The organism is Phytobacter sp. V91 (assembly GCF_965644225.1).
In the GTDB taxonomy this organism is placed as follows: Bacteria; Pseudomonadota; Gammaproteobacteria; order Enterobacterales; family Enterobacteriaceae; genus CBFFRJ01.
The window spans coordinates 1-40,786 of sequence record NZ_CBFFRJ010000038.1 but is presented as its reverse complement, the minus strand read 5'-3'; the positions used below and the strand labels follow the sequence as shown (position 1 = coordinate 40,786).

Below are 40,786 nucleotides of genomic sequence, written 5' to 3'. Positions count from 1 at the left end.
TGCGGGCATCGTGAAAAATCTATGGCAAAGAAAGCCTTATGTTCTCATAACTGACGATTAAATCGCACCTTCCCTAGTAAGAACAAGCCTGCGCACTTAATTTTCAGAATTTCACCGGACATTTATTACATATCACTGACAACTATTAATTTCACACCTAAAATTCAACCAGAGAATAAGCATAAAAAAGGAATGGCGTGACGTGAAAATATAAAAAAGCCCCCGCACCAGAAGGTACGGGGGCCTGTAATATTATCCGGGCAGAAACTTATTTTTTAAATCTTTCCGGGAACACCATATCTTTGTAGCTTACAAAGTGGGTGCCTTTAGAGAACTTGTAGCCTAACCAGATAATCAGGAACAGCGGGATCCCAATATAGGTTGCCGCAACCGCGCCCCAGTCAATGGTATCGGCCAGGAAGGCCTCATAGTTCTGCCCAAGGGTGATAATCAGGCACAGGACGAAGGCGAAAATCGGCCCCAGCGGGAAGAAGCCTGAACGGTACGGTAGATTATTCAGATCGTGCCCCTGCAACACATAGCCGCGACGGAAACGATAATGACTAATAGCGATACCCAGCCAGGCGATAAAGCCGGTCATACCGGAAGTATTCAGCAGCCACAGGTATACGGTCTGGTTACCAAACATCGAGGTCAGGAAGCACAGACCGGCAATCACGGTCGTTGCATACAAGGCGTTACGCGGCACACCGCCTTTCGACAGCTTGCTAAAGATGCGCGGGGCTTTGCCATCGCATGCCAGGGTGTAAAGCATACGGGTGGAGGCGTACATCCCTGAGTTACCGGCAGAGAGTACGGCGGTCAGAATAACGGCGTTCATCACCGCCGCCGCAGACAGCAGACCCGCATGCTGGAACACCAGCGTGAACGGGCTGACGCTGATATCTTTAACGTCATTACGCAACAGGCTCGGATCGGTGTACGGGATGATCAGGCTGATAATCAGAATGGCGAACACATAGAACAGCAAAATACGCCAGAACACCTGACGCACCGCGCGCGGAATGTTCTTCTCAGGATCTTCAGACTCACCGGCCGCAATGCCAATCAACTCTGTGCCCTGGAAGGAGAAACCGACAATCATCGCCACGCCAATCATTGCGGACAGACCACCTGAGAAAGGCGCATCGCCAATGCTCCAGTTGCTCCAGCCTGCAGGCTGCGCACCTTTGAAGATACCGACGATCATCATAATGCCAACAGCGATAAAGATAATGACGGTGGCGACTTTGATCAGCGAGAACCAGTATTCCGCTTCGCCAAAGCCCTTAACGGAGATGTAGTTCAGCAGGAAAATAACGCACAGGAACAATGCGCTCCAGATCCAGCCTGGCGTGTCCGGGAACCACCAGGTCATCACCAGTTGCGCGGCCACCAGATCGACGGCGATAGTTACCGCCCAGTTGTACCAGTAGTTCCAGCCCAGCGCGAAGCCAAAACCTTCTTCAACATATTGCTGACCGTAGGTGGCAAAGGAGCCGGAAACCGGCATATAAGCCGCCAGTTCGCCGAGGCTTGTCATCAGGAAATAGACCATCAGACCAATAAGAATATAGGAGAGCAACGCGCCGCCAGGACCCGCTGCGGAAATGGTTGCCCCTGATGCAACAAACAGTCCTGTACCGATGGAGCCGCCAATGGCGATCATCGTCAGGTGACGCGCCTTGAGTTCACGGCGAAGCGTGGGCGCTTGTGTGGTTTTAGTTTCCGAAACCATAAGAAAATGCTATCCATCCAAAAAATGAGGCGAGATTGTAGCAAACGAAAAGGCTTCAATCTGGAACAAACGACCTCATATTAGACACCTTCATGATAGCGGATGGATTATAAGAAATGCACTGGAATAACTGTCTGGCGAGCGAGAGGGAAAAGTGCGCCATCGGGGGATTGATCCTCTCCCTGGCCCTCCCTCAGATAGAGGGAGGAGCGGGTAAATAACTAGTTCAGTCCCCTCACTGAGGCAATAAACTGCTGCAACTCCGGGGTACGCGGCTGGTTAAAGAAGGATTTACTCTCCCCCTGCTCCCATACTTTTCCCTGATGCATAAACACCACGCGGTCACCCACTTCACGGGCAAAGCTCATTTCGTGAGTCACCAGGATTAAGGTCATCCCTTCGGCGGCGAGTTGCTCCAGCACGCGCAGCACCTCTCCTACCAGCTCAGGATCCAGGGCAGAGGTTATCTCATCGCATAACAACACTTTCGGCTTCATCGCCAGCGCGCGGGCAATAGCAACGCGCTGTTGCTGACCGCCGGAGAGATTTGACGGGTAGTAGTCAATTCGCTCCCCCAGCCCCACTTTCTCCAGCATCTCAATGGCCAGCTTGCGGCACTCGTCAGCGGGTAATTTCAGCACCCGGCGCGGAGCCAGCATCACATTTTCCAGCGCCGTCATATGCGGGAACAAATTAAAGCTCTGAAAGACCATCCCCACCGAGCGACTGATTTCACGCGCCTGTGAATCCCGATCGGTCACCGTCATACCGCCGAGCTTAATGCTGCCATCCTGATAACCTTCCAGCCCGTTCATACAACGCAGCAACGTACTTTTACCGGATCCGCTGCGTCCAATAATGGAGACGACTTCACCCATTTCGATATCCAGGCTCACGCCCTTCAGAACATGGTTGTCGCCATAATATTTTTGCACGTCATTAATGGTGATGAGCGGCATGGAATTTCTTCTCCAGATAACGGCTGTAGCGCGACAGCGGGTAACACATCAGGAAATAGCCCAGCGCAACCAGGCCAAAGACTTTAAACGGAGCAAAGGTCACGTTGTTGAGCATGGTGCCCGCTTTCGTCAACTCGACAAAACCAATGATCGACGCCAGCGCCGTGCCCTTCACCACCTGCACGGAAAACCCGACCGTCGGAGCGATAGCGATCCGGATGGCCTGAGGGGCGACAACACGGAACAGCGTCTGGCCGAAACTTAAGCCCAGACAACGACAGGCTTCCCATTGCCCTTTCGGCAATGCCTTAATGCTGCCGTACCAGATATCGAGCAAAAATGCGCTGGTAAACAGCGTCAGAGCCAGAGTCGCCGCTGTCCATGGGCTGACATCAATTCCAAACAAGGCAATGCCGAAGAAGGCCAGAAACAGCTGCATCAGCAGCGGCGTACCCTGAAAGACAGCCGCATAGGCGCTAATCAGACGTTTCGGCCATTTCCAGCGGCTGATCCGCAACACCAGCAGAGGTAAGGTCACCAGCGTGCCGCAGAAGAAAGCAATCAGGGACAACAATAGCGTCCAGCGAGCTGCCAGCAGCAGGTTGCGCAAAATATCCCAGTCAGTAAATGTGCTCATCAGCCCTCGCTCCCCAACCATTTCCGCCCCACGGCCAGCAACACCTGACGCATCAGTAAAGAGAGCGCCAGATACATCAATGTGGTGACCAGATAGACTTCAAAACTCAAAAAAGTGCGCGACTGAATAAGGTTCGCCATAAACGTCAGCTCTTCATAGGAAACCTGCGACACCACTGACGATCCCAGCATCACGATGATGCACTGACTGACCAGCGCCGGATAAATCCGCTGCAAAGCGGGCGGTAAGATCACCCGCATAAAGGTCTGGAGCTTTGTCAGCCCCAGCACCCTTGCGGCTTCCCACTGCCCTTTTGGCGCAACCTGAATGCCCGCACGGATGATTTCCGTACTGTAGGCACCCAGGTTAATCAGCATGGCAATCAGCGCTGCCTGGCCCGCTGTCAGCTTCAGGCCCAGCCCCGGCAGACCAAAGACGATGAAAAAGAGCTGCACCACGAATGGCGTATTGCGGATAAGCTCCACATACCCACCCCAAAGGCGGCTGAAAATGGTGGGTTTGCTGCTACGTAACGCAGCACCCAGTATTCCCAGCGATACCCCGCCGATAGTCGCCACCGTGGTTAACATCAGCGTGGTCCAGAGTCCGGCCAGCAACTGCGGCCAGAACGGCCAGAGCGCGGCAAAATCAAGCGTTGTTGTCATGCCTGACCCTTATGCGCCCAGGTTTGCCGGCAGCGGCGCCTGCATCCATTTTTCCGAGAACGCGTTAAGAGTGCCGTCTTTAAGCGCCTGCTCAACCAGCTTGTCGACTTCGGCTTTCAACGCCGGTTCGTTTTTCTTCAGACCGATATAGCACGGTGAATCTTTGAGCATAAATTTGTTGACCGGCGCTTGTTTTGGGTTCTGGCGGGCGATAGCGGCAACCACCACGTTACCGGTGGCTAAATACTGCACCTGACCGGAGAGGTAAGCGGAAATAGTGGTGTTGTTATCTTCATAACGTTTCACTTCAGCGTCTTTCGGCGCAAGATCCGTCAGCACCATATCTTCAACGGCGCCACGGGTTACACCGACAGATTTTCCGCTCAGGGCCGCAGCATCACCCAGCGCGGTATCTTTCGGACCAAACACGCCAAGGAAGAACGGCGCATAGGCGCGGCTAAAATCGATCACTTTTTCGCGCTCGGCATTTTTACCGAGGCTGGAAATAACCAGATCCACTTTATTCGTTTGCAAGTAAGGCACACGGTTGGCGCTGGTCACCGGCACCAGTTCAACTTTCACTTTCAGGCCTTTTGCCAGGTACTCGGCCATATCAATGTCATACCCCTGCGGTTTCAGGTCGGTGGCGACTGAACCAAACGGCGGGAAATCCTGCGGTACTGCCACACGCAATACCCCGCGTTTCTGAATATCCTGCAATTGATCGGCCATCACCTGACCTGCGCAAGAGAACATTAATGCTGCGCCCGCTGCTGCCATCATCCACTTTTTCATCGTCATCACCTTATCGCATCATGAAACAAAAGATTCTTTGAATCATATTCTGCAACTAATGTGCCAACGCGAGGGATTCTGCGTAGTGCCTGTCATACGTGGGTTAAGAGAGGAAAATCCTTCGAGGTGGGCTCGCGCCTGCACGCCATTCTGGTGCAAGCGCGTCGTTTTGGTGCACTTACATGTCGCAGTAACGCAAAAAACGATTTAACGCACTGGAAAGGTGCTTTTGCCGGTGATGAATACGCCAGAGGGTACGCACCAGACGGGGCAATGGAATGGGGACCTCAATCAGCGACCCGACATCAAGCTGCTCGGCAATCACCCGCCGTGATAAGCAACTGATGCCCAGCCCATGGCGCACCGCGTGTTTAATGGCCTCAGAGTTACCCAGCTCCATGCCAAGATGAAACTCGGGTAAATGCGAGAGCAGCAGATAGTCGACTATTTCACGGGTACCTGACCCACGCTCGCGCAGGATCCAGGGAGCCGCCGCCAGTCGGGTCAGGGTGACTTCGCCCTGTAACAGCGGCGAACCCGGTGCGGCAAAGACCACCAGCTCATCCTCCAGCCAGGGTTCAGCAATAATTTCAGCGGTATGGCACGGGCCTTCAATCAGCCCGATATCGACACGAAAATCCGCCACTGCATTGATAACATCCTGGCTGTTACCCACGCTCATATCGAGGGGGAGATCCGGTAAATCCCGGCGATAGCGGGCAATCACTTCAGGCAAAATATAATTACCGATGGTGCTGCTGGCATATACCCGGATAGCGCCATTGTCCTCACGGAACAACTGCTCGATTTCAATCGCCTGTTCCAGTAACGCCAGCGCACGTGGATAGAGCAAGCGGCCATGCTCGTTCACCACCAGCCGTTTACCAACGCGATCGAAAAGCTGCACGCCAAGCTGGCCTTCAAGATCGGTCAGCGCCGCACTGACCGCCGACTGCGACAGGGCCAGCATCTGCGATGCCTGGGTCGTTGAGCCGCTTTTCAGAACCTCGGCAAAAACTTCAAGCTGCCGGAGTGTGATATGCATAACCTGCCTTCCTGAGGTAAGTTCCCTTACCACTTATAAAGATTGATTATAAATATATAATCAATTTTACCTTTAAGCTATCCCGCCGTAACCTTTTTATCCAGAGAGAGGAGAAGGTTATGAGCGATATCACACAACATCTGAATTTACGGCGTATTCAGGCCGGACTTCTGCTGCCAGGCCTGGCACTGGCTACGCTTACCGCCGGGGCGGCATTGTGGGCAGGCAACATTCCAGTACTGGCAAATGTTGGCCTGAGCGCCTTAACGTTGGCGATTTTGTTTGGCATCCTGGTGGGTAACGCCCTTTATCCACGTATCAGCGGTTCCTGCGATGAGGGTGTCCGTTTTGCAAAACACCACCTGCTGCGTTTGGGCATTATTCTTTATGGCTTTCGTCTGACGTTTTCGCAAATTGCTGACGTCGGCGTCAGCGGTATCATTATCGATATGCTGACGCTGACCAGCACCTTTCTGCTGGCAGGCTGGCTGGGGCAAAAAGTGTTTGGACTGGATCGGGAAACCAGCTGGCTGATTGGCGCCGGGAGCAGCATTTGCGGTGCGGCAGCCATACTGGCTACCGAGCCGGTGGTGAAAGCTGAGTCATCCAAAGTGGCCGTTGCCGTCGCCACCGTGGTGATTTTCGGTACCCTGGCCATCTTTTTATACCCGGCTATGTATCCATTAATGGGTCATCTGTTCAGCCCGGAAACCTGGGGCATCTATATGGGGTCGACCATACATGAAGTCGCCCAGGTCGTCGCCGCCGGTCATGCCGTCAGCCCGGAAGCGGAAAATGCCGCGGTGATCGCCAAAATGCTGCGCGTCATGATGCTGGCGCCCTTCCTGATTATTCTGGCGATGAGGGTTAAATCACTGGCCCCTGCAGGTACGGCGAATAAGAGCAAAATCACGATCCCCTGGTTCGCGCTGATCTTTATTATGGTGGCCTTTTTTAACTCGTTTCATCTGTTGCCGCAGACGCTGGTTAACGCGCTGGTGACCCTCGATACGGTTTTACTCGCCATAGCCATGGCGGCGCTGGGGCTAACCACCCACATCAGCGCGCTAAAACAGGCAGGATCTAAACCTCTGCTGATGGCGCTGGTACTCTTTATCTGGTTAATTCTGGGCGGCGGTGCAATAAACCTGCTGGCGCACCACCTGATAGCATAAACCCGTACATCACTTTCCTGTTTACCCGCTATGATAAAGCATTGCTTCCCCTCTGACGGGCTAACAGGAGTCTTTTATGAAATACGTTGGAGCGCACGTCAGCGCTGCTGGCGGCCTCGCGAATGCCGCAATTCGCGCCGCAGAAATCGGCGCCAGCGCCTTTGCTCTGTTCACAAAAAATCAGCGTCAGTGGCGGGCTGCCCCGCTCACCACTGAGGTGATTGATGATTTCAAAGCCGCCTGTGAAAAACACCATTACCAGCCGGGCCAGATCCTGCCTCATGACAGCTATCTGATTAACCTGGGCCACCCGGTTGCAGAGGCGCTGGAAAAATCCCGTGATGCATTTCTGGATGAAATGCAGCGCTGCGAACAACTGGGGCTGACGTTGCTGAACTTCCACCCCGGCAGCCATCTGCTGCAAATCAGCGAAGAGGATTGCCTGGCGCGGATTGCCGAATCCCTCAACATTGTACTGGCGCAAACCAAAGGCGTGACGGCAGTGATTGAGAACACTGCCGGACAGGGCAGCAACCTCGGTTTTCGCTTCGAACATCTGGCGGCGATTATTGATGGCGTGGAAGATAAATCCCGCGTAGGTGTGTGCATTGATACCTGCCATGCCTTCGCTGCCGGATACGATTTGCGCAGTGCACAAGCCACCGCTGACGTCTTTGCGGAGTTTGACCGTATCGTTGGCTTTAACTATCTGCGTGGCATGCACCTTAACGATGCCAAAAGCCAGTTTGCCAGCCGCGTTGACCGCCACCACAGCCTCGGTGAAGGTAATATCGGGCATGACGCATTTCGCTGGATAATGCAGGACGCACGTTTCGATGGTATCCCGCTGATCCTGGAAACCATTAACCCGGATATCTGGGCAGAAGAAATTGCCTGGCTGAAAGCGCAGCAACAGCAGGAGGCTGCCGCCTGAATGAATGACAGGGAAAAGCAGATACTCGATATTCTGCGCTGTAACCCGCTGATTCAGCAAAACGAAATTGGCGAGATGTTACACATTAGCCGTTCCCGCGTTGCCAGCCACATTATGGATTTGATGCGCAAAGGGTTGATTAAAGGCAAAGGCTACATCCTGACTGAACAGGATTATTGCGTGGTCTTCGGCGCCATCGCTATGGATATCCGCGGCATCGCGGATATCCATGACCCGCAATCTGTTGCCGCCTCCGGGCGAATCCATTGCTCGGCGGGGGGCGTGGGCCGAAATGTGGCCCACAACCTGGCGCTACTCGGGCGCGATGTACATCTGATTTCAGCCGTCGGCGATGACCTCTATGGTGAAACGCTGCTGGAGCAGACTCGCCTTGTCGGGGTGAACGTCCAGAACTGCCTGATCCTGCGTGGGCAAAATACCGCCACGTCGCTGTCAGTCACAAATTCGCAGGACGAACCTGTTCTGGCGATTAACGACAACCCTATTTTCCAGCAGCTCACGCCCCAGCGGCTGACCCGCTCACGCGATTTGCTGTCGCATGCAGGTGTCATGATGGTCGACTGTAATCTGGCGGAAGATGCGCTGGAGTGGATAGTCACCATCGCGGGCCATATTCCGCTGTTTGTGGATACGGTCTCCGGGTGTAAAGCGGACAAAATTCGCCCCTGGCTAGCGCGCATTCATACGCTGAAGCTCTCACTCGATACCCTGCAAATCCTGTCAGGGCAGATGATTCGCCGGGAAGCCGATAAATTCGCGGCGGTGAAGTCGCTCCATGAACAGGGTGTACAGCGTATTTTTGTCTGTCTGGATGACGACTCTGTATTTTGCAGCAGGCAGGATGGCGAGCAGCATTTGCTGACCTCGGCGGATCATCTGACGCGCGATCGCGTCGGCGCGGACGATGCCTTGATGGCCGGGCTGATCTATCGCTTTATGCAGGGTGGCGATTTTATGGAGTGCGCCCATTTTGCCATGGCCTGTGCGGCGATTTCTCGCGCCAGCGCCAGCGTTAATAATCCGGAGCTGTCCGCAGAGAGTGCCTTCAATTTAATGGGTGTGGAACCAGCGCTAGGGGTGTAAACATGCGGCCAGAAAAGCCGCTGGCAATGATGCTGATACTAAAAAAATACGCCGGGTTGTGTTGCAACAAACAAAAAGGGCCGGTTTCCCGGCCCTTTGGCATTCAGAGTGTGAGTTATGCCACTTTAGCGACGGCTTCGGTTTCCGGACGTTTCAGGAACGCGTAAACCAGACCAGCCAGCAGGGTACCTGCAATAATAGCAAAGAGGTAACCAAGAACCGGGGTGATTGCGCCCGGGATCAGCAGCACGAACAGGCCACCGTGCGGCGCCATCAGTTTAGCGCCAATCGCCATGGAGATTGCACCGGTTACGGCGCCGCCAGCGATACAGCACGGCAGCACACGCATCGGGTCACGAGCAGCGAACGGGATAGCCCCTTCAGAGATAAAGCACAGACCCAGAACCAGCGCCGCTTTCCCCCCTTCCTGCTGACCTTTGTCGAATTTCTTACGAGCAACAATGGTCGCCAGACCCATCGCCAGCGGTGGCACCATACCTGCTGCCATAATGGCCGCCATAGGTGCGTAAGTCTGGGTACTGAGCAGGCCAACACCGAAAGCGTATGCCGCTTTGTTCACCGGGCCACCCATATCGGTACACATCATGCCGCCGAGGATTGCGCCCAACAGGACAGCGTTCGCAGTGCCCATGGTTTGCAGCCAGGCAGTCAGGCCCGCAAGGATTTTCGCAACCGGGGTACCAATCAGGTAGATCATGGCAAGGCCGACGATCAGACTGGAAACCAGCGGAATGATCAGAATCGGTTTCAGCGCTTCCATGCTTGGCGGCAGCTTAAGACCTTTGCTGATGCCTTTTGCCAGGTAGCCTGCCAGGAAACCGGCGATAATACCGCCGATAAAGCCGGAACCGGTGCTGACAGCCAGCATACCGCCGATAAGGCCCGGCGTCAGACCAGGACGGTCAGCGATGGAGAAAGCAATAAAGCCCGCCAGCACTGGCACCATCAGCGCAAAGGCGGAACCGCCGCCGATTTTCATCAACGCAGCCGGCAGCGTGCCGTCCACTTTGAACGCTTCGATACCAAAGGCGAAGGACAGCGCGATCAACAGACCACCTGCAACCACCATCGGCAGCATGTAGGAGACACCCGTCAGCAGGTGACGATACGCGCCTGCACTCTCTTTTTTGCCTTCGCTACCCGCAGCCGGAGTACTGCTGCCCGGCTGGAAGGTTTTCGCTTCAGCCTGAGCCTTATCCAGCTCCTGAGCCGTTTTCTTCAGCGCCAGACCGGTCGTGGTACGGTACATAGGTTTACCGGCGAATTTCGCCAGGTCGACTTCGATATCCGCCGCCACAATCACCAGATCGGCCTGAGCCACTTCTTCCGGGGTGATGGCATTGCCAGCGCCCACGGAACCTCGGGTTTCTACTTTGACCCACCAGCCGCGTTTTTTCGCTTCGGTTTCAATGGCTTCTGCCGCCATAAAGGTGTGAGCCACGCCCGTCGGACAGGCGGTCACCGCAACAATGCGTTTCGGGCCATTGTTCGCCACCGCAGGCGCTGCCGCCGGTGCGGTGTAGAGAGAAGCGTGGTTCTTTGCTTCGCTCAAAAACAGCTCCGGGTGTGCAACCGCACGGTTGATATCGCCCAACCAGACTTTTTTACCGCCCAGCGCGCTGTCAGCAGGCACACGTGAACCAAGCACAATCGCCAGTTCCGCTTCATCCGGGTTGTCGACAAACTGCAAATTCGCTTTTTGTGCAGCCGAGCTTAACAGGCTTTTGGCCATGTACGCACGGGCCTGACCGAGTTCAGAATCAATTATCAGCAGCGTTTTCATTATGCTCTCCTGCTGTTAGTTAAAGGGTTTTAAGTCAACACGCGCCATCATCGCGGCTAACTGGGTACGATCGGTAATGCCAACATTGCTCTGACTGACCGCCAGTGCTGCAACAGCAGTTGCCAGGCGCAATGTATGTTCACTGGACTCTCGCATCAACAGACCATAGATCAGACCGCCAACCATCGAATCCCCTGCGCCAACGGTGCTTACCACTTCCATTGACGGCGGTTTGGCGATCCATTCGCCAGAAGCGTTAACCCACAACGCCCCTTCCGCGCCCAGTGAAATAACCACATGGGCAATGCCTTGTTCACGAAGGGCATGCGCCGCTTCGATAACATCCTGCAAATCCGGTAACTTACGACCCGCCCAGATTTCGAGTTCACGGCGGTTCGGTTTCACCAGCCACGGCGCGGCTTTGAGGCCTGCGACCAGCGCGTCACGGCTGCTGTCAAAAATAATGCATGGACACTGGCTACGCAGACGGGTCATCCAGTCGGTGAAGGCTTCCGGGCTGACACCTGACGGCAGACTGCCGCTGACGCACACCATGTCGAACTGACCCAGCCAGCTCAGGGAGTCGGCAACAAAGCGCTCCCAGTCAGCCGGAGTCACTTCAAAACCTGAGAAGTTAAAATCGGTTACTTCGCTGTCTTTTTCAGTCAGCTTGACGTTAATACGGGTACGGCCCTGCACAACCTGGAAGCGGTTAGCAATGCCCAGCTCGCTGAACAGCTGCTGAAAACCATCCTGGTTGTCTTTGCCGAGGAAACCGCCAACGGTGACATCAATACCCAGATCTTTCAGCACTTTGGCAACGTTGATGCCTTTACCTGCGGCATGCAGGCCGGTGGTACGAACCAGGTTCACTTCACCGCGTTCGATTTCCGGGGTGTAACCCACCAGATCATAGGCCGGGTTCAGGGTAATTGTAGCGACGCGTCTGCTCATTATGCGCCCTCCCCAAGACCGGCGGCGATGGCATCACCAATCGCTTTCAGCGCAAGTTCAGCATCTTCACCCTGTGCGGTGAAGCGCAGGCGATGGCCTTTTTTCACGCCCAGCGCGACCACTTTCATCAGGCTGCGGCCGTTTGCCGGTTTACCGGAGCCATCGAGGTTGGTCACCGTCACTTCGCTGTTGAACTGCTTAATGGTGTTGACCAGCATGGTACCCGGACGGGCATGCAGGCCGTGTTCATTACGCACCACAAATTCAGCCGTCAGCAGGTCTTCGGCAATGGCGTCATCGCTGGTCAGCAGCGCCAGCAAAGTCGCGGCATCGGCGTTGTGCAGACGGTCAGCTTTTTTCGCCAACAGCAGATCGCTCAGGCGTTTAAGTACCGCGATCGGCTGCGAGTCAGTCATCGCAACGCTTACCAGCAGAGCCACGGATTCACCGTTAGCGTCGAACGGCGTTGCCGCGCGGCTGACGGCAATAGCGCTCAGCAGGTTGCCCTGCGCGCTGTCATTCAGCCACACGCCCTGACCCAGGTTCAGCGGTTGTTCGTTAATTGCGCGAGCAACATACACCGCATCAACCGCACCGGCTTCTTTCAGACGTGCAGCATTGAGCGCCTGCAAGGTCACCAGGTCGGTTGCCACAACGTCAAGGCTGAGGGTGTCATTATCCAGCTTCAGGGAAGCGCTTTGTTTTTCGCCCATCAGCAGTGCGCGCAGCTCTTCAGCTGTGGTGGCTGACTGCAACTGGGCGGCAACGGAATCATCACTCAGGACATGAGTCAGCTGACGCAACAGACCCAGATGTTCATCAGAGCTGGCGGCAATACCGATCGCCACATAAGCGACCTGACCTTCGCCCCACAGGATCCCCTGCGGGAACTGGAACACCTTCACGCCGGTTTTCAGCACTTGATCACGGGTGTCGGTGGTGCCGTGAGGAATGGCAATGCCATTGCCAAGGAAAGTGGATGTTTGCTGCTCACGCGCGAGCATGCCATCAACATAGCCGCCGGCAACGTTGCCTGCTTCTGTCAGCGCGGCCGCGATCTGGCGAATCGCCTCTTCTTTGGTCCCGGCCTGCTGGCCCGGATGGATGTCCTGAACGGATAACTCATACATGTGGGTGTCTCCTGCTGAACTGAATCGTTTCAGCTAACCTGGGAAATAATGCGCCATCCTGAGATGCAATGAAAGCAAGATGACGCTGAAACGTTTCGTGAAGTCTTGACCTAATTGCTTCAGCAATCAAGAAAAGTCTCATAATTGATGACAAAACTAAGATCTACAGCACATTTTATCCCCTGACGGAAATTTTTTGCTGAACAAAGCTGACCATTTCTGGCCATGCCCTTCAGCAACCGTCAGCTTTATGCTGAAACTGAAATTATGTTTTGGAATAGTGCAGTAAAACGGCAGTGAGCGAAAAAGGAAAGATACGCGAAAATGTCTCTCAGGGCGCGGTTGCCGCCTCAAGAGTAATAAGGAAGGTCATGGCTTCATCGCGGTGGCTGAAGCACATCTCAGGGCTGGGCTGTAAACCTGCACACACCTTCGGGCGCAGTGGAGAGGTGAAAATCTTACATTTAAAATCATCCGCCAGCTGAACACAGCGGGTATTAGCAGGCTTGCCGTGCGGCATCCCGGGAATAGGACTTGATATTGAAGGGGCGATACAGCAAGCCCCGCAATCCGGGCGACATTCCATAACAACAACTCTCAGGCAGACTGGCGCACAAGCTATCATCTTTTACCTGACAAACGCAAAACGCAGCGATTCCGCTTGCCTGAGAGAGCCCTCACGAGTAATTTGTCGCGATATTTTCTCTATTTTAAATTCACAGGATTTAGTCGATGCCAAGAGCGAACGAAATCAAAAAAGGTATGGTGCTGAATTACAACGGCAAACTGCTGATTGTAAAAGATATTGATATTCAGTCACCGAGCGCCCGCGGCGCAGCGACGCTGTACAAAATGCGTTTTGCCGACGTCCGTAGCGGGCTGAAAGTGGAAGAGCGTTTTAAAGGCGATGATATCGTTGATACCGTGACCCTGACCCGTCGTTATGTGGACTTCTCCTACATCGACGGTAACGAATACGTGTTTATGGATAAAGAAGATTACACGCCGTATACCTTCACCAAAGATCAGATTGAAGAAGAGCTGCTGTTTATTCCGGAAGGCGGCATGCCGGACATGCAGGTTCTGACCTGGGACGGGCAGTTGCTGGCCCTGGAGCTACCGCAGACGGTCGATCTGGAAATTGTTGATACCGCACCGGGCATCAAAGGCGCATCAGCCAGCGCGCGCAACAAACCGGCGACCCTGACCACCGGTCTGGTCGTACAGGTGCCGGAATATCTTTCTGCCGGTGAAAAAATTCGCATTCATATCGAAGAAAAACGCTATATGGGTCGTGCTGACTAAACAGCACTCGCCATCCTGACAGTAAGGATCGGTTAGCCGATCCTTACTTTGCCCCGCCTGTTTTCTGCAATCATAATGCTCTGACCAATACCTCACATCCCCATGCGGCCATCACAAGGCTTTCTCCCGCTGCCTTGCCGGAAATCGCATCAAACCAGCCTGCTGGCAGAGTAATCCGTTGCTGCTGGTCGGTATAGTTCTGCACAAACACCCACTCTGATTCACCGTCGGTACGACGGGTGGCAACCACGCCGGTCGGAAGCTGCGCCTCCAGCGCGCGTGAGAGTTTTAATTCTTCAGTCAGCATACGGGTAAATGCCTGATGGAAGGCATCATCATTACGTGATGCTACATAAAATGCTTTACCTTTTCCGACGCTGTTCTCGGTCAGCGCCGGAGAGCCGGCATAAAAATCCCGGGTATAGCGCGCCAGCACTTTGGCCCCTTGCGGATGGATAACTTCACATAATTCGCGCGCGCGCCACTGTCCTTTAAGGCCACTATCCGCCAGGGCCTCAACGTCATTACTTTGCTGGTCATTGAGGCAATCGATCTCCTCCGCCCAGACGCCGAGCAGCGGGCGTAAAGGTCCGGGAAAACCACCGAGGTGACAAAGATCGGTCTCATTCACAATGCCTGACCAGTAGGTGGTAACAAAATAACCACCGGCACGCACAAAAGCTTCGGCCCGTTGGGCGAAACCATCGCGCACCATATAGAGCATTGGCGCAATGACCAGCTCATAGGCGGAAAAGTCGCAATCGGCATTGATAATATCAACCGCAATGCCCTGCTCCCAGAATGGGCGATAATGATCGATTACCGTTTGCTCGTAATGGACGCCGCAGTTGCGTGGGCCAGCCGCATCGTTCACTGCCCAGCGATTCTCCCAGTCAAAAATAATCGCCACTTTCGCCTGCGTTTTTGTCCCCACCACCCCGCCAAGCGCGGCCAGCATTGTTCCAAGTCTGGTGACTTCACGCCCGGTACGGGTATCAAGGTGCCCGACATGATCGACGACCGCACCGTGGAATTTCTCAACTGCGCCACGGCTTTTACGCCACTGAAAATATTGCACCGCATCAGCTCCGTGGGCGACAGCCTGGAGTGAAGAGAGAATATGCATGCCTGATTTTTTGAGCTTACTGGTAGGCTGCCAGCTGGTCTGGCTCGGCGTCGATTCCATCAGCACAAAGGGCTTGCCTTTGAGTGTACGCATCAGGTCATGATACATCGCCGTCTTACAGGCGACCGCGCGTTCATCGTCCTGCTTATGCCACATGGGATAGCTGTCCCAACTGACAAAATCGACCACATCTTTTAGCTGCCAGTAATCATAATCATTGAAATACCACATGAAATTGGTCGTAGCGGGCAGTTCAGGGCGCTCAGCTTTCAGCGGCGCGATTTCGGTTAAGTAAAATGCTTTAACCTGCGAAGTCACAAAACGTCGCCAGTCCAGATTGAGCCCATGATTTGACATTTCCCCGTGTGGTGCGGGGGATTCAATCTGCGTCCATGCGCTGTAAGTATGGCTCCAGAAACTGGTCCACCAGGCCTGATTCATCGCATCCAGCGTTTTATAACGGGCCTGCAACCAGTCGCGAAACTGCTGCTGACAGCGATCGCAGTGGCATTCGCCGCCGTATTCATTATTGACATGCCAGCCCAGCACGGCTGGATGATATGCGTAACGCTGCGCCAGCTTCTGATTAATCAGCGTGACTTTTTCTTTGTAGACCGGGGAAGAGAGACAGTGGTTGTGGCGCCCGCCATGCAGCGCTTTTACCCTTTCTGCGCTAACGCGCAAGGTTTCCGGATATCGTTCGGCCAGCCATGCAGGTTTCGCTCCGCCTGGGGTCGCCAGGAAAACCGAAATTCCACCCTCATAGAGCTTGTCCAGCACCTTATCCATCCATTCGAAGCTGAAGTGTCCCTCGCTCGGCTCCAGCGCTGACCAGCTAAATATCCCCACCGACATAATGTTACAGCCTGCCTGCTGCATCATGGCGATATCCTGCTCCAGTATCCCCGGAACCTGTATCCACTGTTCCGGGCTGTAGTCTGCACCATGCAGGATCCAGGGGGCTCGTGGATTTAGCGGTAGATATTTATCCATTTTAATTCCCTTATGTCACAAAAAGACACGAAATGTAATTCGTTCACAATTTAGTTTTTTAAGGTTTTTAATGCAAAATACTCAACAAAAAACCATTGAAAATGTGATCGTTCACAAATTTTTGTCACATTATCAGAAAATAACCTGCTAACAAAAAGCTGGGCTCAGCCGAAAACCTACCTTAACCCCCGAAAGATGGGAAATCAGAGACAGGCAGGCAACACACAAATACTGTGCAGAAGGCTATAATCCGACATGCAAATCGATCAAAATCAGACAATAAAGTAATACGCTCTCATAAATCATCAAGTGATCTTTATCGCTAATATCAGCTAAAAAGCAGACAAAAAAGTGAATCAAGTCACATTTAATTGCTATTCAGATTGCCTGAAACCGGTATTCGGATGTCAGATTAATAAAGGAATTGTCAACGTATAACATTCCTGGGGCGAAACATACAATAAAACTTCCGTGAGCACATCATCATTGCGATGTGCCAGGGGATGGTCTGATATTTGATGAGGATGTGGCGATGCTACTACCCGGCAAGCGTAATTATATTCTGCTCAGCATTTTCGATTTTCTGTATCTGTTCGCCTGGTCATCGACCATGGCGTTCTTTGTTATCTGGACGACCCAGCATTTGGGTATCAGCGCGACACAAACCGGGCTGCTCTACTCCATCAACGCCTTCATTGCGCTGTTGATGCAGCCATTCTTTGGCTTTATTTCCGATAAGTTTGGCCTGAAGAAACAGCTGATCTGGATAATCGTGGCGCTGCTGCTGCCCGTCGGCCCGTTCTTTATCTATGTTTACGCCCCGCTGCTGGTACACAACTTCTGGCTCGGCGCGATCCTGGGCGGCGTTTATCTCGGTATTATTTTTAACTCGGGCTGCGGCGTTATTGACTCATACATCGATAAAATTTCCCGCCGTTACGACTTTGAATATGGTCGCGTGCGGATGTGGGGATCCCTGGGATGGGCAGCAGCGGCGTGGATTGTAGGGAAATATATCGACTCGATCCCTGACCTTTCTTTCTGGCTGGCAAGCTGCGCGATTGTGGTTGCCGCAATCTGTTTTATGCTGACGAAAATTGAGCTGACCGAAGCGGAAATCGAAAAAACCAGCTCGCTAAAAGCCATCCATGCGCTGGAACTGGCTAAAAACGGTCAGTTCTGGATGCTGCTTATTTTCACCCTGTTTGTTACGCAAATATACGACACCTACGATCAGCAGTTCGCTCAGTATTTCTCCATGCAGTTCCCGACCAAGGAGGAGGGCAACCACTGGTACGGGATCCTCGCGTCAGTACAGGTGTGTGGCGAAACGTTATTCCTGTGTCTGATGCCCTGGTTTGTTAACCGTACCGGCGCAAAATGGGCGCTGGTGATTGCCGGGACAATTATGTCAGTGCGTATTGCAGGTTCCGCCATTCAGTTAGGGCCGGTATGGATTGCAGCGGTAAAAATGCTACACGCCATCGAAAAACCACTGATTCTGGTCTCGGTCTTTAAGTTTATCTCGGCCAATTTTGATAACAAACTGCTGTCGACGGTATATCTGCTGGTGCTATTCGCCGCCTCCATCGCCACTGCAGTTTATTCACCCGTTGCAGGTTATCTGTACGATACCATTGGCTTTGCTGACACCTATCTGATTCTGGGCTCGATTGCCGGTTTCTTTACCATCGTCTCTGCTTTCACGCTCCGGGATTCGCGGGTGGGCAAAACAACAACGCCGCAACCCGCGCTTCAATAACCCAATGATTAACAGGAAGGCAAGCGTACCTTCCTGTTTTCAGGGATGAGTCATGGATGACTCCGCATTCCCCCACCCAGCCTGCGTGCCTGCTGCCGGGTGGGGTTTGGTGCTACAGCAACTGCGGATATTTGGTCATTTTCAGCGCCAGCTCCACGCCGCGCACTTCAGCCATACCTTTCAGACGCCCAATCGCTGAATAGCCCGGATTGGTTTTCTTACGCAGGTCGTCAAGCATTTGATGCCCGTGATCGGGGCGGAACGGGATCGGTCGCAGATCGCCCGCTTCTTTGCGCCGCAACTCCTCTTTGAGGACAGCATCGACCACCGCAACCATATTAACGTCGCCGCCAAGATGCGCCGCCTCATGGAAGGTCTTCGGATTCTCTTCACGGCAGGTTGAGCGTAGATGGGTAAAGTGGATACGATCCCCGAATGTCTCAATCATCTCGACCAGGTCGTTATCGGCGCGAACGCCGTATGATCCGGTACACATGGTGAAACCGTTATTGATACTGTCCACTGCCTCTTTCAGCCACTGCATATCTTCTATCGTGGAAACAATACGCGGCAGCCCGAGGATTGGGCGCGGCGGATCGTCCGGATGTACCGCAAGACGTAACCCGCAGGCCTCAGCAACCGGTACAATTGCCCGCAGGAAGTAAGCCATATTTTCCCGCAACCGGGCTTTATCAATGCCGTCATATTCAGCAAGGCGCGCGTGGAACTGCGCCAGCGTGTAGCCCTCTTCAGCCCCTGGCAGGCCAGCAATAATGTTACGCGTCAGTTTCTCAATCTCAGCCGCGCTCATGGCTTCAAAACAGGCCTGCGCCTGCTGTTGCTCTTCTTCACTGTAATCGGCCTGCGCCCCTTCGCGCTTGAGGATGTACAGCTCGAAGGCCGCAAAGGCAATCTGGTCAAAACGCAGGGCCTTTGAACCGTCAGGTAACTGATATTCAAGGTCGGTGCGCGTCCAGTCGAGGATCGGCATAAAGTTGTAGCACACGGTATCAATACCGCACGCTGCCAGGTTAAGTATGCTTTGCTGATAATTCGCGATCCAGGTTGCATATTGTCCGCTGCGGGTTTTGATCTCTTCATGCACCGGGATACTTTCCACGACCGACCAGACCAGCCCTTTTTCAGCCAGCAACGCCTGGCGTTTTTTGATCTCATCAACCGGCCAGACCTGACCATTAGGGATATGATGCAGCGCCGTCACCACGCCTGTTGCGCCCGCCTGACGCACATCATCTAAAGACACCGGATCGTTCGGTCCGTACCAACGCCAGGTTTGTTCCATCTCTACGCCCTCAAAAGTTGTTATACCAATACAAAACAGCACATGACGACTACCATACATGCTTCTGCTTAAGGGTCAAATCCCGGGCCGACAATGATTGATCCAGCTCACATTCACCGGATAAATAAGGCACACCAATTCAATTTGCTATCATATAACTTTACACTGCCATTGTTAATTATTCGTTAATCAGGTGCCCTTGTTATGCAGACCATTGCCTCCGCCACGTTACCGGATTCGGTAAAACTTCCCATTTACGATCGTCATGCCCTGCGCTCGCGCATCGTTCACCTGGGTTTTGGCGCCTTTCATCGCGCCCATCAGGCGCTATTGACCGACAGAGTCCTCAACGCACAGGGCGGCGACTGGGGCATTTGCGAAATCAGTCTGTTCAGCGGTGACCAGCTCATGGCGCAATTGCGGGCGCAGGACCATCTCTACACCGTGCTGGAAAAAGGCGCGCAGGGAAATGAGGCCAGGGTCATTGGTGTGGTTAATGAATGCCTGAACGCGAAACTGGATTCGCTGGCGGCAATTATTGAAAAGTTTTGTGAGCCGCAGGTGGCAATTGTCTCCCTGACCATTACCGAGAAGGGCTATTGTATTGATCCGGCAACGGGCAAGCTGGACCTCAGTCAGCCGCGTATCAGCCACGATCTGCAAAATCCTGCTGAGCCGCACTCAGCGCCAGGGATCCTTGTTGAAGCCCTCTCCCGCCGTCGTGCACGTGGTTTAGCGCCCTTTACGGTGCTCTCCTGTGACAACATTCCGGATAACGGTCAGGTGGTAAAACATGCCGTCCTTGGAATGGCCCAGCACCGCTCGCCGGAGCTGGCACTGTGGATCAACGAACAGGTGCGTTTTCCGTCAACGATGGTTGACCGTATTGTGCCTGCGGCAACAGATGAGTCACTGGCAGAAATCGAAGCGCTGCTGGGTGTCGCTGATCCTTGCGCCATTAGCTGTGAGCCCTATTTTCAGTGGGTTATCGAGGATAGTTTTGTCGCTGGCCGGCCGCAATGGGAAGCCGCAGGTGTGCAGATGGTACAGGATGTGCGCCCGTGGGAGGAGATGAAACTGCGTATGCTTAACGGCAGTCACTCCTTTCTGGCATACCTCGGCTATCTGGCCGGGTACGCGCATATTGCAGACTGCATGCAGGAGGCCACTCTTCTCGCGGCAGCCCGGCAACTGATGTTAAATGAGCAGGCGCCCACCCTGAGCATTACCGATGTCGATCTCAGCGCCTATGCTGACAGCCTGCTTGAGCGTTTTGCCAATCCGGCGCTGAAACACCGTACCTGGCAAATCGCCATGGACGGCAGTCAAAAACTTCCTCAGCGTATGCTGGATAGCATTCAGATTCACCTGCAGAGACAGAGCAACTGGTCATTGCTGGCGCTGGGTGTCGCTGGCTGGATGCGCTATGTCAGCGGCACTGACGAAGCGGGCAATACGATTGATGTGCGCGATCCGCTGGTGGAAAAAATTCGCGCGACCTGCCAGAACAGCAGCGAGGCTGAGCGGGTAACCGCATTGCTGACCTTAAGCGAGATTTTCGGCACGACGCTGCCCGCCGATCCGCGGTTTGTCGCCACTTTACAGTCGGCATGGGACAACCTGGTGCAAAAGGGCGTTCTTAAAGCAGTCAGAGATGCGCTGCCTGGTTAACATTTTCTGCGTTTAAATGCGGGAGTGCGCTCTTTCGTCACTCCTGCCCTTCTCTTTTTCACACTTTTTCGCCAGGATTACGGACAAATTATTGTGCGTAATTCTGGAGTGCACATGACCAGGACCAACCTGATTACCGGCTTTCTCGGCAGTGGAAAAACCACCTCTATTCTGCATTTACTGGCCAACAAACCCGAACATGAAAAATGGGCGGTGCTGGTCAACGAATTTGGTGAAGTCGGCATCGACGGCGCATTGCTTGCGGACAGTGGCGCATTACTCAAAGAGATCCCCGGCGGATGCATGTGCTGTGTTAATGGCTTACCGATGCAGGTTGGCCTCAACACGCTGTTACGTCAGGGAAAACCGGATAGGTTATTAATTGAACCCACGGGCCTTGGCCATCCTAAACAAATTCTCGATATGCTGACCACCCCCGTCTATGAGCCGTGGATCGACCTGCGTGCGACCTTGTGTTTGCTCGATCCTCGCCAGCTTCTCGATGAAAAAGCGCTGCATAATGAAAACTTCCGCGACCAGTTAGCCGCCGCCGACATTATTGTCGCCAATAAACAGGATCGCATGACTGACGAGAGCGCCCGGGCTTTCGAGCAATGGTGGCAGCAGTATGGCGGTGAACGCCAGCGCATTGACGCCATACAGGGCCGTATTTCCCCCGATTTACTGGACACACCGCGGCGCAATCTGCGGGAACTCCCCGCCAGCGCTCAACACCATCACCACTCCGGCGAAAAAAAGGGGCTTGCGGCACTGAGTCTGCCGGAACATCAACGCTGGCGTCGCAGCCTGAACAGCGGACAGGGTCATCAGGCCTGCGGATGGATTTTTGACGCCGATACCCGCTTTGACACCATTGGTCTGATGGAATGGGCGCGACTGGCGCCTGTCGAGCGTGTCAAAGGCGTGATGCGTATCCCGGAAGGGTTAGTGCGACTGAATCGGCAGGGTCAGGATTTTCATATTGAAACACAAAATGTTGCACCGCCGGACAGCCGAATTGAGCTTATTTCCTCAGTCGATGCCGACTGGAATGCACTTCAGTCCAGTTTGTTGAAGCTTCGTTTAGATTAAAGGTACTACTGTTTTGCCCCTGTTTGTGAAGATATGGTTAAAAATGAAAACTCGCATACCGCAAATTTTGCTCCTTAATGTTGTCGGTCTGGCATTGTTCCTTTCCTGGTATCTGCCGGTTAATCACGGTGCGTGGTTTCCACTTGATGCATCGATTTTCCATTTTTTCAACCAGGGGCTGGTAGAGAGCCGTGCCTTCCTGTGGCTGGTGGCGCTAACCAATAATCGTGCCTTTGATGCCTGCTCCCTCGTGGCCATGGGATGCCTGATGCTCGGGTACTGGTTACAGGAAGACAGCCAGGGACGTCGCCGCATCCTTATTATTGGCCTGACGATGCTGCTGCTGGCGGTCGTATTAAACCAACTGGCGCAACTGCTTATTCCGGTGAAACGCGAAAGCCCCACGCTCTTTTTTACCGGCATTAATCGCGTCAGTGAATTATTAGCAATTCCCACTAAAGACGCCTCGAAGGACAGCTTCCCTGGCGATCACGGCATGATGTTGCTTATTTTTTCCGCAATCATGCTGCGCTATTTCGGCAAAAAAGCGTTTACCATAGCCCTGATTATTTTTGTGGTTTTCGCCTTTCCCCGAGTGATGATCGGCGCGCATTGGTTCACCGATATTGCCGTCGGCTCACTTTCCGTCGCGTTGATTGGTCTGCCATGGTGTCTGATGACCCCGCTGAGCGACAAAATAATCGCCATGTTCGATCGTTACCTGCCGGGAAAATAAACAAAAACAAAACATTTTATTAACATAAGAGTCCGCTAAATATCAGAGTTCGTTTTCGTTCCCTGAGTCAAATTTTACGAAACTTCCGGCAACCGTCATTTCCCTGTCATAATTTTCATGATGAAAATGAGGCGGTTGCATGTTTTTTAACCCATTCAGCCGATTTTTTGTCCATTCCTGAAAATTCACTTTTTGTATCATTATTTCTTATAAAAAATCGCGGAAAAGCGCTCGCAATGCTAAGAGTGATGGGGTAATCTCGGTTGGCCTCGTTGGAAAAGACAATTATTTTCATGGCAAATAAATTTGTGCGTTCTTCCACAGATTTAACCATTGGGAATTGTCTCACTGAACACGGGTAATTAATCTCGCTGCGTTGGCATTTTTTATAACGATATTTATCGTTAAGGACTTCAAGGGAAAACAATTAACATGGTCAAATCTCAGCCGATTTTGAGATATATTTTGCGGACAATTCCCGCAATTGCAGTGGCAGTATTGTTATCGGCGTGTTCCTCGAACACCGCGAAAAATATGCATCCTGAGACGCATGCTGTGGGTGAAGATCCTTCTTCACTGCAAGCCTCTCAGGATGAATTTGAAAGCATGGTACGTAATCTGGATGTGAAATCACGGATTATGGATCAATATGCAAGCTGGAAAGGCGTTCGTTATCGTCTTGGTGGCGACACCAAAAAAGGTATCGATTGTTCCGGTTTTGTGCAGCGTACTTTCCGCGAACAGTTTGGTTTAGAGTTACCGCGTTCTACTTATGAACAGCAGGAAATGGGGAGTTCCGTATCCCGCACCAGCCTGCGTACCGGTGACTTAGTGTTGTTCAGAGCCGGTTCGACCGGTCGCCACGTGGGCATCTATTTGGGTAACAACCAATTTGTGCATGCTTCCACCAGCAGTGGCGTAGTGATTTCCAGCATGGACGAACCGTACTGGAAGAAGCGCTATAATGAAGCGCGACGTGTTCTGAAACGCAGCTAACGTTCTGTCTTCGTCGGTTATTCCCTTGGCTGACGCAGAGATAATAAAAAAACACCGCTTAGTCGGTGTTTTTTTATTGCCTAAATTTAGCGCAAAAATGTATGTCTCACTGACGCTTTCCAGGCTATATTCCAGGAATTCAATCAGATCAATAGCCTGGCTTAAGGCCATTGAACATCGAAATGGATCCCAGTGATGTTTACCCGCGACGCTTCTGCCACCCGAAAAATCATCCTGCTGAGTATTCTGGCGGGATTATTTGCGGCTATCATTGTCGGGGGAGTGCAGTACCTGATCCTGCAAAATAAACACGAACAGAAAATGGATGCCATGGTCGGCGGCATCCGCGACTGGTTAAGTGATTACCTGACCGATATCAAAACGACCGCGGAGTCACTCCAGCCGCTTACGCTCAGCGAATGCAGTGATGTTGCCAGCACCCTCACCTCCCGCGCCGCCTTTACTCTAAACGTAAGAGCCTTTTTACTGGTCAGAGATGAAAATGCCGTCTGTTCATCCGCAACCGGCGTGATGAATGTGCCTATGCACAAGCTGATACCGGATATTGATCTGCATAAAAACACCGATATGGCGATCCTTTCCGGCACGCCGATGATGCCGGAAAAATCTTCGGTGGTAATATGGTTTCGCAGTTCACTACTGGGTAACCGCGGTGTCTTCGCCTCACTGAATATCAATCTCACCCCTTTCCTTCTCTATATGCCGCAACAATCGCGGGGAGTGAATGGTATTGCGCTGGGTGTTGGCAATAAGGCGATCTCCACCTTTTCACCCGGGGTGATTGATTTGCAGGCGTTGGGCAAAACGCCTTTTCGAACTGCTGCTCTGAAAGGTCTGCCGCTGACCGTTTATCTCTACGCCGACAAATGGCGACCTGAGGATATACAGTTTGCAGTGTTATTTGGCGTCATGTCGGGCGTACTGGCTGGAATGCTGGCGGCCTATGTTTTGTCAGTGCATCTGCGGCCAGGCAAAGAAATTCTCACCGCTATCAAGCGCGATCAATTTTATGTGGTTTATCAGCCCGTTGTCGATTCCGCCGAATTAAAGGTGCGGGGAGTGGAAGTCTTAATGCGCTGGAAGCACCCCACCTCGGGTGAAATTCCGCCGGATGCCTTTATCCAGTTTGCCGAAGCCCAAAAAGTCATTGTGCCGCTGACCTTACATCTGTTTAAGCTGATTGCCCGGGATGCGCAGATACTGCAAACGCTGTTGCCCGAGGGAGCAAAACTGGGGGTCAATATCGCGCCAGGTCATCTGCACTCAACAACCTTTGCCGATGATATTCGCGCCTTTTCGCACTCTCTGCCCGCAGACTATTTTAGTCTGGTGTTTGAAATAACTGAACGGGATATGCTGCGGGAAAAGGAAGCAGCCAGGTTATTCCAGTGGCTGCGCAGTGAAGGTTATGAAGTGGCGATTGATGATTTCGGTACCGGCCATAGCGCATTAATTTATCTCGAACGTTTCACGCTGGATTATTTAAAAATCGATCGCGGTTTTGTCAATGCCATCGGTATGGAAACCGTCACCTCTCCGGTGCTTGATGCCGTTCTGACGCTGGCTAAAAGATTGAATATGGCGACCGTTGCCGAAGGTGTTGAAACGCCCGAGCAGGCACGTTGGCTACGCGAGCATGACGTCCATTTTCTGCAGGGCTATTACTTCAGCCGCCCGATGACCCTGGAACAGTTTGTTGCATGGCAGCCTGCGCCATTTTCCTCGCAACTTTAAGACCGTTAATATTTCACAACAGGCCCGAGCTCCCTTATTATTCAATAAGAAGACGATGTCGCGCCCGGCGCGCAGCTGGTAAAGGAACTCACTTCATGATGTTTTTGCGCGTAGTTGTTTCACTTTTATTGTTTATCGGCCTGGCAGCCCAGGCACAGGTCATTAAAGAGCGCGATACCTTTGCCGTTATTGGCGAACCCAAATATGCCGTTAACTTTACCCATTTCGATTATGTTAATCCGGCGGCCCCAAAAGGCGGCAGCGTCACGCTTTCAAGTATTGGTACCTTCGATAATTTCAACCGTTTCGCTCTGCGTGGCAACGCCGCGGTACGTACGGAATCGCTTTATGATGCCCTGTTCACCACGTCTGATGACGAACCCGGCAGTTATTACCCGCTGATTGCGGAAACAGCCCGCTACGCCGATGACTTCTCGTGGATAGAAGTGACGCTCAATCCTCGCGCCACCTTCCATGACGGATCCCCCATTCGCGCCAGTGACTTTGCCTTCACCTTCCAGAAATTTATGACCGAAGGGGTTCCCCAGTTCCGTCTGATTTATAAAGGCACGACGGTAAAAGCCATCGCGCCTTTGACGGTGCGTATCGAACTTGGCGAACCGGGTAAAGAGAATATGCTGAGTCTGTTAACGCTGCCGGTGATGCCAGAGAAATTCTGGAAGGATCATAAACTGAGCGACCCGCTTGGCAAACCCCCGCTGGCCAGTGGCCCCTATCGCATCAGCGCCTGGCGAATGGGGCAGTACGTCACTTATTCGCGGGTGACCGATTACTGGGGCGCTAACCTGCCCGTTAACCGGGGTCGCTGGAATTTCGATACCATTCGCTACGACTACTACCTTGACGATAACGTCGCCTTTGAAGCCTTCAAAGCGGGTGCCTATGATATGCGCGCTGAAAGCAGCGCCAAAAACTGGGCCACCCGCTATATCGGCAGTAATTTTTCCAGCGGCTATATCGTCAAAGACGAGCAGAAGAACAGCTCCGCCCAGGATACGCGCTGGATAGCCTTTAATATCCAGCGACCAGTGTTCAGCGACCGGCGGGTCCGTGAAGCGATATCGCTGGCGTTTGATTTTGAATGGATGAACAAAGCGCTGTTTTACAATGCCTACAGCCGTACCAACAGTTATTTCCAGAACACCGAGTATGCCGCCCGCAATTACCCGGATGCGGCTGAACTGACATTGCTTGCCCCGATGAAAGCCGATATTCCGCCAGAGGTCTTCACCTCGATTTATACCCCTGCCGTTTCAACAGGCGACGGCTATGACCGGGAAAATCTGCTGAAAGCCGGTGAATTACTGACCCAGGCGGGCTGGATAATGAAAGACAAGCAACGGGTCAACGCGCAAACCGGCAAACCTTTCGTCTTCGAAATGTTGCTGCCTTCCGGGGGCAATAATCAGTGGGTGCTGCCGTTTCAGCATAATCTGGCGCGGCTGGGCATCACCATGGAGATCCGCCAGGTCGACAACTCACAAATCACCAATCGCCTGCGTAGCCGCGATTACGACATGATGCCGCGCGTCTCAAGAGCCATGCCGTGGCCCAGCTCCGACCTCCAGGTAATCTGGGGCTCGCAGTATATCGACTCCAGTTACAATGCGCCGGGAGTGAAAAGCCCGGTCATAGATACGCTGCTCGCGCAAATCATCGCGGCGCAGGGCGATAAAGAGAAGCTATTACCATTAGGCCGCGCGCTGGACCGGGTACTGACCTGGAACTACTACATGCTGCCTATGTGGTATATGGCCGCTGACCAGATTGCTTACTGGGATAAATTTTCCATGCCCGGTGTTCGCCCTGTCTATTCCCTCGGGTTTGATACCTGGTGGTATGACGTAAACAAAGCGGCCAAACTGCCCGCCGCCAGACGTTAAGGAGAAGGAATGGGCGCCTATTTGATCCGCCGCTTATTACTGATAGTCCCCACCCTATGGGCGATTATCACCATTAACTTTTTTATTGTGCAAATCGCCCCCGGCGGCCCTGTTGATCAGGCGATTGCGGCGATTGAATTTGGTAACCAGGCCGGGCTGCCCGGAGCCACCCTCGACGGTACACGCGCCACCCATGCCCGGACGGGCGTGGGCAATGCCGTCAGTAATGACAGCCGTTATCGCGGCGGTCGTGGTCTGGACCCGGAAGTGATTGCCGAAATTACTAAACGTTACGGCTTCGATAAGCCTCTCCACGAGCGCTATTTCACCATGCTGTGGAACTACCTGCGTTTTGATTTTGGCGATAGCCTGTTTCGCAGTGCGTCTGTCCTGCAACTCATTAAAGAGAGTATGCCGGTTTCCATTACGCTCGGTCTGTGGGGGACACTGATTATCTACCTTGTCTCCATTCCACTTGGCATCCGTAAAGCGGTGTATAACGGCAGTCGGTTTGATATCTGGAGCAGCGCGTTCATTATTATTGGCTATGCGATCCCGGCGTTTCTGTTCGCCATTTTATTAATCGTCTTTTTTGCCGGCGGCAGCTATTACGATCTCTTCCCGCTCCGGGGTCTGGTCTCGGCTAACTTTGATACCCTGCCGTGGTATGGCAAAGTCACTGATTATCTATGGCATATTACTCTGCCGGTGCTGGCAACGGTGATTGGCGGTTTCGCCGCACTCACCATGCTGACCAAAAACTCGTTTATGGATGAGATCCGCAAACAGTATGTGGTCACCGCCAGAGCAAAAGGGGTCAGCGAGAATCACATTATGCGCAAGCATGTGTTTCGCAACGCCATGCTGCTGGTGATTGCCGGTTTTCCTGCCACCTTTATTAGCATGTTTTTCACCGGCTCTCTGCTGATTGAGGTCATTTTCTCTCTGAACGGGCTTGGGCTGCTCGGCTATGAAGCGACCGTCTCAAGGGATTATCCGGTGATGTTCGGCACGCTCTATATTTTCACCCTGATTGGCCTGCTGCTGAACATTCTTAGCGATATCAGCTATACGCTGGTCGATCCGCGCATCGATTTCGAGGGACGCTGATGTTTCAGTTAAGCTACGTCAATCAGGCCCGCTGGGCGCGCTTTCGTCACAACCGCCGGGGCTACTGGTCGCTGTGGATCTTTATGCTGTTATTTGTGTTCAGCCTCGGGGCTGAACTTATTGCCAACGATAAGCCGCTGCTGGTGCGCTATCAGGGAAGCTGGTACGTCCCCATTGTGGCGAACTACAGCGAAAGTGAGTTCGGCGGCCCTTTTGCCACCTCGGCGGATTATCAGGATCCGTGGCTACAGCAGCAGATTAAGCAACATGGCTGGATGATTCAGGCTCCCATCCGCTTTGGCGCCAGTAGCATTAACTATGCCACGGACCTGCCCTTCCCTTCTCCGCCGTCAGCACAGAACTGGCTTGGCACTGATGCCAACGGTGGCGATGTGCTGGCGCGTATTCTTTATGGTACGCGCATCTCGCTACTGTTTGGTCTGATGCTGACCCTGTGCTCATGCGTTATTGGCGTGCTGGCAGGCGCTGTTCAGGGCTACTACGGCGGTAGGATAGATCTGTGGGGACAGCGCTTTATCGAAGTGTGGTCAGGGATGCCAACTCTGTTCCTGATTATCCTGCTCTCAAGCGTGGTTCAGCCTGGTTTCTGGTGGCTGCTGGCGATTACCGTGCTGTTTGGCTGGATGACGCTGGTGGGCGTGGTACGCGCGGAGTTTTTGCGCACCCGTAACTTTGATTATATCCGTGCGGCGCAGGCGCTGGGGGTAAGCGATCGCCATATTATCCTGCGCCATATGCTGCCTAATGCGATGGTGGCAACGCTCACCTTCCTGCCTTTTATCCTGTGCAGTTCAATTTCAACACTCACCTCTCTGGATTTCCTGGGCTTTGGTTTGCCTCTGGGTTCCCCTTCCCTTGGTGAACTGTTATTGCAGGGGAAAAACAATCTCCAGGCCCCCTGGCTGGGTATTGCGGCATTTTTGTCAGTGGCGATATTGCTGTCGTTGCTGATTTTTATTGGTGAAGCCGTGCGCGACGCCTTTGATCCCAATAAGGCGGTCTGAGATGACAACCCCACTGTTACGCATCGATTCCCTCTCCATCGCCTTTCGTCAGCAGGAGAACTTACGCACCGTCGTCAACAACCTCTCTTTACAGATTGAGGCTGGAGAAACCCTGGCGTTAGTCGGTGAGTCGGGATCGGGGAAAAGCGTCAGCGCGCTGTCAATTCTGCGTCTGCTCCCCTCTCCACCGGTGGTTTACCCGCAGGGAGATATTTTCTTCCAGGGTGAAAGCCTGCTTCATGCCAGCGAAAAAACGCTGCGTCAGGTGCGGGGCAATAAAATCGCCATGATCTTTCAGGAGCCCATGGTATCGCTGAATCCGCTGCATAACGTGGAAAAACAGCTGTACGAAGTGCTGTCGTTGCACCGGGGCATGCGCCGGGAAGCCGCCCGGGCGGAGATCCTCACCTGTCTGGACCGTGTCGGTATCCGTAATGCGCGCCAGCGGCTGGGGGATTTTCCCCATCAACTCTCCGGCGGCGAGCGCCAGCGGGTGATGATTGCCATGGCGCTGCTGACGCGCCCGGAATTACTGATTGCCGATGAGCCCACTACCGCGCTGGATGTGACCGTGCAGGCGCAAATCCTGACCCTGCTTCAGGAGCTGCGCCAGGAGTTGAATATGGGGCTGCTGTTTATTACCCATAACCTCAGCATTGTGCGCAAACTGGCGGATAACGTGGCGGTTATGCAAAACGGTGTCTGTGTGGAACAAAACAGTGCTGATGCGCTCTTTAGCGCGCCGACACACCCCTATACACAACGTCTTATCAATAGCGAACCAACAGGTCGGCCGGTGGCGCGGGTGCCGGGAACTGCACCTCTGCTGACGGTGGAAAATCTTGCCGTCAGCTTCCCAATCCGCAAAGGCATTCTCAGGCGCGTAGTCGCGCATAATGAGGTGGTTAAAGGGGTCAGTTTTGATCTGCATCCAGGTGAAACCCTCGGGCTGGTGGGGGAGTCCGGCTCCGGGAAAAGTACCACCGGGCTGGCGCTTTTGCGTCTGGTTGCCTCGCAAGGAACAATTCGTTTCGACGGAAAACCTCTGGATCAATGGAATCGCCGCCAGATGCTGCCAGTCCGCCACCGTATCCAGGTTGTCTTTCAGGATCCCAACTCCTCACTTAACCCGCGTCTGAACATCCAGCAGATCATTGAGGAAGGATTGCGGGTGCATCAGCCGACGAAAACAGCGAAGGAACGGGAAGAGGAAGTTATTCAGGTTATGAATGAAGTTGGCCTCGATCCTGAGGCACGCAGACGCTTTCCCGGCGAATTCTCCGGTGGGCAGCGTCAGCGTATTGCCATTGCACGGGCGTTGATCCTGAAACCAGCCCTGATCATCCTGGATGAACCCACCTCATCTCTGGATCGTACCGTCCAGTCACAAATTTTGACCTTGCTGAAGTCACTTCAGCAAACGCACCGACTGGCCTACATTTTTATCAGCCACGATTTGCAGGTGGTACATGCGTTGTGTCACCAGGTCATCGTGCTAAGGCAGGGAGAAGTGGTGGAACAGGGAGAGTGCGACCGCGTATTTAGCGACCCGCAGCAGGACTATACGCGTCAGCTTTTAGCCTTACGCTGACGCTCAGAAAGGATTTTGACGGGTAAAAGGCTCGGCGATTGCCACACCAAAGTTTTTCAGACGACAGGTCGCCGCTAACTCATCTTGGCAATTCACAAACAGGCAGGGTTCGCCTTCACACTCCACCACTGAGCAATCCACTTCGATATCACTTAATGCCTGGCTGAGTTTGTGCATCACCGGCCAGGCGCTATCGCCATCCGGACTGAGTAACTTGAGCGCCACAAGACTGCCTTCTGCATCGTCATCGGTTTGCGGAATCGGTTCAACTTTGGCACCTGCAAAACCGTCAAGCCAGCGATAGCACTGGGGGAGACGGTGGATGATGGAGAGCTGTAATGTATTCACGTTCATTTCCCGGAAGTTAAACTTACTTCACAAATATTTTACATTCAGATTAACACATTATTGACAAGTCGTCTTGTCACTCACACTGAAAAGGTGAAAAGCGTTATGCTGAGCGGGTTAGCGGTTCATTTCTTAGGCTTTTATGGATGAACCCCAGCCTCTTTTTCGGCTATATGTACCTGTTTCTGAGATCTAACTCAACCTTTTTCACTACAATGATGTGACTTTTTACATTATTTGATTTTACATAAAAGAAACAAACGTGCACGAATGTATATTGATTTTGGTTGATGTGTATCAAAAAAGGGAGCACTTTTGCTCCCTTTTTTTGACAGAAGTGATTAAAAATCAGGCAGATTTTTTGCCGCGGCTGGCATAGATGCAAAAAAGAATGGAGCTGGTGGCGCAGAACGTAATTGACCAGATCATCGGCCAGGCGGAATTAAAGGTCGAGAGTGACAGGAGCGCCCCAACAATCGCCCCAATGCCAAAACGGAAGGTTCCGGCCAGTGACGAGGCGGTCCCGGCCATATGCGGAAACTCATCAAGAATCACCGCCATTGCATTGGATGAAACCAGCGAAACACAGCCAATAAAGGCAGCAACCCCCACTACCAGCGACCAGAAGCCGACGCCCAGCAGTGCAGTTATCACCAGCCATATCGCCATAATAAACTGGATCCACAGCCCGCCACGGAACATGTTCAGCGCGCCAATGCGGCGCACAAATCGCCCGTTGATAATCGTCAGCAGGAACAAAAACACAATGTTCAGCGCAAAGTAATAGCCAAAGTCCTGAGGAGAAACATGGTTCACTTCGATATAGACAAATGGCCCGGCGCTGAGAAATGAAAACATCCCGGCAAAGCTGAAACCGCTGGCCAGCATATAGCTCAGCACGCGCTTATGGCGGAACAATGAGGCAAAGTTCCCGACGGTGGTTCGCAGATGAAAGGGCTGACGCCGTTCAGGCGCCAGTGTTTCGCGAATAAAGAAGGCTATCATTGCCGATGCCAGCAGGGCCGCTATCGCCAGGATCCAGAAAATGGCATGCCAGCTAAACCAGATCAGCACCGCGCCGCCGATCATCGGCGCCAGCAACGGCGCGATGGTCGTCACCAGCATCACGAAGGACATCATGCGGGAAAACTCCTCCCGCGGATACATGTCACGCATCAGGGCGTTAATCACCACGCTTGCGGCGGCGGCGGCAAGTCCGTGAAAAAACCGCATGGTAATAAGCTGGTCGATGCTTTGCGCCAGCGCACAGGCCACGGCGGCGGCGGCAAAAATCAAAGTCCCGCCAAGAATAACCGGCTTACGGCCAATGCTGTCTGCCATCGGGCCATAAATCAGCTGCCCGACGGCAAAACCCAGAATATAGGTGCTCAGGGTCATTTGCGCACTACCCGCCGGAACAGAAAATTGCTCAGCAATCACCGGCAGCGCAGGCAGGTACATATCAATCGACAAGGGCATTAACATGGCCAGCAGGCCAAGAATAAAAACGATACTCAGTGATGAGTGTGGCCTGGTGGTCACAGCAAACTCCTGTTATTGATGCGCGGGTAAACCGACGCTGGCGATCTCTTCTTCCGTCAGCGGGCGATATTCCCCTTCCGCCATGTCTTCATCCAGCGCAATAGCCCCAATGCGCTCACGGTGCAGTCCCACCACACGGTTGCCTGCGGCTGCGAACATACGTTTAACCTGATGATAGCGACCTTCACTGATGGTCAGCCGCACCTGGGTTGGGGTAATCACTTCCAGCTGCGCCGGACGGGTAAGATCTTTTTCGTTATGCAACTGAACGCCTTTGGCAAACAGCGCTGCGGTATCGTCCGCAACCGGCGATTCCAGTTCAACCAGATAGGTTTTTTCGCAATGATGACGTGGCGAGGTGATGCGGTGTGACCACTGACCATCGTCGGTCATCAGCACCAGTCCGGTGGTGTCGATATCCAGGCGTCCTGCGGCATGTAACTGGTAAGCAACCGGCTCATCAAGGAAAAACAGCACCGTTGGATGGTCAGGATCGTCCGTCGAGCAGACATAGCCCTGTGGTTTGTTAAGCATGAAATAACGTGGGCCGGTCTGTTGAACCAGCGCGTTACCTTCGTACGCCACCTGGTGTTCCGGGCGCAATTTGAATGCCGTATCTTTGACCACGTCGCCGTCAACCGTAATGTGGCTGGCGCGGATTTGACGCCCGGCAATAGCACGGCTTACGCCGAGTTGCTGAGCGATAAACTTATCAAGTCGCATGAAGTTGTTTTGCCTGTAAGGTGCTGGGAGCAGGACTGTCGTCCAAAAGAAGACTCGGGTGATATACGCCTGTCAGTATAGCGGTCTTTATACTCCGCTCAAGGGAAAGATTCGTGGCATACTTGTGACATAATGTTGTCACACCGCGAAGACCATGACTTTTAGCTTACGTCCTTATCAGCGCGAGGCAGTAGATGCCACCCTCGCCCACTTCCGTCATCACGATGAACCCGCAGTGATAGTTCTGCCCACTGGCGCAGGTAAAAGCCTGGTGATTGCAGAACTTGCAAGGGTTGCGCGTGGCCGCGTACTGGTACTGGCGCATGTCAAAGAGCTGGTCGCGCAAAACCACGCCAAATATCTCGCCCTCGGTCTCGATGCGGACATTTACGCCGCCGGGTTAAACAGCAAACAGAGCGACGGCAAAGTGGTCTTTGGCAGCGTACAGTCCGTTGCCCGCAATCCCGACCATTTTCAGGGGGAGTTTTCACTGCTGATTGTCGATGAATGCCACCGCATCAGCGACGACGACAGCAGCCAGTATCAACAAATATTGCAGCACTTGCGTAAAGTAAACCCTCGCGTACGCCTGCTGGGGCTGACGGCCACCCCCTTTCGTCTCGGCAAAGGCTGGATCTACCGCTTCCACTATCACGGAATGGTGCGCGGCAATGAACAAGCCCTGTTTCGCGACTGCATCTATGAACTGCCGCTGCGCTATATGATCAAACACGGTTATCTGACGCCGCCTGAGCGGCTGGATATGCCCGTCGTGCAGTATGATTTCAGTCGCCTGCAGGCCCAGAGCAATGGACTGTTCAGTGAGGCAGATCTTAATCTTGAACTCAAAAAGCAGCAGCGCATCACCCCACATATCATCAGTCAGATTGTCGAGTTTGCTCGTGAGCGCAAAGGAGTGATGATTTTTGCCGCCACCGTGGAACACGCCCGGGAGGTGACAGGTTTACTGCCCACCGATGATGCCGCGCTGATAACCGGTGAAACCCCTGGCCCACAGCGTGATGCCTTAATTGAAGCCTTTAAGGCGCAGCAATTTCGTTATCTGGTGAACGTATCGGTACTTACCACCGGCTTTGATGCTCCGCATGTTGATCTTATCGCCATTCTGCGCCCGACCGAATCCGTCAGCCTGTATCAGCAAATTGTCGGTCGTGGGCTGCGTCTTGCGCCGGGAAAAACAGATTGTCTGATTCTGGACTACGCCGGCAATCCGCACGATCTCTTCGCCCCGGAGGTTGGCACCCCCAAAGGCAAAAGCGACAATGTCCCGGTGCAGGTTTTCTGCCCGGCCTGCGGATTCGCCAATACGTTCTGGGGTAAAACCACCAGCGATGGCAAACTGATCGAGCACTTTGGCCGCCGTTGTCAGGGCTGGTTTGAAGACGATGAAGGCGCACGCGAACAGTGTGATTATCGTTTTCGCTTTAAGAACTGCCCTCAGTGTAATGCGGAAAATGACATTGCCGCCCGTCGCTGCCGCAGTTGCGATACGGTGCTGGTTGATCCCGATGATATGCTCAAAGCCGCATTAAAACTGAAGGATGCGCTGGTGCTGCGCTGTAGCGGTATGGACATGGCGCACGGCGCGGATGACAAAGGCGAGTGGTTAAAAATCACCTATTACGATGAGGATGGCGCTGACGTGAGCGAACGCTATCGCCTGCAAACACCCGCTCAGCGCACCGCCTTCGAACAGCTGTTTATCCGCCCCCATACCCGTACGCCAGGCATTCCAATGCGCTGGATTGTTGCCAGCGATATCCTCGCCCAACAGGCGTTGTTACGCCACCCGGATTTTGTGGTCGCGCGCAAGAAAGGCCAGTTCTGGCAGGTAAGGGAAAAAGTGTTCGATTATGAGGGCCGCTTTCGCCGCGCCAATGAGTTACGCGGTTAGGCCGTGCCGCTTTGCTTGAAAGAGAGGGGCAATGTGGGTATAATCCCGCCCGCTTTTGCATCCGCAAAGCAGAAAATCTGCCTGTTGCTGGGTCGCCTGCAACAGGAATCATTAAAGAGAGTTTTAAATGTTTACTATCAACGCAGAAGTACGTACAGAGCAGGGTAAGGGTGCGAGCCGCCGCCTGCGCGCAGCGAACAAATTCCCGGCTATCGTTTACGGTGGTGAAGAAGCTCCGTTCGCTGTTGAACTGGATCATGACAAAGTGTGGAACCAGCAGGCTAAAGAAGGTTTCTACACCGAAGTTCTGACCCTTGCCGTTGACGGCAAAGAAGTAAAAGTGAAAGTTCAGGCTGTTCAGCGTCACCCGTTCAAGCCAAAACTGACTCACATCGACTTCGTTCGCGCTTAATCGCCGACCTCGTCGAAAAAAAACCCCGCGCTGCGGGGTTTTTTTATATCTCATCGTTTTCAATCAGCGGCTTCGCGATTCGCAGATTATCATCTTCCGCCCGCTCATTCTCTCGCTTCAGCTGATTCAGTAACGCCCGCTGGCGAACAGCAGCACGCTCAGGGATCCAGGGTAGAATGCGTACCGGAATAGTCTGCCCTTCGCGCAGCGCGTCAAACAGTTTTTCGCTGGTAATCAGATCGGCACACTGCCAGCTTTGCCCTGCAAACTGAAACTCGAACCCGACGCTAAGCTCCAGTTCATCAATGTGCTCGTGGCGCGCATTCCTGTTGATATCCAGCGTGATGTCGGTTGCCACGCGTGATTTACTGACCAGCGTTGCGTTCAGGTTCAACCCGTGCCGTTTGAGCAGCCCTTTTTCGTAGTAATAACGAACGCTGCTCAGGCAGGAAATGCATGCAAAACCGATCAGAAACAGTCCGAGGCAGAAAAACAGGCCGCCGAAAATCCAGAGTGATGCCCGAGCGTCAACAAACCCACGCCATAAAATCAGCCCCGAGACCGCGAGAGAAAACAGACCGAAACCAGACATCAGCACAAACAACAAAACGTGCTTGCCAGCCACCTGCCGCAGAAGTTGAAAATCGACAGGGGGTTTGTGGCGTAATCCTTTACGCATCGGCATGTCCTTTACTCAAAAACATGGGCTCAGTTGCTGCCCGTTCTGCGCTGCAGCTGATCGCGCAGATTTGGCGGCGTGCCTTTAATGGTCAGGGTATCGGTCGCCGGATCCCAGAAAATACGTTCACCCAGCAGCATGGCATCAAAGTTAATGGTTAACCCACCGCCGCTGCCCGCATACTTCGTTAACTGACGCAGCGTGCTGCGATCCGCCGGGAAGCTCTCTTCCAGCTCATAGCCTTTGTCGGCGGTAAAGTCCTGGAAGCTGACTTCGCTCACCCCCGCCAGCTCTTTGGAGAGAGACTCAAGCTCAATCTCTTCACCCGCCTGCAACTGCTCATTGCAGTAGGTGTAGACCTGCTTACGCACTTCCTGGCGTTCAGATTTGTCGAGCTGCGCTTCGGCGGTAAAATCATCCACTGCCTGCAACAGACCGCGGTTTTGCGCTTTGGCGTTCAGCCCTTCGCTGGCTCCCAAAAAGTCCATAAAGAAATCGGACACTTTGCGCCCTACCCGCCCTTTCAGGAACGTCAGATAACGGGTCGATTCCGGGTTGGTTTCCCACTCGGTTAAGTCAATACGCGCCACAATATCCGCGTGATTGATATCCAGATAATGCGTCGCACTGATGTCCAGCTGTTCGTTGACGCGCATGCTGCTGAGGTTATTCAGCACCGTCACCAGCAGGTATTCCACCGCCAGGTAGCGATAATGGCAGAACAGGACGATACCGCCATCCGCAAAAGGGTACTTTATCAGTTCATCGCGTAAACGCCCGGTGGCCGCACGGCTGAAAGCGAGAAAATCGTCTTCGCCCTGGCGTTGCTGCCGCAGAGCCTGCGCCAGTTCGCTCTCGTCATTAAACATGCCATAGGCTTTATTTTTGGCACTGTAAACCCGGTGTAACTCGGCGACCATCTCCTCTACGGGGGCCGTCGGTTCCAGCAAAGAATCGCGCAGCACCAGCTCAAGATTCTGCTCATCGCGCTTGATAAGCTGATGCAGGGCAATCTGGTTGATGTCCAGACTCATGATAAACTCTCCTTTATGATCGGGCGGTATTCAACCATCCCCCAGGCAACTGTGCAACAGCAGATAAAAAAGCAGAAAAAAACCTCTTGCTACGGTAATATGTTGCACTTTATGAATAAACAGATTTCGATTTATGCCACAAATTTCCCGCTATAGTGATGAACACGTTGAACAACTGCTGACTGAGCTGGCCAACGTACTGGAGAAACACAAGACGCCGACCGACCTTTCCCTGATGGTTTTGGGAAATATGGTGACGAACTTGATCAATACCAGTGTTGCCCCTGCTCAACGCCAGGCTATCGCAAAGTCCTTCTCCCAGGCTCTGCAATCGTCCGTCAATGACGATAAAGCGCACTAAGGTAAACAGCGACATTTATGGTGACACATCGTCAGCCCTACCGTGAAAAAGTCTCCCAGATGGTTAGCTGGGGGCATTGGTTTGCCTTATTCAACATTTTGTTGTCTATCGCGATCGGTAGCCGCTATTTGTTCGTCGCCGACTGGCCGACGACCCTCACCGGACGAATTTATTCTTACCTGAGCGTTGTCGGGCATTTCAGCTTTCTGGTGTTCGCGACCTATCTGCTGATTTTATTCCCCCTGACCTTTATCGTTATGTCGCAGCGCCTGATGCGCGTGCTCTCGGCCATTCTGGCGACCGCAGGCATGACGTTGCTGCTGATAGACAGCGAAGTCTTTACCCGTTTTCATCTTCATCTCAATCCTCTCGTCTGGGAACTGGTGATTAACCCTGACCAGAACGAAATGGCGCGCGACTGGCAACTGATGTTTATCAGCGTGCCGGTGATCCTGCTTATTGAGATGCTGTTTGCCACCTGGAGCTGGCAAAAACTACGTAGTCTGACCCGCCGCCGCCACTACGCGAAGCCGGTGGCAGCATTCTTTTTCGTCTCTTTTGTGGCAACCCATGTGATTTATATCTGGGCGGATGCGAATTTTTACCGTCCTGTCACGATGCAGCGCGCCAATCTCCCGCTCTCCTACCCCATGACGGCAAGGCGTTTTCTTGAGAAACACGGCCTGCTGGATGCCCAGGATTATCAGCGTCGTCTGGTGGAACAAGGCAATCCGGAAGCGGTGTCGGTGCAATATCCGTTAAGCGACCTGCGCTATCTGGATATGGGACCAGGGCAAAATGTCCTGCTGATTACCGTTGATGGGTTGAACTACTCCCGTTACGAAAAACAGATGCCCCAGCTTGCCAGCTTTGCGGAGCAGAACGTCGCCTTTACCCAGCATATGAGCTCGGGTAATACCCCGGATAGCGGCTTTTTTGGCCTGTTCTATGGGATCTCCCCTGGCTATATGGATGGCGTGCTCTCTGCCCGCGTGCCTGCGGCATTGATTACCGCGCTTAACCAGCAGGGCTACCAGCTTGGTCTGTTCTCTTCGGACGGTTTTACCAGCGCCCTGTATCGTCAGGCACTGCTTTCTGATTTCTCTCTGCCTGCGCCGCAGGCGCAGAGCGATGCGCAAACTGCCGATCAGTGGATCGACTGGCTGCAACGCTATGCGCAGGATGAGACACGCTGGTTCTCGTGGGTGGCGCTGAACGGTACTGGCTCACTGGACAGCAATCAACAGAATTTCGCCCGTCGTTACAGCCGTGCAGTCAGCGACGTCGATAACCAGATTGGCCGCTTGCTGGACACCTTGCGCAATGCCGGAAAGCTGGACAATACCGTAGTGATTATTACTGCGGGACATGGCATGCCAGCGGAAAAATCGAAGGGTGATTTTGCCTGGTCGCGAGATAATTTACAGGTGCCGTTAGTGATCCACTGGCCGGGAACCCCCGCCCAGCGAATTACCCGTCTTACCGATCATAAAGACATTATGACCACGCTGATGCAACGTCTGCTCCATGTCAGCACGCCGGCGAACGAGTATTCGCAGGGTCAGGATCTGTTTAATGCCACGCGTCGGCACAATTGGGTCACGGCTGCCGGCAGTAACGAACTGGCCATCACCACGCCGCAAATGACGCTGCTGCTGGATCAAAACGGCAATTACCGCACCTGGAACCTGCAGGGTGACAAGGTCGACTCGCAGAAACCGCAGCTCAGTTTGTTGTTGCAGGTACTGACGGATGAAAAACGATTCATCGCTAACTGATTGATTAATTATAAATCAGTCAGTCATCCGTCACTTGCAATCAGCGTTGAAAAGGGTACTATTAGCGCCACGAATCGGCACGTAGCGCAGCCTGGTAGCGCATCGTCATGGGGTGGCGAGGGTCGAGAGTTCGAATCTCTCCGTGCCGACCAAATTCCCTGAAAAAACCAACCTCCGCGGTTGGTTTTTTTATGCCTGCCGTTTGTGAATGGTGAAAAACCATCGCTATCCAAAATAATTCGAGTTGCATGAAGGCGATAATGCAGCGAATCCCAGGAGCTTACACCGGCTAATGGCCGGAGTGAGAGACGAGTCTGCCAGGAGCAGATTTGAGCACCACTCTGGATGGCCCGCCAGAGCGAATAATAAAGTCAATGCACTGGCAACGTGGCGTATGACGAGTATGTATCACCATCTACGCATGACATTTTCCAGACAAAATTATGTGCACGGTGGTTTTAATTATATCGGGTATGATTACAATAACAGGTTGTAAATAATGAGAAGGGGTTAACCAATTTGACTTATCACAAATAAACAACCCTATATTAAACTTCAAATAAGGAATATACATTATGAAAAAATTTCTCAATGTTACTATATTTACTATGGAAGGTGCGATTTAATCGGTGGGGTTCAGTGGAGTCCTTATCTGTATTAGCCTTACCTTAGCTGAGCTGTATGA

Annotated in this window: 36 protein-coding genes and 1 tRNA gene; 19 read left to right on the top strand and 18 right to left on the bottom strand. The window is 53.1% G+C overall.

The features are described 5' to 3' along the window. Positions 1–268 precede the first annotated feature (268 nt). The 6 genes from ACSZO4_RS10075 to yieE all read right to left on the bottom strand — a co-directional run bounded on the left by ACSZO4_RS10075 (position 269) and on the right by yieE (position 5,839). Positions 269–1,738, bottom strand: a complete 1,470-nt coding sequence (locus ACSZO4_RS10075) for an amino acid permease (RefSeq protein ID WP_437888790.1) — start codon at positions 1,736–1,738, stop codon at positions 269–271. 221 nt (positions 1,739–1,959) lie between these two features. Continuing rightward, positions 1,960–2,697: an amino acid ABC transporter ATP-binding protein gene (locus ACSZO4_RS10070; protein ID WP_437888789.1), complete on the bottom strand. Its 738-nt coding sequence runs from the start codon at positions 2,695–2,697 to the stop codon at positions 1,960–1,962. Continuing rightward, positions 2,678–3,334, bottom strand: coding sequence for an amino acid ABC transporter permease (locus ACSZO4_RS10065; RefSeq protein WP_437888788.1), 657 nt, complete (start codon positions 3,332–3,334; stop codon positions 2,678–2,680). The genes ACSZO4_RS10070 and ACSZO4_RS10065 overlap by 20 nt, the downstream gene beginning before the upstream one ends. Next, positions 3,334–3,999: an amino acid ABC transporter permease gene (locus ACSZO4_RS10060; protein ID WP_437888787.1), complete on the bottom strand. Its 666-nt coding sequence runs from the start codon at positions 3,997–3,999 to the stop codon at positions 3,334–3,336. Before ACSZO4_RS10060 ends, ACSZO4_RS10065 begins: the two co-directional genes overlap by 1 nt. A gap of 9 nt (positions 4,000–4,008) precedes the next feature. Further along, positions 4,009–4,794: a transporter substrate-binding domain-containing protein gene (locus ACSZO4_RS10055; protein ID WP_437888786.1), complete on the bottom strand. Its 786-nt coding sequence runs from the start codon at positions 4,792–4,794 to the stop codon at positions 4,009–4,011. A gap of 178 nt (positions 4,795–4,972) precedes the next feature. After that, the gene (gene yieE, locus ACSZO4_RS10050) at positions 4,973–5,839 is read right to left on the bottom strand and encodes a DNA-binding transcriptional regulator YeiE (protein ID WP_437888785.1); all 867 of its coding nucleotides are present in this window, start codon (positions 5,837–5,839) and stop codon (positions 4,973–4,975) included. A 119-nt stretch (positions 5,840–5,958) separates the two neighbouring features. Here yieE and ACSZO4_RS10045 point away from each other — a divergent pair, with 119 nt between their 5' ends. The 3 genes from ACSZO4_RS10045 to ACSZO4_RS10035 all read left to right on the top strand — a co-directional run bounded on the left by ACSZO4_RS10045 (position 5,959) and on the right by ACSZO4_RS10035 (position 9,052). Then, positions 5,959–7,014 carry a YeiH family putative sulfate export transporter gene (locus ACSZO4_RS10045; RefSeq protein WP_437888784.1) on the top strand — a complete coding sequence of 352 codons (1,056 nt, stop codon included), beginning with the start codon at positions 5,959–5,961 and terminating at the stop codon, positions 7,012–7,014. Positions 7,015–7,090: 76 nt separating this feature from the next. After that, complete coding sequence (gene nfo, locus ACSZO4_RS10040) at positions 7,091–7,948, top strand: deoxyribonuclease IV (protein ID WP_437888783.1); 858 nt, start codon at positions 7,091–7,093, stop codon at positions 7,946–7,948. Continuing rightward, positions 7,949–9,052 (top strand): sugar kinase, encoded by a 1,104-nt coding sequence (locus ACSZO4_RS10035; protein ID WP_437888782.1) that lies wholly within the window; start codon positions 7,949–7,951, stop codon positions 9,050–9,052. Positions 9,053–9,167: 115 nt separating this feature from the next. Here the strand turns inward: ACSZO4_RS10035 and fruA are convergent, their stop codons facing one another. From fruA to ACSZO4_RS10015, 4 genes are all read right to left on the bottom strand, one after another. Next, complete coding sequence (fruA, locus tag ACSZO4_RS10030) at positions 9,168–10,856, bottom strand: PTS fructose transporter subunit IIBC (protein ID WP_437888781.1); 1,689 nt, start codon at positions 10,854–10,856, stop codon at positions 9,168–9,170. A 15-nt stretch (positions 10,857–10,871) separates the two neighbouring features. Next, positions 10,872–11,810, bottom strand: a complete 939-nt coding sequence (gene fruK / locus ACSZO4_RS10025; RefSeq protein WP_437888780.1) for a 1-phosphofructokinase — start codon at positions 11,808–11,810, stop codon at positions 10,872–10,874. Continuing rightward, positions 11,810–12,940 carry a fused PTS fructose transporter subunit IIA/HPr protein gene (gene fruB, locus ACSZO4_RS10020; protein WP_437888779.1) on the bottom strand — a complete coding sequence of 377 codons (1,131 nt, stop codon included), beginning with the start codon at positions 12,938–12,940 and terminating at the stop codon, positions 11,810–11,812. Before fruB ends, fruK begins: the two co-directional genes overlap by 1 nt. A gap of 331 nt (positions 12,941–13,271) precedes the next feature. Next, positions 13,272–13,526, bottom strand: coding sequence for a YkgJ family cysteine cluster protein (locus tag ACSZO4_RS10015; RefSeq protein ID WP_437888778.1), 255 nt, complete (start codon positions 13,524–13,526; stop codon positions 13,272–13,274). Positions 13,527–13,672: 146 nt separating this feature from the next. Here ACSZO4_RS10015 and yeiP point away from each other — a divergent pair, with 146 nt between their 5' ends. Then, the gene (gene yeiP / locus ACSZO4_RS10010) at positions 13,673–14,245 is read left to right on the top strand and encodes an elongation factor P-like protein YeiP (protein ID WP_437888777.1); all 573 of its coding nucleotides are present in this window, start codon (positions 13,673–13,675) and stop codon (positions 14,243–14,245) included. A gap of 70 nt (positions 14,246–14,315) precedes the next feature. Here yeiP and ACSZO4_RS10005 read toward each other — a convergent pair whose 3' ends face one another. Continuing rightward, the gene (locus ACSZO4_RS10005; protein ID WP_437888776.1) at positions 14,316–16,364 is read right to left on the bottom strand and encodes a beta-galactosidase; all 2,049 of its coding nucleotides are present in this window, start codon (positions 16,362–16,364) and stop codon (positions 14,316–14,318) included. 532 nt (positions 16,365–16,896) lie between these two features. Between ACSZO4_RS10005 and ACSZO4_RS10000 the strand changes: the two genes are divergently transcribed. Continuing rightward, positions 16,897–18,126, top strand: a complete 1,230-nt coding sequence (locus ACSZO4_RS10000; protein ID WP_437888775.1) for an oligosaccharide MFS transporter — start codon at positions 16,897–16,899, stop codon at positions 18,124–18,126. Positions 18,127–18,238: 112 nt separating this feature from the next. Here the strand turns inward: ACSZO4_RS10000 and uxuA are convergent, their stop codons facing one another. Then, positions 18,239–19,429, bottom strand: coding sequence for a mannonate dehydratase (gene uxuA, locus ACSZO4_RS09995; protein WP_437888774.1), 1,191 nt, complete (start codon positions 19,427–19,429; stop codon positions 18,239–18,241). A gap of 204 nt (positions 19,430–19,633) precedes the next feature. Here uxuA and ACSZO4_RS09990 point away from each other — a divergent pair, with 204 nt between their 5' ends. The 3 genes from ACSZO4_RS09990 (at position 19,634) to ACSZO4_RS09980 (ending at position 22,928) form a co-directional block, all read left to right on the top strand. Then, complete coding sequence (locus ACSZO4_RS09990; RefSeq protein ID WP_437888773.1) at positions 19,634–21,100, top strand: mannitol dehydrogenase family protein; 1,467 nt, start codon at positions 19,634–19,636, stop codon at positions 21,098–21,100. Between the two features lie 114 nt (positions 21,101–21,214). Further along, a complete protein-coding gene (locus ACSZO4_RS09985) occupies positions 21,215–22,192 on the top strand; it encodes a CobW family GTP-binding protein (protein ID WP_437888772.1) in 978 nt (325 codons plus the stop codon). Positions 22,193–22,235: 43 nt separating this feature from the next. Then, a complete protein-coding gene (locus ACSZO4_RS09980) occupies positions 22,236–22,928 on the top strand; it encodes a phosphatase PAP2 family protein (protein WP_437888771.1) in 693 nt (230 codons plus the stop codon). A 115-nt stretch (positions 22,929–23,043) separates the two neighbouring features. On the opposite strand, the gene ACSZO4_RS09975 is transcribed toward ACSZO4_RS09980, so the two are convergent. Next, positions 23,044–23,250, bottom strand: a complete 207-nt coding sequence (locus tag ACSZO4_RS09975) for a hypothetical protein (RefSeq protein WP_437888770.1) — start codon at positions 23,248–23,250, stop codon at positions 23,044–23,046. A gap of 110 nt (positions 23,251–23,360) precedes the next feature. On the opposite strand from ACSZO4_RS09975, the gene mepS reads away from it, so the two are divergent. From mepS to yejF, 6 genes are all read left to right on the top strand, one after another. After that, positions 23,361–23,924, top strand: coding sequence for a bifunctional murein DD-endopeptidase/murein LD-carboxypeptidase (mepS, locus tag ACSZO4_RS09970; RefSeq protein WP_437888769.1), 564 nt, complete (start codon positions 23,361–23,363; stop codon positions 23,922–23,924). Between the two features lie 195 nt (positions 23,925–24,119). After that, positions 24,120–25,679, top strand: a complete 1,560-nt coding sequence (locus ACSZO4_RS09965; protein ID WP_437888768.1) for a cyclic di-GMP phosphodiesterase — start codon at positions 24,120–24,122, stop codon at positions 25,677–25,679. 98 nt (positions 25,680–25,777) lie between these two features. Beyond that, positions 25,778–27,583 (top strand): extracellular solute-binding protein, encoded by a 1,806-nt coding sequence (locus tag ACSZO4_RS09960; protein WP_437888791.1) that lies wholly within the window; start codon positions 25,778–25,780, stop codon positions 27,581–27,583. 9 nt (positions 27,584–27,592) lie between these two features. Then, a complete protein-coding gene (locus ACSZO4_RS09955; RefSeq protein WP_437888767.1) occupies positions 27,593–28,693 on the top strand; it encodes a microcin C ABC transporter permease YejB in 1,101 nt (366 codons plus the stop codon). Continuing rightward, the gene (locus ACSZO4_RS09950) at positions 28,693–29,718 is read left to right on the top strand and encodes an ABC transporter permease (protein WP_437888766.1); all 1,026 of its coding nucleotides are present in this window, start codon (positions 28,693–28,695) and stop codon (positions 29,716–29,718) included. Before ACSZO4_RS09955 ends, ACSZO4_RS09950 begins: the two co-directional genes overlap by 1 nt. A gap of 1 nt (position 29,719) precedes the next feature. Then, entirely contained in the window at positions 29,720–31,309 is a 1,590-nt protein-coding gene (gene yejF, locus ACSZO4_RS09945) for a microcin C ABC transporter ATP-binding protein YejF (RefSeq protein WP_437888765.1), read from the top strand. A 3-nt stretch (positions 31,310–31,312) separates the two neighbouring features. Here yejF and ACSZO4_RS09940 read toward each other — a convergent pair whose 3' ends face one another. The 3 genes from ACSZO4_RS09940 to rsuA form a co-directional block, all read right to left on the bottom strand. Beyond that, positions 31,313–31,657 (bottom strand): YejG family protein, encoded by a 345-nt coding sequence (locus tag ACSZO4_RS09940; protein ID WP_437888764.1) that lies wholly within the window; start codon positions 31,655–31,657, stop codon positions 31,313–31,315. 348 nt (positions 31,658–32,005) lie between these two features. Further along, positions 32,006–33,199, bottom strand: coding sequence for a Bcr/CflA family multidrug efflux MFS transporter (locus tag ACSZO4_RS09935; RefSeq protein ID WP_437888763.1), 1,194 nt, complete (start codon positions 33,197–33,199; stop codon positions 32,006–32,008). A gap of 12 nt (positions 33,200–33,211) precedes the next feature. Beyond that, complete coding sequence (gene rsuA / locus ACSZO4_RS09930) at positions 33,212–33,922, bottom strand: 16S rRNA pseudouridine(516) synthase RsuA (protein WP_437888762.1); 711 nt, start codon at positions 33,920–33,922, stop codon at positions 33,212–33,214. A gap of 154 nt (positions 33,923–34,076) precedes the next feature. Between rsuA and ACSZO4_RS09925 the strand changes: the two genes are divergently transcribed. Together ACSZO4_RS09925 and rplY are read left to right on the top strand one after the other, a co-directional pair. After that, positions 34,077–35,837: a DEAD/DEAH box helicase gene (locus tag ACSZO4_RS09925; protein WP_437888761.1), complete on the top strand. Its 1,761-nt coding sequence runs from the start codon at positions 34,077–34,079 to the stop codon at positions 35,835–35,837. Positions 35,838–35,964: 127 nt separating this feature from the next. Continuing rightward, positions 35,965–36,249, top strand: a complete 285-nt coding sequence (gene rplY, locus ACSZO4_RS09920) for a 50S ribosomal protein L25 (protein ID WP_437888760.1) — start codon at positions 35,965–35,967, stop codon at positions 36,247–36,249. 43 nt (positions 36,250–36,292) lie between these two features. Here the strand turns inward: rplY and ACSZO4_RS09915 are convergent, their stop codons facing one another. Together ACSZO4_RS09915 and yejK are read right to left on the bottom strand one after the other, a co-directional pair. Then, positions 36,293–36,928 carry a hypothetical protein gene (locus ACSZO4_RS09915; protein WP_437888759.1) on the bottom strand — a complete coding sequence of 212 codons (636 nt, stop codon included), beginning with the start codon at positions 36,926–36,928 and terminating at the stop codon, positions 36,293–36,295. 29 nt (positions 36,929–36,957) lie between these two features. After that, on the bottom strand, positions 36,958–37,962 hold the full coding sequence (gene yejK / locus ACSZO4_RS09910) for a nucleoid-associated protein YejK (protein ID WP_437888758.1): 1,005 nt from the start codon (positions 37,960–37,962) through the stop codon (positions 36,958–36,960). 133 nt (positions 37,963–38,095) lie between these two features. Here yejK and ACSZO4_RS09905 point away from each other — a divergent pair, with 133 nt between their 5' ends. The 3 genes from ACSZO4_RS09905 (at position 38,096) to ACSZO4_RS09895 (ending at position 40,253) form a co-directional block, all read left to right on the top strand. Further along, positions 38,096–38,323, top strand: coding sequence for a YejL family protein (locus tag ACSZO4_RS09905; protein WP_437888757.1), 228 nt, complete (start codon positions 38,096–38,098; stop codon positions 38,321–38,323). 17 nt (positions 38,324–38,340) lie between these two features. After that, positions 38,341–40,101, top strand: coding sequence for an LPS biosynthesis-modulating metalloenzyme YejM (gene yejM, locus ACSZO4_RS09900; protein ID WP_437888756.1), 1,761 nt, complete (start codon positions 38,341–38,343; stop codon positions 40,099–40,101). A gap of 75 nt (positions 40,102–40,176) precedes the next feature. Next, a tRNA-Pro gene (locus ACSZO4_RS09895) sits at positions 40,177–40,253 on the top strand. Positions 40,254–40,786 lie beyond the last annotated feature (533 nt).

Bases quoted from the DNA above. Each gene is read 5' to 3' on its own strand.
- rsuA (WP_437888762.1), bottom strand. From the start codon at position 33,922: ATGCGACTTGATAAGTTTATCGCTCAGCAACTCGGCGTAAGCCGTGCT.
- ACSZO4_RS09915 (WP_437888759.1), bottom strand. From the start codon at position 36,928: ATGCGTAAAGGATTACGCCACAAACCCCCTGTCGATTTTCAACTTCTG.
- yieE (WP_437888785.1), bottom strand. From the start codon at position 5,839: ATGCATATCACACTCCGGCAGCTTGAAGTTTTTGCCGAGGTTCTGAAA.
- ACSZO4_RS10045 (WP_437888784.1), top strand. From the start codon at position 5,959: ATGAGCGATATCACACAACATCTGAATTTACGGCGTATTCAGGCCGGA.
- ACSZO4_RS09950 (WP_437888766.1), top strand. From the start codon at position 28,693: ATGTTTCAGTTAAGCTACGTCAATCAGGCCCGCTGGGCGCGCTTTCGT.
- nfo (WP_437888783.1), top strand. From the start codon at position 7,091: ATGAAATACGTTGGAGCGCACGTCAGCGCTGCTGGCGGCCTCGCGAAT.
- ACSZO4_RS10000 (WP_437888775.1), top strand. From the start codon at position 16,897: ATGCTACTACCCGGCAAGCGTAATTATATTCTGCTCAGCATTTTCGAT.
- ACSZO4_RS09990 (WP_437888773.1), top strand. From the start codon at position 19,634: ATGCAGACCATTGCCTCCGCCACGTTACCGGATTCGGTAAAACTTCCC.
- ACSZO4_RS09985 (WP_437888772.1), top strand. From the start codon at position 21,215: ATGACCAGGACCAACCTGATTACCGGCTTTCTCGGCAGTGGAAAAACC.
- yejM (WP_437888756.1), top strand. From the start codon at position 38,341: ATGGTGACACATCGTCAGCCCTACCGTGAAAAAGTCTCCCAGATGGTT.
- ACSZO4_RS09925 (WP_437888761.1), top strand. From the start codon at position 34,077: ATGACTTTTAGCTTACGTCCTTATCAGCGCGAGGCAGTAGATGCCACC.
- ACSZO4_RS10055 (WP_437888786.1), bottom strand. From the start codon at position 4,794: ATGAAAAAGTGGATGATGGCAGCAGCGGGCGCAGCATTAATGTTCTCT.
- ACSZO4_RS10005 (WP_437888776.1), bottom strand. From the start codon at position 16,364: ATGGATAAATATCTACCGCTAAATCCACGAGCCCCCTGGATCCTGCAT.
- ACSZO4_RS10075 (WP_437888790.1), bottom strand. From the start codon at position 1,738: ATGGTTTCGGAAACTAAAACCACACAAGCGCCCACGCTTCGCCGTGAA.
- fruB (WP_437888779.1), bottom strand. From the start codon at position 12,940: ATGTATGAGTTATCCGTTCAGGACATCCATCCGGGCCAGCAGGCCGGG.
- ACSZO4_RS10065 (WP_437888788.1), bottom strand. From the start codon at position 3,334: ATGAGCACATTTACTGACTGGGATATTTTGCGCAACCTGCTGCTGGCA.
- mepS (WP_437888769.1), top strand. From the start codon at position 23,361: ATGGTCAAATCTCAGCCGATTTTGAGATATATTTTGCGGACAATTCCC.
- ACSZO4_RS09955 (WP_437888767.1), top strand. From the start codon at position 27,593: ATGGGCGCCTATTTGATCCGCCGCTTATTACTGATAGTCCCCACCCTA.
- ACSZO4_RS09905 (WP_437888757.1), top strand. From the start codon at position 38,096: ATGCCACAAATTTCCCGCTATAGTGATGAACACGTTGAACAACTGCTG.
- ACSZO4_RS09960 (WP_437888791.1), top strand. From the start codon at position 25,778: ATGTTTTTGCGCGTAGTTGTTTCACTTTTATTGTTTATCGGCCTGGCA.
- uxuA (WP_437888774.1), bottom strand. From the start codon at position 19,429: ATGGAACAAACCTGGCGTTGGTACGGACCGAACGATCCGGTGTCTTTA.
- yejF (WP_437888765.1), top strand. From the start codon at position 29,720: ATGACAACCCCACTGTTACGCATCGATTCCCTCTCCATCGCCTTTCGT.
- ACSZO4_RS10070 (WP_437888789.1), bottom strand. From the start codon at position 2,697: ATGCCGCTCATCACCATTAATGACGTGCAAAAATATTATGGCGACAAC.
- ACSZO4_RS09965 (WP_437888768.1), top strand. From the start codon at position 24,120: ATGTTTACCCGCGACGCTTCTGCCACCCGAAAAATCATCCTGCTGAGT.
- yeiP (WP_437888777.1), top strand. From the start codon at position 13,673: ATGCCAAGAGCGAACGAAATCAAAAAAGGTATGGTGCTGAATTACAAC.
- yejK (WP_437888758.1), bottom strand. From the start codon at position 37,962: ATGAGTCTGGACATCAACCAGATTGCCCTGCATCAGCTTATCAAGCGC.
- ACSZO4_RS10060 (WP_437888787.1), bottom strand. From the start codon at position 3,999: ATGACAACAACGCTTGATTTTGCCGCGCTCTGGCCGTTCTGGCCGCAG.
- fruA (WP_437888781.1), bottom strand. From the start codon at position 10,856: ATGAAAACGCTGCTGATAATTGATTCTGAACTCGGTCAGGCCCGTGCG.
- fruK (WP_437888780.1), bottom strand. From the start codon at position 11,810: ATGAGCAGACGCGTCGCTACAATTACCCTGAACCCGGCCTATGATCTG.
- rplY (WP_437888760.1), top strand. From the start codon at position 35,965: ATGTTTACTATCAACGCAGAAGTACGTACAGAGCAGGGTAAGGGTGCG.
- ACSZO4_RS10015 (WP_437888778.1), bottom strand. From the start codon at position 13,526: ATGGAATGTCGCCCGGATTGCGGGGCTTGCTGTATCGCCCCTTCAATA.
- ACSZO4_RS09980 (WP_437888771.1), top strand. From the start codon at position 22,236: ATGAAAACTCGCATACCGCAAATTTTGCTCCTTAATGTTGTCGGTCTG.
- ACSZO4_RS10035 (WP_437888782.1), top strand. From the start codon at position 7,949: ATGAATGACAGGGAAAAGCAGATACTCGATATTCTGCGCTGTAACCCG.